This window comes from Bacteroides muris (ex Fokt et al. 2023) (genome assembly GCF_024704895.1).
In the GTDB taxonomy this organism is placed as follows: Bacteria; Bacteroidota; Bacteroidia; order Bacteroidales; family Bacteroidaceae; genus Bacteroides; species Bacteroides muris.
This window is the reverse complement of record NZ_JAMZEE010000020.1, coordinates 1-57,671: the sequence shown is the minus strand read 5'-3', so window position 1 is coordinate 57,671 and position 57,671 is coordinate 1. Positions and strand designations below refer to the sequence as shown.

56 protein-coding genes, 1 tRNA gene and 5 pseudogenes (1 of these 62 running past the window's edge) are annotated in these 57,671 nt (G+C 48.8%); 46 read left to right on the top strand and 16 right to left on the bottom strand.

Annotated features, from left to right (window positions below):
• Together M1B78_RS09905 and M1B78_RS09900 are read left to right on the top strand one after the other, a co-directional pair.
• Window positions 1-83, top strand: the 3' end of a protein-coding gene (locus M1B78_RS09905; protein WP_136009140.1) for a TdeIII family type II restriction endonuclease. The gene continues 793 nt to the left of window position 1, outside the view; the window shows 83 of its 876 coding nt (coding positions 794-876); its start codon lies beyond the left edge, outside the window; its stop codon occupies window positions 81-83.
• Window positions 84-88: 5 nt separating this feature from the next.
• A complete protein-coding gene (locus tag M1B78_RS09900; protein WP_257940567.1) occupies window positions 89-2,065 on the top strand; it encodes a DNA cytosine methyltransferase in 1,977 nt (658 codons plus the stop codon).
• 141 nt (window positions 2,066-2,206) lie between these two features.
• On the opposite strand, the gene M1B78_RS09895 is transcribed toward M1B78_RS09900, so the two are convergent.
• Both M1B78_RS09895 and M1B78_RS09890 read right to left on the bottom strand, forming a co-directional pair.
• On the bottom strand, window positions 2,207-3,703 hold the full coding sequence (locus tag M1B78_RS09895; RefSeq protein ID WP_257940566.1) for an acetyl-CoA hydrolase/transferase family protein: 1,497 nt from the start codon (window positions 3,701-3,703) through the stop codon (window positions 2,207-2,209).
• 94 nt (window positions 3,704-3,797) lie between these two features.
• Window positions 3,798-4,178 (bottom strand): hypothetical protein, encoded by a 381-nt coding sequence (locus tag M1B78_RS09890; protein WP_136009142.1) that lies wholly within the window; start codon window positions 4,176-4,178, stop codon window positions 3,798-3,800.
• Window positions 4,179-4,564: 386 nt separating this feature from the next.
• Between M1B78_RS09890 and miaB the strand changes: the two genes are divergently transcribed.
• Window positions 4,565-5,938, top strand: a complete 1,374-nt coding sequence (gene miaB, locus M1B78_RS09885; RefSeq protein WP_136009143.1) for a tRNA (N6-isopentenyl adenosine(37)-C2)-methylthiotransferase MiaB — start codon at window positions 4,565-4,567, stop codon at window positions 5,936-5,938.
• Between the two features lie 271 nt (window positions 5,939-6,209).
• On the opposite strand, the gene M1B78_RS09880 is transcribed toward miaB, so the two are convergent.
• From M1B78_RS09880 to M1B78_RS09865, 4 genes are all read right to left on the bottom strand, one after another.
• On the bottom strand, window positions 6,210-6,797 hold the full coding sequence (locus M1B78_RS09880) for a hypothetical protein (protein ID WP_257940565.1): 588 nt from the start codon (window positions 6,795-6,797) through the stop codon (window positions 6,210-6,212).
• 42 nt (window positions 6,798-6,839) lie between these two features.
• Window positions 6,840-7,052 carry a hypothetical protein gene (locus M1B78_RS09875; RefSeq protein ID WP_257940564.1) on the bottom strand — a complete coding sequence of 71 codons (213 nt, stop codon included), beginning with the start codon at window positions 7,050-7,052 and terminating at the stop codon, window positions 6,840-6,842.
• 31 nt (window positions 7,053-7,083) lie between these two features.
• Window positions 7,084-7,476, bottom strand: coding sequence for a DUF3244 domain-containing protein (locus tag M1B78_RS09870; protein WP_176468200.1), 393 nt, complete (start codon window positions 7,474-7,476; stop codon window positions 7,084-7,086).
• A gap of 132 nt (window positions 7,477-7,608) precedes the next feature.
• On the bottom strand, window positions 7,609-9,675 hold the full coding sequence (locus M1B78_RS09865; RefSeq protein ID WP_257940573.1) for a DUF3836 domain-containing protein: 2,067 nt from the start codon (window positions 9,673-9,675) through the stop codon (window positions 7,609-7,611).
• Window positions 9,676-9,708: 33 nt separating this feature from the next.
• Between M1B78_RS09865 and M1B78_RS09860 the strand changes: the two genes are divergently transcribed.
• From M1B78_RS09860 to metK, 14 genes and pseudogenes are all read left to right on the top strand, one after another.
• Window positions 9,709-9,912: a hypothetical protein gene (locus M1B78_RS09860; RefSeq protein ID WP_257940563.1), complete on the top strand. Its 204-nt coding sequence runs from the start codon at window positions 9,709-9,711 to the stop codon at window positions 9,910-9,912.
• Between the two features lie 103 nt (window positions 9,913-10,015).
• Window positions 10,016-10,909 (top strand): annotated as a pseudogene (locus tag M1B78_RS09855) (class I SAM-dependent methyltransferase); the annotation flags it as partial.
• Window positions 10,910-11,123: 214 nt separating this feature from the next.
• Window positions 11,124-11,996, top strand: a complete 873-nt coding sequence (locus M1B78_RS09850) for a cell division protein FtsX (RefSeq protein WP_136009148.1) — start codon at window positions 11,124-11,126, stop codon at window positions 11,994-11,996.
• A gap of 212 nt (window positions 11,997-12,208) precedes the next feature.
• Window positions 12,209-12,451: a DUF3098 domain-containing protein gene (locus M1B78_RS09845; RefSeq protein ID WP_176468198.1), complete on the top strand. Its 243-nt coding sequence runs from the start codon at window positions 12,209-12,211 to the stop codon at window positions 12,449-12,451.
• Between the two features lie 157 nt (window positions 12,452-12,608).
• Window positions 12,609-13,412 (top strand): undecaprenyl-diphosphate phosphatase, encoded by an 804-nt coding sequence (locus M1B78_RS09840; protein ID WP_257940562.1) that lies wholly within the window; start codon window positions 12,609-12,611, stop codon window positions 13,410-13,412.
• Between the two features lie 10 nt (window positions 13,413-13,422).
• Window positions 13,423-14,139, top strand: a complete 717-nt coding sequence (truB, locus tag M1B78_RS09835) for a tRNA pseudouridine(55) synthase TruB (RefSeq protein ID WP_016272229.1) — start codon at window positions 13,423-13,425, stop codon at window positions 14,137-14,139.
• 74 nt (window positions 14,140-14,213) lie between these two features.
• Window positions 14,214-15,272, top strand: coding sequence for a tRNA preQ1(34) S-adenosylmethionine ribosyltransferase-isomerase QueA (gene queA, locus M1B78_RS09830; protein WP_016272230.1), 1,059 nt, complete (start codon window positions 14,214-14,216; stop codon window positions 15,270-15,272).
• A 29-nt stretch (window positions 15,273-15,301) separates the two neighbouring features.
• The gene (gene folK / locus M1B78_RS09825) at window positions 15,302-15,757 is read left to right on the top strand and encodes a 2-amino-4-hydroxy-6-hydroxymethyldihydropteridine diphosphokinase (protein ID WP_176468196.1); all 456 of its coding nucleotides are present in this window, start codon (window positions 15,302-15,304) and stop codon (window positions 15,755-15,757) included.
• 327 nt (window positions 15,758-16,084) lie between these two features.
• Window positions 16,085-17,644: an NTP transferase domain-containing protein gene (locus M1B78_RS09820; protein ID WP_257940561.1), complete on the top strand. Its 1,560-nt coding sequence runs from the start codon at window positions 16,085-16,087 to the stop codon at window positions 17,642-17,644.
• A 7-nt stretch (window positions 17,645-17,651) separates the two neighbouring features.
• Complete coding sequence (locus M1B78_RS09815) at window positions 17,652-18,560, top strand: CDP-alcohol phosphatidyltransferase family protein (protein WP_257940560.1); 909 nt, start codon at window positions 17,652-17,654, stop codon at window positions 18,558-18,560.
• The gene (locus M1B78_RS09810) at window positions 18,550-19,545 is read left to right on the top strand and encodes a lysylphosphatidylglycerol synthase transmembrane domain-containing protein (RefSeq protein WP_016272234.1); all 996 of its coding nucleotides are present in this window, start codon (window positions 18,550-18,552) and stop codon (window positions 19,543-19,545) included. Before M1B78_RS09815 ends, M1B78_RS09810 begins: the two co-directional genes overlap by 11 nt.
• 6 nt (window positions 19,546-19,551) lie before the next feature.
• Window positions 19,552-20,286, top strand: coding sequence for an HAD family hydrolase (locus M1B78_RS09805; RefSeq protein WP_257940559.1), 735 nt, complete (start codon window positions 19,552-19,554; stop codon window positions 20,284-20,286).
• Between the two features lie 125 nt (window positions 20,287-20,411).
• Window positions 20,412-21,347, top strand: coding sequence for an Rpn family recombination-promoting nuclease/putative transposase (locus M1B78_RS09800; RefSeq protein WP_257940558.1), 936 nt, complete (start codon window positions 20,412-20,414; stop codon window positions 21,345-21,347).
• Window positions 21,348-21,633: 286 nt separating this feature from the next.
• Complete coding sequence (metK, locus tag M1B78_RS09795) at window positions 21,634-22,926, top strand: methionine adenosyltransferase (protein WP_257940557.1); 1,293 nt, start codon at window positions 21,634-21,636, stop codon at window positions 22,924-22,926.
• 117 nt (window positions 22,927-23,043) lie between these two features.
• Here the strand turns inward: metK and M1B78_RS09790 are convergent, their stop codons facing one another.
• Entirely contained in the window at window positions 23,044-24,252 is a 1,209-nt protein-coding gene (locus M1B78_RS09790; protein ID WP_257940556.1) for an ATP-binding protein, read from the bottom strand.
• A 251-nt stretch (window positions 24,253-24,503) separates the two neighbouring features.
• Here M1B78_RS09790 and M1B78_RS09785 point away from each other — a divergent pair, with 251 nt between their 5' ends.
• From M1B78_RS09785 to M1B78_RS09755, 7 genes are all read left to right on the top strand, one after another.
• The gene (locus tag M1B78_RS09785; RefSeq protein ID WP_257940555.1) at window positions 24,504-24,974 is read left to right on the top strand and encodes a tetratricopeptide repeat protein; all 471 of its coding nucleotides are present in this window, start codon (window positions 24,504-24,506) and stop codon (window positions 24,972-24,974) included.
• A 54-nt stretch (window positions 24,975-25,028) separates the two neighbouring features.
• On the top strand, window positions 25,029-26,138 hold the full coding sequence (locus M1B78_RS09780; protein ID WP_257940554.1) for a tetratricopeptide repeat protein: 1,110 nt from the start codon (window positions 25,029-25,031) through the stop codon (window positions 26,136-26,138).
• A gap of 177 nt (window positions 26,139-26,315) precedes the next feature.
• Window positions 26,316-26,657 (top strand): DUF3244 domain-containing protein, encoded by a 342-nt coding sequence (locus M1B78_RS09775; RefSeq protein WP_257940553.1) that lies wholly within the window; start codon window positions 26,316-26,318, stop codon window positions 26,655-26,657.
• A gap of 19 nt (window positions 26,658-26,676) precedes the next feature.
• Window positions 26,677-27,654, top strand: a complete 978-nt coding sequence (locus M1B78_RS09770) for a hypothetical protein (protein ID WP_257931530.1) — start codon at window positions 26,677-26,679, stop codon at window positions 27,652-27,654.
• A gap of 4 nt (window positions 27,655-27,658) precedes the next feature.
• Window positions 27,659-28,648 (top strand): thioredoxin domain-containing protein, encoded by a 990-nt coding sequence (locus M1B78_RS09765; protein ID WP_257931529.1) that lies wholly within the window; start codon window positions 27,659-27,661, stop codon window positions 28,646-28,648.
• 17 nt (window positions 28,649-28,665) lie between these two features.
• Entirely contained in the window at window positions 28,666-29,655 is a 990-nt protein-coding gene (locus tag M1B78_RS09760) for a DUF4249 family protein (protein WP_120172993.1), read from the top strand.
• Between the two features lie 34 nt (window positions 29,656-29,689).
• Window positions 29,690-31,921: a TonB-dependent receptor gene (locus M1B78_RS09755; RefSeq protein WP_257940552.1), complete on the top strand. Its 2,232-nt coding sequence runs from the start codon at window positions 29,690-29,692 to the stop codon at window positions 31,919-31,921.
• On the opposite strand, the gene M1B78_RS09750 is transcribed toward M1B78_RS09755, so the two are convergent.
• Together M1B78_RS09750 and M1B78_RS09745 are read right to left on the bottom strand one after the other, a co-directional pair.
• A complete protein-coding gene (locus M1B78_RS09750; protein ID WP_257940551.1) occupies window positions 31,911-32,339 on the bottom strand; it encodes a hypothetical protein in 429 nt (142 codons plus the stop codon). The genes M1B78_RS09755 and M1B78_RS09750 overlap by 11 nt on opposite strands.
• 77 nt (window positions 32,340-32,416) lie before the next feature.
• Window positions 32,417-33,139 carry a LexA family transcriptional regulator gene (locus tag M1B78_RS09745; protein WP_257940550.1) on the bottom strand — a complete coding sequence of 241 codons (723 nt, stop codon included), beginning with the start codon at window positions 33,137-33,139 and terminating at the stop codon, window positions 32,417-32,419.
• A gap of 228 nt (window positions 33,140-33,367) precedes the next feature.
• Between M1B78_RS09745 and M1B78_RS09740 the strand changes: the two genes are divergently transcribed.
• The 21 genes and pseudogenes from M1B78_RS09740 to M1B78_RS09640 all read left to right on the top strand — a co-directional run bounded on the left by M1B78_RS09740 (window position 33,368) and on the right by M1B78_RS09640 (window position 50,245).
• Window positions 33,368-33,850: a hypothetical protein gene (locus M1B78_RS09740; protein ID WP_257940549.1), complete on the top strand. Its 483-nt coding sequence runs from the start codon at window positions 33,368-33,370 to the stop codon at window positions 33,848-33,850.
• A gap of 12 nt (window positions 33,851-33,862) precedes the next feature.
• A pseudogene (locus M1B78_RS09735) lies at window positions 33,863-34,754 on the top strand (DUF4373 domain-containing protein).
• 307 nt (window positions 34,755-35,061) lie between these two features.
• The gene (locus M1B78_RS09730; RefSeq protein ID WP_257940548.1) at window positions 35,062-35,556 is read left to right on the top strand and encodes an HU family DNA-binding protein; all 495 of its coding nucleotides are present in this window, start codon (window positions 35,062-35,064) and stop codon (window positions 35,554-35,556) included.
• Window positions 35,557-35,783: 227 nt separating this feature from the next.
• Entirely contained in the window at window positions 35,784-36,224 is a 441-nt protein-coding gene (locus tag M1B78_RS09725) for an N-acetylmuramoyl-L-alanine amidase (RefSeq protein WP_257940547.1), read from the top strand.
• A 26-nt stretch (window positions 36,225-36,250) separates the two neighbouring features.
• Entirely contained in the window at window positions 36,251-36,355 is a 105-nt protein-coding gene (locus tag M1B78_RS09720; RefSeq protein WP_181978975.1) for a smalltalk protein, read from the top strand.
• A gap of 100 nt (window positions 36,356-36,455) precedes the next feature.
• Window positions 36,456-36,776 (top strand): hypothetical protein, encoded by a 321-nt coding sequence (locus M1B78_RS09715; protein ID WP_257940546.1) that lies wholly within the window; start codon window positions 36,456-36,458, stop codon window positions 36,774-36,776.
• 31 nt (window positions 36,777-36,807) lie between these two features.
• Window positions 36,808-39,744, top strand: a complete 2,937-nt coding sequence (locus tag M1B78_RS09710; protein ID WP_257940545.1) for an RHS repeat protein — start codon at window positions 36,808-36,810, stop codon at window positions 39,742-39,744.
• Between the two features lie 14 nt (window positions 39,745-39,758).
• Window positions 39,759-40,427 (top strand): DUF6443 domain-containing protein, encoded by a 669-nt coding sequence (locus M1B78_RS09705; RefSeq protein WP_257940544.1) that lies wholly within the window; start codon window positions 39,759-39,761, stop codon window positions 40,425-40,427.
• Entirely contained in the window at window positions 40,405-41,790 is a 1,386-nt protein-coding gene (locus tag M1B78_RS09700; protein WP_257940543.1) for a hypothetical protein, read from the top strand. Before M1B78_RS09705 ends, M1B78_RS09700 begins: the two co-directional genes overlap by 23 nt.
• Window positions 41,787-42,128, top strand: a complete 342-nt coding sequence (locus tag M1B78_RS09695; protein WP_257940542.1) for an RHS repeat-associated core domain-containing protein — start codon at window positions 41,787-41,789, stop codon at window positions 42,126-42,128. The genes M1B78_RS09700 and M1B78_RS09695 overlap by 4 nt, the downstream gene beginning before the upstream one ends.
• A gap of 299 nt (window positions 42,129-42,427) precedes the next feature.
• Window positions 42,428-43,015: a TIGR00730 family Rossman fold protein gene (locus M1B78_RS09690; protein WP_136009218.1), complete on the top strand. Its 588-nt coding sequence runs from the start codon at window positions 42,428-42,430 to the stop codon at window positions 43,013-43,015.
• Window positions 43,012-43,743, top strand: coding sequence for a DUF4271 domain-containing protein (locus M1B78_RS09685; protein WP_016272241.1), 732 nt, complete (start codon window positions 43,012-43,014; stop codon window positions 43,741-43,743). Before M1B78_RS09690 ends, M1B78_RS09685 begins: the two co-directional genes overlap by 4 nt.
• Before the next feature lie 4 nt (window positions 43,744-43,747).
• Complete coding sequence (locus tag M1B78_RS09680) at window positions 43,748-44,500, top strand: uroporphyrinogen-III synthase (RefSeq protein WP_016272242.1); 753 nt, start codon at window positions 43,748-43,750, stop codon at window positions 44,498-44,500.
• A gap of 173 nt (window positions 44,501-44,673) precedes the next feature.
• On the top strand, window positions 44,674-45,090 hold the full coding sequence (gene rnpA / locus M1B78_RS09675) for a ribonuclease P protein component (RefSeq protein ID WP_016272243.1): 417 nt from the start codon (window positions 44,674-44,676) through the stop codon (window positions 45,088-45,090).
• Entirely contained in the window at window positions 45,087-45,308 is a 222-nt protein-coding gene (gene yidD / locus M1B78_RS09670) for a membrane protein insertion efficiency factor YidD (protein ID WP_016272244.1), read from the top strand. The genes rnpA and yidD overlap by 4 nt, the downstream gene beginning before the upstream one ends.
• Entirely contained in the window at window positions 45,305-45,970 is a 666-nt protein-coding gene (locus tag M1B78_RS09665; RefSeq protein ID WP_257930306.1) for a TatD family hydrolase, read from the top strand. Before yidD ends, M1B78_RS09665 begins: the two co-directional genes overlap by 4 nt.
• Before the next feature lie 107 nt (window positions 45,971-46,077).
• The gene (gene tyrS / locus M1B78_RS09660) at window positions 46,078-47,370 is read left to right on the top strand and encodes a tyrosine--tRNA ligase (RefSeq protein ID WP_016272246.1); all 1,293 of its coding nucleotides are present in this window, start codon (window positions 46,078-46,080) and stop codon (window positions 47,368-47,370) included.
• A 124-nt stretch (window positions 47,371-47,494) separates the two neighbouring features.
• Window positions 47,495-47,565 (top strand) — tRNA-Gln (locus tag M1B78_RS09655).
• A 286-nt stretch (window positions 47,566-47,851) separates the two neighbouring features.
• Entirely contained in the window at window positions 47,852-48,004 is a 153-nt protein-coding gene (locus M1B78_RS09650; protein ID WP_035457530.1) for a 5-keto-4-deoxyuronate isomerase, read from the top strand.
• Window positions 48,005-48,042: 38 nt separating this feature from the next.
• A complete protein-coding gene (locus M1B78_RS09645; protein WP_016272247.1) occupies window positions 48,043-48,846 on the top strand; it encodes a gluconate 5-dehydrogenase in 804 nt (267 codons plus the stop codon).
• Window positions 48,847-49,012: 166 nt separating this feature from the next.
• Window positions 49,013-50,245 (top strand): DUF4861 domain-containing protein, encoded by a 1,233-nt coding sequence (locus tag M1B78_RS09640; protein WP_257940541.1) that lies wholly within the window; start codon window positions 49,013-49,015, stop codon window positions 50,243-50,245.
• 178 nt (window positions 50,246-50,423) lie between these two features.
• Here M1B78_RS09640 and M1B78_RS09635 read toward each other — a convergent pair whose 3' ends face one another.
• From M1B78_RS09635 to M1B78_RS09620, 6 genes and pseudogenes are all read right to left on the bottom strand, one after another.
• The gene (locus M1B78_RS09635; protein ID WP_176468189.1) at window positions 50,424-51,080 is read right to left on the bottom strand and encodes a polysaccharide deacetylase family protein; all 657 of its coding nucleotides are present in this window, start codon (window positions 51,078-51,080) and stop codon (window positions 50,424-50,426) included.
• A gap of 110 nt (window positions 51,081-51,190) precedes the next feature.
• Window positions 51,191-52,528 (bottom strand): annotated as a pseudogene (locus M1B78_RS18880) (hypothetical protein); the annotation flags it as partial.
• Window positions 52,529-52,629: 101 nt separating this feature from the next.
• Window positions 52,630-54,583, bottom strand: a pseudogene (locus M1B78_RS18875) (glycosyltransferase family 117 protein); the annotation flags it as partial.
• Window positions 54,584-55,171: 588 nt separating this feature from the next.
• A pseudogene (locus tag M1B78_RS18765) lies at window positions 55,172-55,303 on the bottom strand (IS982 family transposase); the annotation flags it as partial.
• Between the two features lie 27 nt (window positions 55,304-55,330).
• Window positions 55,331-55,975, bottom strand: a complete 645-nt coding sequence (locus M1B78_RS09625) for a DUF1349 domain-containing protein (protein ID WP_257930310.1) — start codon at window positions 55,973-55,975, stop codon at window positions 55,331-55,333.
• Between the two features lie 20 nt (window positions 55,976-55,995).
• A complete protein-coding gene (locus tag M1B78_RS09620; protein WP_136009160.1) occupies window positions 55,996-56,553 on the bottom strand; it encodes a sugar O-acetyltransferase in 558 nt (185 codons plus the stop codon).
• A 90-nt stretch (window positions 56,554-56,643) separates the two neighbouring features.
• Here M1B78_RS09620 and M1B78_RS09615 point away from each other — a divergent pair, with 90 nt between their 5' ends.
• Window positions 56,644-57,399 carry a response regulator transcription factor gene (locus M1B78_RS09615; RefSeq protein WP_257940539.1) on the top strand — a complete coding sequence of 252 codons (756 nt, stop codon included), beginning with the start codon at window positions 56,644-56,646 and terminating at the stop codon, window positions 57,397-57,399.
• Between the two features lie 77 nt (window positions 57,400-57,476).
• Here M1B78_RS09615 and M1B78_RS09610 read toward each other — a convergent pair.
• Window positions 57,477-57,671: hypothetical protein (locus tag M1B78_RS09610; RefSeq protein WP_257940538.1), on the bottom strand; the 195-nt coding region annotated here is incomplete at its 5' end.

The window sequence follows — 57,671 nt, the reverse complement described above, 5'->3', positions numbered from 1 at the left end:
GCAAGCATTACAAAGAAAGAATATATAGAGAATTCTTGGGAATTGAACCACCCGAAGGATTTGATAAAGACACATTGAAATAATACAGATGGCAAATTTTTCGTTTATAGACCTTTTTGCTGGTATTGGAGGATTTAGGCTTGCACTTGAGAGTGTAGGTGGAACTTGTTTAGGCTTCAGTGAAATAGCTCCGGATGCAATAAATACTTATTGTAAGAATTTCAATGAGTCAGAAGGATTCAATTTTGGCGATATTACAAAACTCAAGGAGCTGCCTGAACATGATTTTATGACGGCTGGTGTTCCATGTCAAAGTTGGTCAATTGCAGGTAAGAATCTTGGATTTGATGATGACCGTGGGCAACTCTGGAACGATACACTTTACCTGTTGAATAAAGTACGTCCCAAGGCTTTTATTTTTGAGAACGTAAAGGGGTTGTCTGACCCTCGTAATCAGAAAGCACTTGATTACATTCTCGAACGTATCAATCAGGCTGGGTATCATGCCCGTAAATATGTATTGAACGCTTACGACTATGGCGTCCCTCAAACGCGTGTGCGCATTTATATTATCGGATTCAAAGAAGAACGTTATCTCAAAAAATTTGTCCTTCCGGCACCGTTCCCGGGGCAGGTACGCTTGTGTGATGTATTGGATGACTGTGAGATAAAAGAAAGAGTTCAGCGTGAAGAGCATAAAGCACGTTGGAGCCTTTCGTGTAACGAGAAAGGTTTTAATGACTATTTTCTTTTTAATGACCTCCGCAATGGGGATACGACTATTCATTCATGGGATATCGTTGACACCACAAAGCGAGAGAAGGACATTTGTTATTTGTTACTGAGTAATAGAAGAAAGAAAGAGTATGGTGAACTTGACGGTAATCCTCTCTCTCTCTCTCATTTCCAAGGATTGGATGTAACCATAACAAGGCAGGAGTTAGAGCAACTTGTGCGTAAGAATATTCTCAAACATGTAGAGTATCTGTATGAAATAGTTGGGCAGAAACACAATTTGAGTGAAGCGGCAGAATTACTGCTTTCTTTGAACAACAACCGGATGTTGAACATCGGGCAATTGAAAAATAACAGAGAAGTAAAGAAACTGAAAATAAAGGTTCTGGAAACTCTAAGCCAGTTGAAAGAAGACAATATCATCCGTTGTACGGAGGTTCGCTATGATTTCAAGAATACCAAGATAAGTACAGGATTAGATGGTGTTAACCGCATATTTCTTCCTACATGCAAGATTTATCCGACACTTGTAGCCAGTGACACGAACGACTTCGTTTCAACAGAATCAATTGATGCTGATACTATAGCCGAATTTCGGGACTTATTTATGCAACGGGTTTTCCGTCCTGGCAACTATCGGAAAATTACCAAATCTGAAGCGTGCCGCATTCAAGGTTTTCCCGATAATTATAGGTTGCCGCCGACACGTCCAAGATGGATGAAGTTGATAGGTAACAGCGTAGCCGTGCCGGTCATCAAAGTACTTGCGAATGCAGTTGTAAATACAGGCGTGTTTGAGGGGCAAGGCGATATCGCTGTCAAAAAGTCGAAGCAGCGTATTAAGCAACTTGATTTTCTTGGTCTTTTTGAGAAATATGCAGATGCGAGTATCATTGAAAATACAATGGTGCATGAAGATACAGCCGAATACCGCATATCTCCAACTCGTAAGCTGTACTTGGATTTCACGAAAAACTGCTTGATAAGTTTTGTGAAGGAAGACAACTTTGAACAATATCTTGAGCAGTCGGCAAAAATTTACTATACTGGCAAGAAGTTTCCTTCAAGTGTTGCGCTGAACGAGCTTTACTATTTCATGCCATACCTAAAGGGAAAGGGGGTACGTGACCTTTACTTCATCAAGATAGCACGTGTGGGTACTCGTAAGGAAGGTCAATCAGGCAATGATCCTAACGACTTTAGACTGGTCTTCGAGATAGAATTTGTTGGTCAGCTGTTCGATGATTATAAGTTTGTTGAGCTGAAGATATGGAGAACTTTTACGGATACAACAATGCAGGAACTGTTGCGCAGGAACGGGCTGAAATAGCTTGTTGTTGGAACTATAGATGCAGCGTGTTCCATCTATACATGCAGCGCGTTGCATATATAAATCCGGCAAACCGGAAATATACATGCAACGCGTGCTATATCTTTCGGGCGGTTTTTCTCCGCCTTTTTAGGGAGCAGTTTATTTATACTGTGCCCAGTCTACATTCTTCATGTCTCCACTTTTGGCCAGCTCAGCGTGCATAGCCAGTGCGGCGCGCAGGGCATGGGGAGTCTGTGACTTGCCGTCGGTCAGTTTCAGGTAATCCCACAGAATGTTCTTGTAGTCCGGATGAACACAGTTTTCAATGATGGCTTGTGCACGTTCTTTCGGGCTTTTGCCGCGGAGGTCGGCCACACCTTGTTCGGTGATGATGATGTTGACGTCGTGTTCCGTGTGGTCCATGTGCGAAACCATCGGTACGATGGCCGAGATTTTGCCTTCCTTGGCTACGGACGGGCAAGTGAAGATGGAGATATAGGCATTACGGGTGAAGTCACCGCTTCCACCGATACCGTTCATCATCTTCGTGCCGCCGATGTGCGTGGAGTTCACGTTGCCGTAGATGTCGGCCTCGATGGCGGTATTGATGGAAATGACTCCCAGACGGCGCACCACTTCCGGACTGTTGGAGATTTCCGACGGGCGGAGTACCAGCTTGTCGCGGAAGAAGTCCATGTCCTGGTAGATACCTTCCAGGCAGTCGTTCGTCACGGTCAGCGAGCAGGCGCTGCCGAATTTCACTCGGCCTTCGCGGATAAGTCCGATAACGGAGTTCTGGATAACTTCTGTGTACATTTCGAAGGCGGGGATGGTCTTGTCACGTCCCAGAGCGCCCAGTACGGCATTGGCGATGTTGCCCACGCCCGATTGCAGCGGCAGGAAGGTGGGCGGGATGATGCCGCGCTTCATGTCGGCGGCAAGGAAGTCGGCCACGTTCTGTCCGATTTTGTCGGTCAGCGGGTCGGCATCGGCAAAGCCGCGTGCTTCGTCCGGCCAGTTGGTCTCCACTACGCCTGCGATTTTTTTCGGGTCTACCTGAATGTAGGGCAGTCCGATGCGGTCGCTCGACTTGTAGATGGGGATTTCGCGGCGGTAGGGCGGGTCGAGAGGCTCGTAGACGTCGTGCAGGCCCATGGCACTCTTGCTGTGGGCGGCATTCAGCTCTACGATAATCCGGTCGGCCAGGCGGCAGACGGTCGGAGAGATACCGCCGGCAGCCGTCAAGTAGATTTTGCCGTCTTCGGTCACTTCGCATGCCTCGATGATGGCGACGTTTACTTTTCCCATGAAACCGTAGCGCACTTCCTGAGCCATTTGCGAGAGGTGGATGTCGTTGTAGGCTATCTCACCGTTGTTCACGGCTTTGCGGAAATCCACGTTGGTAGTGTAGGGGGCACGGTAACGGATAGCTTTAGCGCGTGAAAGAATGCCGTCGCAGGAATCGCCGGTAGAGGCACCGGTGAAAATGCCTATCTGGAACGGGTTTCCTTTCGCATGCTCCGCTTCTGCGATTCTTGCAAGTTCAGCCGTGACGGCTTTGGCTGTTCCTGCGGGGGTGAATCCGCTCAAGCCGATGTTGTAGCCATGTTTGATGAGGCTCGCAGCTTCTGCTGCCGAAATGTAATTGAGTGCCATAATATAAATAGTTATTTTTCGTGTAAAGGTTCTGAAGGAATTCTTAAGTATTCGTCATAGCTTCTCCGTCATCAGTTCTCCATTATCCGCTGTCTTAATATTTCCGTTGAAGTATCTCTGACCAGATAATGGCTTTCCTCGCTTCCTCTGCCGAGTGGATGCCGTATTCGGATGTTGCTTCGTCGGGCTCCTGCGGATGGGATGCGGGGGAGGGGGGCGAGGCCTTTATGGAAGTGTATTTGGATTTGGCGGACGGTTTGGATACCGTCTTCGGTTTGTTTGTCGGCTTGGGACCTTCGGGAATAAAGCCGCCGTAAGTACCTCCGCCCCAGTTTTCGGGCAGCGGGTTGTCCACATCGGGCATAGGTATGCCGGGACTCTTGTCGGCATTCTTGTTTGTTTCTTTCTTAAACTGCCTGATGAGTCCGGTGGCTATGACAGCCGCAACTAACAGAAACTTGAAGACATCTTCCATAATTCTTTCCTTATTTTCCGCCCAAAGACAGGGCAATTATCTCTGCTTCGGGCAAAGTTAATTATTTAATCTGATTACGGGCAAGGAATCGGTAATAAAAAAGGGCAGCTTCACAGCTCCCCTTAATTTTTTTAACCTAAACCTTAACTATGAAAAAATCTAATGTTTCTTTCACTTCACAAATTTGTGAATTAATTTTCTCTATGCCAAATCCGCACTTGGAAAATGTTTGCTCTCTTAACATTAATTAGCTGACAGGTTGAAGATTGGCAATCTGTAATGGCATTTTTCTTCTATTTCATCAGTTTATTGGGAGGGAAGGAGTATCTTTGCATCTTGAATGACAGATTTCAAAATGATATAAATTGATTTTAAACGAACTGATTATGGAAAAAGCAACGGGAGCAGACTTTAAATCTGCAACTGCCGATGGCGACAAGAAATTGTTCATCGAGACCTACGGTTGCCAGATGAACGTGGCCGACAGTGAAGTGATAGCATCCGTCATGCAGATGGCGGGATATTCGGTGGCCGACACCCTGGAGGAAGCCGATGCCGTGTTTATGAATACCTGCTCTATCCGCGACAATGCGGAACAGAAGATTCTGAACCGTCTGGAATTCTTCCACTCGCTCAGGAAGAAGAAACGCGGTCTGATAGTGGGTGTGCTGGGCTGTATGGCCGAGCGTGTGAAGAACGACTTGATTACCAACCATCATGTGGACCTGGTGGCGGGGCCGGATGCCTACCTCACCCTGCCCGAACTGATAGCGTCGGTAGAAGCCGGCGAGAAAGCCATCAACGTGGAGCTCTCCACTACAGAGACCTATCGGGATGTCATCCCCTCACGCATCTGCGGAAACCACATCTCCGGATTCGTGTCCATCATGCGCGGCTGCAACAACTTCTGCACCTACTGCATCGTTCCCTACACCCGTGGCCGCGAGCGCAGCCGTGATGTGGATAGCATCCTGGGCGAAGTGGCCGACCTTGTGGCAAAGGGCTATAAGGAAGTCACCCTGCTGGGACAGAACGTCAATTCCTACCGCTTCGAGAAACCGGACGAAGAGACGATTACCTTCCCGATGCTGCTCCGCACCGTGGCGGAGGCGGCGCCGGGCGTGCGTATCCGTTTCACCACCTCGCACCCCAAGGACATGAGCGACGAAACCCTCCGGGTCATTGCCGACATGCCCAACGTGTGCAAGCACATCCACCTGCCGGTGCAGAGCGGAAGCAGCCGCATCCTGAAGTTGATGAACCGCAAGTACGACCGCGAGTGGTATATGGACCGCGTGGCAGCCATCCGCCGCATCATTCCCGATTGCGGTTTGTCTACGGATATATTCTCCGGTTTTCACAGTGAGACGGAGGAGGACCACCGGCTTTCCCTTTCGCTGATGGAGGAGTGCGGATACGATGCTGCCTTCATGTTCAAGTACAGCGAACGCCCCGGCACGCATGCTTCCAAGCACCTGCCGGACGACGTGCCCGAGGAAGTGAAGATTCGCCGTCTGAATGAAATCATCGCCTTGCAGAACCGTCTTTCTGCCGAGGCCAACGCCCGCTGCGTGGGCAAGACCTACGAGGTGCTGGTGGAAGGCGTCAGCAAGCGCAGCCGCGACCAGTTGTTCGGGCGTACGGAGCAGAACCGTGTGGTGGTGTTCGACCGCGGCTCGCACCGTATAGGCGATTTTGTGATGGTGAAGATTACCGAATCCAGTTCGGCCACGCTGAAGGGAGAAGAGGTGGCTGGCTGAAGGGACAAGACACAGACTTCGTCAAGGAGCTGTAGGAGCCGGAGGCGTGTCATAATGCCCCAATAAAAAAAATAGAGGGTGTGTCCTCTGTTCTTTAAGAAATTACCCCTGCCACAGCTATCTGTAGCAGGGGTAAATCTTTCTATTCGGGCATTATGACACACCCTCAAATTCTTCGAAAAAAGGGAGGGGCACTTCCTTTGGCGAGTTGCCGGGGCCGAATAACCCTCTTTAACGGCTGCCGGTACCTCCGGCGCATGGATGGTGCCGGTTAGAACGGAACCCACACGGAGAGAGTGTATTCTCTGAACCTTCCCGATTTCAGGTAGTCGGTCTTCAAGCTGTTCATCAGTCCATGCTTGTAGTTCAGGCCCACTTCGAAGGCTTTGAAGCGGTAGGCTATCCTTCCTATTGCCGGGATGTCGAATTTCCGGCTGTTTCCGCCATTCTGGTTGAAGAACCACGTGGGCTGGATGCCTGCACCTATGCTCAGCCCTTTGTAGAGGGTGTAGTTGGCCGTGCCGGTGGCGAAGGCGGAGAACCTCTTGGCACTTCCCTTCACCAAGGCGGGTTCGCCCGGCATTTTCCCGAACGTGTAGTCATAGTACTTCATTCCCAATCCGGCTTCTAGGTCGAAGAAGAACGGGGAGGCCTGATTGGCATGCAGTCTGAACTTGTAGCCCAAGGAGAGGTTGTACTTGTAGTCTACGTCGTAGGAACCGGCTGCTGCTGCGGCGGACGGGGTCAGTTTGGTCTTGATGTTTCCGGTACCGCCTTCGACGATGATTCCCGATTCGGTTTGTCCTTGTGCTCCGAGTGAGAGCAGGCAGAGGACGATGAATAGCATTACATGTTTCATAATAATTGTGGGTTTAGTATTGGGTAATTAAGTCCGGTTAGTTTATAAATCTACAGTGGGAGCGGCGTTCAATTTAGAAATAGCATTCTGAAAATCCTCGTTGCTATTGAAGACCAGTATGTCTTCATTCTTTGCAATGGTAATCTTCAATTCCGCATTGTTGATTTCTGCATTTGATTTCAAGTCTTTTTCTACATCGTTCGAGCATGCTCCAAGCATGAACAAGGATGCGATAAGCAGAATTTCTTTTCTCATGTTTCTTGTACCTTTCTAAATTAATGATTCTTTATTCTGTTATTTCGAAATAGCCATAGTAGACGGTTTCTTTATATTCCAATTCTATCACGTACTTTCCATAACCTATATTTAGTTCGAATATGTTTTCCTTGTCAGAAAATATAGGCTCAATAGTGGAATATATGATGTCGTTATGTCTGTTTCTAATGGTGAGTTTTACTTCTTCTATCAAATTATCCGAGTATATGTAGAAAATGTCTTTATCATGTAGGACAAAGAGTTTATTTCCTGTTATGGAACGCTCCTCTCTTTGCCATTGACTTTGGTTTATATCAGAGGCAGGCAATTGTGTTAATGTTATAACTTTCTTTTTAGCTTGAAGGAATGACATTGGCAAAATACTTAAAACTAATATCGCCAATATAAATAGCTTGTTATTCATGATATACTGTGCTTTAGAATTTGCGACAAAGGTATGTCGTTTTATTGCGTATTGCCCAAAAATGCAGTACGCACTTGGTACGCAACTGTATATTGCATACTGTCACGCGAAGTACGCGAGAAGGGTTACGTGTCAGAATTGTTGTATGAAACAGTCTAGTTGTTCCGGACTACCGTCTTCATCGAAAAGCTTTTTGTATAATCGTTTACGTATGGAGGTGACGGCTTGCTTGCTGCGTATGGTTAAGGCGGCTATTTGTCTTGGGGGAATGCCTATTTTTATAAGCAGGCATACTTTCAGTTCAATGTCTGATATGGGATAAAATTCCAATAAGCGTTGACTGAATTGATTGTAGGTTTCATCTATTGTATGGTTTAGTTCTTCCCAGTCGGAGTTGTTTATTTTGTTTGTTTCTTCTTGTGGAAGTAGATTGTGAAACTTCTTGTAAATGGCAGATTGTTTCAATGTAATCTCTGCTTGAGTTTGTACTTTTTGTCTGGCTTCAATCTGTTCATTGCTTTTTTCGATTAGCTCTTTTTGCGCACAAAGCAAGGCGTGGCGCAGTTCGTCTTGTGAAGCTGTTGCTTCTTGTAAGGAGACTTCTAAATTCTCGATTTCTTTCCGGTTTTTCTCGATTTGGGCAAGACTCTGTTTGTATTGCTCTTTTTGTATTCTATCAAGTTTTTGTCGTTGTGTTTTTATGTTTTGTTCTTTCCTTTTATGATATTCCCGATAGGCGATGAACAGAATAATAGAGAAAATGAAAGCGATGCCGAAAAGTACCTTCTGCCTTTTTTCTTTGAAAGTCTGTATTTTAAAGCTTTTGGCTTCTTTTTGATTCAATTGATAATTATATAACGCATTTGCTTTTCGTATAATCTCTGCTTGTTTCATGCTCTGAACGGAATCCGTATATGCCAGATATTGGTCTAGATACGTGAAAGTCTCTTCATTTTTATTTTTTGCTCTTGCGATATTGTATAATCCCCGATAAGCCTCTTTTTTGTAGATGTAGTCGTTGGCAGATAGCATTTTATTATAATAATAGGTGGCCGAATCTAACTGATTATTACCTTTATAGTAACTTGCGATAGTGCTATACAGTGCGTATAGGTTTGTTGCCTTTGACTGTACTATTGCCACCTGCATTGCCTTGTACGCCTCTTCATATCTCTCCAAATCAGTATAATATCCTGACAATTCACTGTTCACGATACTTCTCAGGTGCAGGTTTCCGATGCGTTCTGCCTGTTCATCCGCTTTCCGGTAGTAGTAGATGGCACTGTCGGCTTGCTGCAGGGTGGTGAAGGAGCGGCCGATGTCGCGCAGTCTGTATACCATTCCGGCACTGTCTTTTGCCAATGTGTTATAATGATAGGCCTTTCTGAACATCTCAGGTGCTTTGTCATAGATGTCTTCGTATAGGAAAATCATTCCCATCTGGCTGTATGCGAGGCTTAGCAGCTTATGGTTTGTGCTTCCTTTTGCAGTCTCTGTTGCCCGTTGGAAGAACTCCAGCGCCTGCGGCGCATCCCCCAGGTCTCTGTATACTCGTCCTGCATAATAGAGTGCTTCGGGCAGGTGTTTCGGGTCTTTCCGTCGGCGGTAGTAGCGGACTACCTGCCGGATGAGGCTGTCCGAGGTATGTGTGACGTAGGCTTTGTCTTGCGCCTTGGTGCAGAGCAGGTGGTAGTACATGCGGGTTTCTTCGGGTTCGTGGCCGATGCTGTCTTTCAGCTGCTTTAGCAGCGAAAGGGCACTGTCGGGGCTGGTTTGTGCCAGTGAGTCGGCCGTAAGGAGGACGCGGGGATACCGGTGTTCGCTGCACGAACAGAAGTACAGGGAGGTAAAGAATAAGATAAGGGTCAGCATAGTTGCCTTCATGGGTGTAGTTTTTGATGTGTGGGGCAAAGATAAAACAAAAATGAAAGCACGGCATGGGGGCGTGCTTTCATTTTTGTGAATTTTGTGAATTTTTTCGGGCATCCATGCGCCTTTGGCGCCGTCCCATTTGGAGGCTTCCTTGCAGGTCAGGCGTTGCCGGTCGTCATAAGAGTATTCATAACGGATGTGGCGGTAAAGTTGCGCGCCGTCTTGCTTGAAGATGGTCTTGGCAACCACTAATTCGTTTTTCACCTCTTCGTTGGTGATTTTCCGGTTGCTCTTCTTCCCGAACGTTTTCGCTTGATAAGAATCAATTCCTATGCTAAAGAATTAAACTTCTGATAATCAGTGAATAAATATTTATGCAGACTGTCCGTTATCGGACAGTTGTCCGCTCAATATCGAACAGGCTGGCAGACACTGGCCTCTGTCGTGACAGACACTGGCCTCTGTCGTGACAGATACTGGTGTCTGTTGCGTCAGGCACTGGCCTTTGTCATCGGCCTCTCCGGAGGACTGGGCGCAAGCGCTTGTTTTCTTAAATCTCCTTAATGGAAACCCTATAACCCACTTTTTATTTGTTATTTTGCACCAAATTTAGGTGTAGTGCGGTCTGTTCAGTTTGGGCTGCACCTCCTTATTGACAGAACGTTCGATGAATAAACTCACTATAAAAGCTTGTCCGTTATGTGGTGGAACGCATTTGGAGCGTGCCTTGACATGTGTGGACCATTATGCCTCGGGCGAAATGTTCCACTTGTGCCGCTGCCGCGATTGCGGTTTCCTTTTCACGCAAGACTTTCCTGTGGAGGCTGAAATCGGCCGTTACTACGAAACCCCTGATTACATTTCACATACCGATACCCGCAAGGGGGCAATGAATTCCGTGTACCACTGGGTGCGCAATTATATGCTGGGACACAAGGCACGCCTTGTGCTCCGTGAAGCGCACCGTAAGAAGGGTCGCCTGCTGGATTTGGGTACGGGGACCGGTTATTTTGCCGATGCCATGCAGCGTCGCGGCTGGCAGGTGGAGGCTGTGGAGAAGAGTGCGCAGGCGCGTGCCTTTGCCAAGGAACGTTTCCATCTGGATGTGAAACCTCCTACGGCACTGGAGAATTTTGCACCGGGCAGTTTCGACGTCATCACCCTGTGGCACGTCATGGAACATCTGGAACCCCTCAACGAAACGTGGGAATCCCTGCACTCCCTGCTGACTGAAAGAGGGGTGCTGATTGTGGCTGTGCCCAACTGCTCCTCCTTCGATGCAAAGAAATACGGGGCTTACTGGGCTGCCTACGATGTGCCCCGCCATTTGTGGCACTTCACGCCGGGCACCATCCAGCAATTCGGTTCCAAGCACGGCTTCATCATGGCGGAGCGCCATCCCATGCCGTTCGATGCCTTCTACGTATCCATGCTGACGGAAAAGCACATGGGGCGTTCGTGTACTTTCCTGAGGGGAATGGTTGCCGGTACGCTGGCATGGTTCAGTGCATTGGTGAAGAAGGAGCGCAGCAGTTCCATGATTTATGTGTTCAGGAAGAAGAGCCTCTTCCCCGACCCCTCCCCCATAGAGAGGGGGGCAGATACTTCTGGAACAGGAGGGGGTTGTATAAGAAAGGGAGGAGATACTCTTGAAATGGGAGAGAGAAACAACTAAAATAATATCAATATATAAATAAAATCAAACTTATTCCCCCTCCCTACGGGATTGCTTTCTCCCGACAACGGGGGAGTCGGAGGGGTTAGGGGAGAGGCCTATGGGAAAGAAGAATTCGATATCCTATTTTGACATGCAGTTCATTACGTCCAGCATCAGTACGACGCTGGTGTTGCTGCTTTTGGGGCTGGTGGTATTCTTTGTGCTCGCAGCTCGTAATCTTTCCATATACGTCAGGGAGAACATCAGCTTCTCCGTGCTAGTCAGCGACGATATGAAGGAAAGCGACATTCTGAAGCTCCAGAAGAGGCTGGACAAGGAGGCTTTCGTGAAGCAGACGGAGTACATCTCCAAGAAGCAGGCGCTCCGCGAGCAAACCGAGGCGATGGGCACAGACCCGCAGGAGTTCCTCGGCTACAACCCTTTCACTGCCTCCATCGAGATTAAGCTGCATTCCGGCTATGCCAATTCGGACAGCATCGCCAAGATAGAGAAGCTGATTAAGAAGAATACCGACATTCAGGAAGTACTCTACCAGAAAGACCTGATAGATGCCGTGAACGATAATATAAGGAACATCAGCCTGATGCTCCTGGGACTGGCCGTGATACTGACGTTTATCTCCTTTGCGCTGATAAACAACACCGTCCGTCTGGCCATATATTCCAAGCGTTTCCTCATTCACACCATGAAGCTGGTGGGGGCAAGCTGGGGATTCATCCGCCGCCCGTTTCTGCGGCGCAATTTCTGGATAGGTGTGCTGGCCGCTTTCATAGCCGACGGCATCCTGTGGGGAGCTGCCTGTTGGCTGGTGTCCTACGAACCGGAACTGATCAGGGTGATTACACCCGAAGTAATGGTGCTGGTGTCGGGTGCCGTGCTGGTGTTCGGAGTGCTTATCACGTGGCTGTGCGCCTTGCTTTCCATCAACAAGTATCTGAGGATGAAGGCAAGTGCGCTGTATTATATTTAACGCACTGAAGTGTATAAGCGATATGGTTTCAGGCACGGATTACGCGGATCTCACGGAAGTTATGCAATGACAGCGGCTTGAAACAGTGTAATCCGCGCCTGAAAAGAAAACCTTAAGAGAGCTTTCACAAGCTTCTCTGGTGAAGTGTATAGAGAGAAAGTGCTGCTTTGCAGTACGGCTAAATAGTAAATAGTTAAATAGTAAATAACCAGATGAGTAAAGAGAAATTCGCTTTTGACAAGACCAATTTTATCCTGCTTGCCGTCGGAATGGCAGTGGTTGTCATTGGTTTTCTTCTGATGACCGGCCCCGCGTCTACTCCGACGAACTTCGAGCCGGACATATTCAGTGTGAGACGCATCAAGGTGGCCCCTGCGGTCTGCCTGCTGGGCTTTGTGTTCATGATATATGCCGTGTTGCACAAGCCGAAAGGCGGCGGGGCGGAGGAGCAATAGATTTCTTACCTACCACCCCGCTCTGCGGGCACCCCTCCTCCAACCGGAGGAGGGGAATGAAGATAATCGGTATATCACATTCGATTCATAAACGGTAAAAAAGAAATTATTTTCAACTACTGATTCGCATAACTCATAATTTATATAAATAACTATAGTGGAATGGTTTGAAGCGCTTATCCTTGGGCTTATTCAAGGACTGACCGAATATCTGCCGGTGAGCAGCAGCGGACATCTTGCCATCGGTTCGGCATTGTTCGGCGTTGAGGGAGAGGAGAATCTTGCTTTTACGATAGTGGTGCATGTGGCCACGGTGTTCAGCACGCTGGTGGTGCTCTGGAAAGAGATTGACTGGATTTTCAAGGGGCTGTTCAAGTGGCGGATGAACGGGGAGACGCGCTACGTCGTCAATATACTGGTGTCCATGATACCTATCGGCATTGTGGGGGTATTCTTCAAGGACGAGGTAGAGGCTGTCTTCGGTTCGGGACTGCTCGTCGTGGGCTGCTGCCTGTTGCTGACGGCTCTGCTGCTGTCTTTCTCCTATTATTATAAGCCGAAACAGAAGGAGGACATCAGCATGAAGGATGCCTTCGTCATCGGCCTGGCACAAGCATGCGCAGTGCTTCCGGGGCTTTCCCGTTCGGGCAGCACCATTGCAACCGGTCTGCTGCTGGGCGACAGCAAAGCGAAGCTGGCACAGTTCTCTTTCCTGATGGTGATACCCCCCATCTTGGGTGAAGCGTTGCTGGACGGGATGAAGATGCTGAAAGGTGAGGCGGTTGCGGGAGATATCCCTGCGCTTTCGCTGATGGTAGGCTTCCTGGCTGCTTTTGTTTCGGGCTGTCTGGCCTGCAAGTGGATGATAAATATCGTGAAGAAGGGCAAGCTGATTTATTTTGCCGTCTATTGCGCCATAGCCGGCGCTGCGACGCTGGTATTGAGCTTGATTAACGGATAAACTGATACGGATGAATTTTAAAGAAGGAGAAGTCCTCTATTTCAATAAGCCGCTGGGATGGACATCGTTCAAGGTTGTGGGGCATGCGCGTTACCACATCTGCCGGCGGATAAAGGTGAAAAAGTTGAAAGTAGGCCACGCCGGTACCCTCGACCCGCTTGCCACGGGGGTGATGATTGTCTGTACGGGCAAGGCCACGAAACGGATTGAGGAGTTCCAGTATCACACGAAGGAGTACGTTGCCGCCATCCGCTTGGGTGCCACCACTCCCTCTTACGACCTGGAGCATGAGATAGATGCCACCTATCCCACGGAGCACATCACCCGCGGGCTGGTGGAGGAGACGCTGAAGAAGTTCGTCGGCGAGATACAGCAGGTGCCTCCCGCCTTCTCGGCCTGCATGGTGAACGGGAAACGTGCCTACGACCTTGCCCGCAAGGGAGAGGAGGTGGAACTGAAACCCAAGCTGTTGGTCATCGACGAGATAGAGCTGCTGGACGACGGGCTGGGCATTGCCGAGCCGTGGATAAAAGTACGCGTGGTGTGCAGCAAAGGAACGTATATCCGCGCCTTGGCACGCGACATCGGCGAAGCCTTGCAGAGCGGCGCCCACCTCACGGCCCTTGAGCGTACCCGCGTGGGCGACGTCCGGCTGGAAGACTGTCTTAATCCCCTCGACTTCAAGGAGTGGATAGACGCGCAGGAGATAGAAACAGAAGAAAACTGATTATTAACACGTGCTGCCTGCTTTGCGCTTCATCGGCACATTGGCACGTCGGCACATTAGCACATTATATACTTATGAAACTGTCGCAATTCAAATTCAAGCTTCCCGAAGAGAAGATAGCTTTGCACCCCACGAAGTACAGGGACGAGTCGCGTCTGCTGGTGTTGCACCGCAAGACGGGTGAGATTGAGCACAAGATGTTCAAGGATGTTCTGGACTATTTTGATGACAAGGATGTGTTCATCTTCAACGATACCAAGGTTTTCCCCGCCCGCCTCTACGGAAATAAGGAGAAGACCGGTGCGCGCATTGAAGTGTTCCTGCTGCGCGAGTTGAACGAAGAGCTCCGGTTGTGGGATGTACTGGTGGACCCTGCCCGTAAGATACGTATCGGCAATAAGCTCTACTTCGGCGATGACGACTCCATGGTGGCGGAGGTTATCGACAACACCACTTCGCGCGGGCGTACGCTTCGCTTCCTTTACGACGGTCCGCACGATGAGTTCAAGAAGGCTCTTTATGCGCTGGGCGAAACGCCGCTGCCCCACAGCATCATCAACCGTCCCGTAGAACCGGACGACGCCGAACGTTTCCAGTCCATCTTTGCGCGCAACGAGGGAGCCGTGACGGCGCCTACCGCCAGCCTTCACTTCAGCCGCGAGCTGATGAAGCGTATGGAAATCAAGGGAATCGACTTTGCCTATGTCACCCTGCACGCCGGTCTGGGCAATTTCCGCGACATTGATGTGGAAGACCTCACCAAGCACAAGACCGACTCCGAGCAGATGATTGTGGACGAGGAAGCCGTGCGGATTGTGAACCATGCCAAAGACCTGAACAGGCAAGTCTGTGCCGTAGGCACTACCGTGATGCGTGCCATCGAGAGCACCGTCAGCACGGACGGACACTTGAAGGAATACGAGGGATGGACCAACAAGTTCATCTTCCCGCCATACGACTTCACCGTGGCCAATGCCATGATAACCAACTTCCACATGCCGCTCAGCACGCTACTGATGATTGTGGCCGCTTTCGGCGGTTACGAGCAGGTGATGGAAGCATACAACGTGGCTTTGAAGGAGGAGTACCGCTTTGGTACGTATGGAGATGCGATGCTGATTACAGACCGATAAATTCTCCCTCCCTTGAATATACACGATATATGACCGTTTACTTCAGTCTTGGCACTAATCTCGGCGATAAAGAGCAGAACCTCCGCATGGCCGTCTTGAAGATAGGAAAGCAGATAGGGGAAGTGATTTCCCTATCTGCTTTTTATGCTACTGCCCCTTGGGGCTTTTCTTCCGATAATACTTTTCTGAATGCCGCACTTTGCGTGGAAACTGCCTTGGCACCCTTGGAGGTGCTGAGAACAACGCAGGAAATCGAGCGTGAGATGGGGCGTACGCACAAGTCTGTCAATGCAGTGTATAGCGACCGCGTGATAGACATCGACCTGCTGCTATGTTTTGCCGACGACGGCACTCACATTGTGCTGGATACGCCCGGATTGAAACTTCCCCATCCGCTGATGCGCGAACGCGATTTTGTGATGCGTCCGCTGGCGGAGATAGCGCCCCGGAGCGTATTGGAGATAGCAGCCGGCAGAGGGTTGTAAAAATAAGAATACACATGTTTGTGGGGAACAGACATATTCCCTATATTTGCATATGAGATTGAAGAAGTGTCTTCGCTCGATTTCTGTGTGAGATAATATTGTAAGAAGCGTAATGCTCATTCTGATAGTTGAAAACCTAGGAAATTTTCAAGAAAACAGAGAATGGCATGGTATGTTTCCTACGCTGGTTTCAGCGTGGGTCTGCTGTCCATCTATTTCTGTTTTCGGGTTTTCCTAGGACCTTCAACTACGGATAAGTGGCACGCAGTTCCACGCTTCCGTTTTTTATTCAGCAGGTTTGGAGGGACTGAAAGCCTTAGTGATATTATGAAATTTGCCGTTATAGCTGCAGGCGAGGGAAGCCGTCTTTTACAAGAAGGGGTGGAGTGTTGCAAACCTTTGGTGCAGATTCAGGGGGAACCGATGATTGACCGCTTGTTGCGCATCTTTGTAGACAATGGTGCCACGGAGATTGTTGTCATCGTCAATGAGAGGAGCACATCCGTGAAGGAACACCTGGAACAGTTGTCCTTGCCCGTACCGCTGAGGCTGGTGGTCCGCGACACTCCCAGCTCCATGCACAGTCTTCATGCCATTGCTCCTTATCTGCGGGAAGGTCCGTTCTGTCTCACTACTGTCGATACGATTTTCAAAGAAGATGATTTTAAGGAATATATTCGTACATTTGCAACGGCTGATGCGGATGGGTGCATGGCCGTCACTCCGTTTGTGGACGATGAGAAGCCGCTATATGTGGCTACGGACGGAGGCTGCCGAATCAAGGGATTTCACGATACGCGGGAACCGGAGGACAAATACGTTTCCGGTGGTATCTATTGTTTGAAGCCGAATGCCTTGGACGTGCTCGAGAAGTGCATTCGTGGTGGAATGTCGCGTATGCGGAATTTCCAGCGGGCATTGATAGCGGAAGGAATCAGGCTGAAGGCCTGCCCCTTTGCGAAGATAGTAGATGTAGACCATAAAGACGATATCCGCAAGGCGGAGATATTCTTGAAGGGAGAACCCGTACGCCGTCCGGTCAAGATTGTGGGAATAAGCCGTGGAAACGCATATTCGCCCAACTTGGTAGACAATGATGCCGCCATCCTCAGGGAAGTGGCCGAAAGGTTGAGGTCGAAAGGAGCAATCGTGGTGATTTATACCGAGGCCGATTTTGTGGAGCAATGCGTGGAGGCCGATTATTTCTATAGCATGGCCCGTGGAGAAGCCGCCATCTCCCAGTTGCAGCAACTGGAGAAGGACGGTAGGCTGGTGGTCAATTCCGGTTTTGGGGTGGCCAACTGTGTCCGTGTCCCGATGACGGAGATATTGACGGGCAATGGCATTCCGCATCCTGAGAGCCGGATTATAAGGCCGGACGATACTCTTCCGGACGACCTGACATATCCGTGCTGGGTGAAGCGGGGTGATGCTTGTGCGATGATAAAAGACGATGTCTGCTATGTGGAGAACCGCCGGGAGGCAGAGCAGGCAATGTCCCGTTTCAGGCAGCGTGGAATCGGCGTAGTGGTGGTGAACGAGCATCTTCGCGGTGATCTGGTAAAGTTCTACGGAGTGCGTGGCACGGATTTCTTCCATTGGTTTTACCCTTCGATGGTGTCGCATACCAAGTTCGGGCTCGAAGCCGTGAACGGCGAGGCCAGGGGACTTCCGTTCTCGGTGGGGCTGCTGAAACAATATGCCGACAAGGCGGCTTGGGTCATGGATGTCCCCGTCTACGGAGGCGATTGCGTAGTGATGGAGAACGGTGAGATGAAGATATTCGACTTTAACGACTGGCCCAGTTTTTCTCCTTGCCGCGTGGAGGCTGCCGAAAAGATAGCAGGGTATATCATGGAACGGATAGCGAATCATATCAAAAAATAGCAAACGAATGGGAAATGAATTTGTATCTACATTGAAGTCGGCCGATACGGAGGAGTGGATTGACATCCTTTTCTATCGTCCCGCAGGTTATCGCTGGGCGTTATTGTTCAGGCGGCTGGGCGTACATCCCAACATGGTGACGGTCTTCTCCATTATTCTGGGCGTGGCTTCCGGTGTGTTGTTCTATTACAAGGATATCTGTCTGAATGTGTTGGGCATACTTTTGCTGGTATGGGCGAATATGTATGATAGCGCCGACGGGCAGCTGGCTCGCCTTACCGGACAGAAGACCCTGCTCGGGCGCATACTCGACGGCTTTGCCGGCGACCTTTGGTTCTTGGCCATCTATGTGGCTGTCTGCCTGCGGCTGCAACCGGAGTGGGGAATCGGGATATGGGTACTGGGAGCCTTTTCGGGGCTGGTGTGCCATGCCAAGCAGTGCCAGCTGGCCGATTACTACCGGAACATCCACCTTTTCTTCCTGAAGGGGAAGGAGAACAGCGAACTGGACACTTCGCGGCGGTTGCGCGAGTCCTATCGTATTCTCGGCTGGAAGAGAGATTGCCTGCAGAAGTTGTTTTTGTTCTTCTACATCCGTTATACCCGTTCGCAGGAACAGATGACGCCTGCTTTCCAGCGCTTCATCTCCGAGGTTGGCAGGAGGTTTCCCGAGACGGTGCCTCAAAGTCTCCGTGACGATTTCCGTCGGGGGAGCCGTCCGCTGATGAAGTATGCCAATGCGCTGACCTTCAATGTGCGTGCCATTGTTTTGTCTGTTTCGGTGCTGGCCGGAATACCTTGGGCTTACTTCGTATTTGAGGCGACGGTGCTGAACGTCTTGTTCTTCTACATGCGTTTCCGGCATGAGAAACATTGCAATTGTCTGAACCGAAACATAGACCGTTATGAAGAATAAGTACCGCAACTGGTTCATGCTTTTCGGGATTCTTGCCGTAGTGCTGATGGTCTGTACGATGCGCATGGATTATTCCGAGATAGGACGAAGCCTGCTGCGTGCGGGTATATGGTTTCCCGCCGTATTGCTGCTCTGGCTTTTCGTCTATCTGCTGAATGCTTGTTCCTGGTATCTGATCATCAACGACGGGAAGAAATACCCCATTCCCTTCTGGAAGGTATATAAGCTTTCGGTCAGCGGGTTTGCGCTGAATTATACTACGCCTTGCGGGTTGATGGGCGGCGAGCCTTATCGGATTATGGAACTTGCCCCCTATACGGGAGTGAGTAAGGCATCTTCTTCGGTCATTCTGTATGTCATGATGCACATATTCTCTCATATCTGGTTTTGGTTCCTGTCTATATTCCTTTATATTTTCATGTATCCGGTAAGTCTCTCCATGGCATTGCTGCTGGCCGTGGTGGGTGCATGTTGTCTGCTGGCCGTCTTCTTCTTTTTGAAGGGTTATCGGGCAGGAATGATGCTGAAGGCGCTGGGCTTGTTGAAGAAAGTTCCTTTTCTCAGGAAGCGGGCATCCGGTTTCCTGGAGTCCAAGCGCGAGACTTTGGTGCGGATAGACGAGCAGATAGCTTTGCTTCACGGACAGCACAAGAAGACGTTTTACAGTTCGCTGGTATTGGAATTCATGGCGCGCCTCTTGTCGAGTCTTGAGATTTACTTCGTCCTGCGCGCCTTTTCGGCAGAGGTAAGTGTGGGTGATGCAGTGCTGATTCTGGCTTTTTCGTCGTTGTTCAGCAATCTGATATTCTTTTCTCCAATGCAGCTGGGCGCGCGTGAGGGAGGCTTGGCGCTTGCAGTGGGCGGGCTTCATCTGTCGGGAGCATTGGGTGTCTATACCGGACTCATCACCCGGGTGAGGGAATTGGTGTGGATAGCTATAGGGATTGTACTGATAAAGATAGGGAACAGTAAACAAAATACATGAAACATTATGGAAGACAAATTGAACGTGAAGGGGCTTATCTTTGATTTTGGCGGTACGCTTGATACGGGCGGCAATCATTGGGGAGAGGTGCTTTGGGAGGTATACCGGCACTTCGACGTGCCGGTGGCGAAGGATGCCTTTCGCAAGGCATATATCCACGGCGAACGGACGCTGGCCATGCATCCGCTGATACAACCTCATTTCCACTTTGCCGACGTGCTCCGTGCAAAGCTCCGCATCCAGCTCGGGTACTTGCAGGAGCAGGGCATGCTTTCAGCTTCCTTTGCCCCCCGCGAGGAGTTGGCAGAGGCCATGGCCGCGTATGCCGACGGATGTACTCGCGAGGTGCTGGCGCGGAGTGCCGGGGTGCTGGGCAGGCTGAGGCCGAAGTATAGTATGGTGCTCGTCTCCAACTTTTACGGAAACTTGCACACCGTGTTGCAGGACGCCGCCTTGCTGCCGTTGTTCGACCGCGTCATCGAGTCGGCCGTGGTGGGTGTGCGCAAGCCCAATCCGGCCATTTTCGCTTTGGGCGTCTGTGCCTGCAACCTGCCCGTGTCGGAAACCGCGGTGATAGGCGACTCTTTCGACAAGGACATGAAGCCTGCCCGTGCCCTGGGCTGCCGCACCATCTGGCTGAAAGGGAGCCAATGGGAAGAGCCGCGCGACGCCGACAGCAATCCGGTGGATGCGGTAGTGACGGAACTGGAGGAGATCGAACGGTGTTTGGAGTTTATTTGAGGGAGATAACTCCTTCTAACTTCCCCAAAACAAAAGACTCCTCCTCATCCCTTGGTTATTAAGATTTTAATCCGTTACTTTGCGAACGACTAACAGTAATAACCCAAAAAAGAGGAGGAGAAACCATGTCCAACTACATCCGTTTTGACTGGGCCATGAAACGCCTGCTGAGAGACAAAGCGAACTTCGCGGTGCTCGAAGGGCTCATGACCACACTGATGAAGAAGAAAATCATCATCAAGAGACTGCTGGAGAGCGAAAGCAACCAGGAAAGCGAATACGACAAGTACAACCGCGTGGACCTGCTGGCGGAGGACGAGACGGGAGAACTGCTGCTCTTCGAGATACAGAACAACAACGAGTACGCCTACTTCCAGCGCATGCTGTTCGGAACGTCCAAGCTGGTGACAGAATACATCAACAGAGGGGAGGGATACGAGAAAATCAGGAAGATATACAGCATCAACATCGTATATTTCGCCCTCGGAAGCGGAACGGACTTCGTGTACCACGGAAAGACCGAGTTCAGGGGCATACACAACAACGAGCTGCTGCAACTCTCGCCCTTCCAGAAGCAGACGTTCAAGGCGGACGAGGTGAGCCAGCTATATCCGGAATACTACATACTCAAGGTGAACGACTTCGACCGATGGTCGAAGGTGCCCCTGGAGCAATGGATATACTTCCTCAACACCGGAGAGATTCCGGAAGACGCCACCGCGCCGGGACTGTCCGAGGCAAGGGAGAAGCTGCAGCTGGACAAGCTGTCGCCCGACGAGCTGAAAGCTTACTACCGCCACCTGGACAATGTGGTCATCCTAAGGGACAACATCCATACCGAAAGGGCAGAGGGAAGAGCAGAGGGAAGAGCAGAGGGATTAGAAGAAGGATTAGCCAAAGGAAAAGCCGAAGGAATAGAAGAAGGATTAGCCAAAGGAAAAGCCGAAGGAATAGAAGAAGGAAAAAAGGAAATGGCACTGAGGATGAAAGCCGAAGGCATCCCCGTGGAAATCATAGCACGGTGCAGCGGGCTATCGGCAGAAGAAATAGAGGCGTTATAGGCAAACAGTCAAGAAAGTTATCGCTCTTCGGACTTAGGAGTTGGAATCCGAAAGAGTCATGTGAATCAGTGTTAATCTCCGCCGTCCGTAGCGCGGATACAAGATTTCTTTTTTATCTTTGCGCCCGAAAACGATATGTGGAGAGATTTGAGTAGCTTGCAACCACGGAAAAAAATGCTAAAACACATCCTTTCCTGACGGCCCGCGCGTGCCGGACGCACCTACTCATATATACCTTTCTCCATTCATCGGACTATCGATTATCAACTATCAATTCTCAACAGAAATGGGATATTTATTCACATCCGAATCGGTGTCTGAAGGACACCCCGACAAAGTGGCCGACCAAATATCGGACGCTGTGCTTGACAAACTGTTGGCCTACGACCCCAGTTCAAAAGTAGCTTGCGAAACTCTGGTTACTACCGGGCAGGTAGTGCTGGCTGGAGAAGTGAAAACCAAAGCGTACGTTGACATGCCCCTCATCGCACGCGAAGTAATCAAGAAAATCGGCTATACCAAAGGCGAGTACATGTTCGAGAGCAACTCGTGCGGCGTGCTGAGCGCCATCCACGAGCAAAGCCCCGACATCAACCGCGGCGTGGAGCGTCAGGACTCGATGGAGCAGGGTGCCGGAGACCAGGGAATGATGTTCGGCTATGCCACCAACGAAACGGAGAACTACATGCCGCTTTCGCTGGACCTTGCACACCGCATCCTGCAGGTGCTGGCCGACGTCCGTCGCGAAGGCAAGGTGATGACCTACCTCCGTCCCGACGCCAAGAGCCAGGTGACCATCGAATATGATGACAACGGCAGGCCCGTACGCATCGACACTATCGTAGTCTCCACCCAGCACGACGACTTCGTACAGCCTGCCGACGACAGCGAGGCCGCACAACTCAAGGCTGATGAAGAAATGCTCGCTCAAATCCGCCGGGATGTAATCGAGATTCTGATGCCGCGTGTCATTGCCTCCATCCATCATGAAAAGGTGCTGGCATTGTTCAACGACCATATCACATACCACGTCAATCCCACGGGCAAGTTCGTAATCGGTGGTCCTCACGGTGACACCGGGCTGACGGGGCGCAAGATTATTGTAGATACCTACGGCGGCAAGGGTGCCCACGGCGGCGGCGCTTTCTCCGGCAAAGACCCTTCGAAGGTAGACCGTAGCGCAGCATATGCTGCCCGCCACATTGCCAAGAATCTGGTAGCTGCCGGTGTGGCGGACGAGATGCTGGTGCAGGTAAGCTACGCCATCGGCGTGGCGCGTCCCATCAATATCTTCGTGGATACTTACGGTCGCAGCCATGTCAGCATGAGCGACGGTGAGATAGCCCGCAAGATTGACGAGCTGTTCGATCTCCGTCCCAAAGCCATCGAAGACCGCCTGAAGCTCCGCAACCCCATCTATCAGGAGACTGCCGCCTACGGGCACATGGGCCGCGAGCCGCAGACTGTCGTCAAGCACTTCAAGAGCCGCTACGAAGGCAACAAGGATGTAGAGGTAGAGCTCTTCACCTGGGAGAAGCTGGACTACGTGGACAAGGTGAAAGCCGCATTCGGTTTGTAATCAGCCTTCGATTTGTAATCAGCATAGCTTTACGGCTATTTATTATAGAGGGCCGCCCTTCTGCATATACCGGCATTCCGGGGATGCGGAAGAGGCGGCTTTCGTTGTTTCTGCCTGTCACGGGAGCAGGAACCGGTGGGCAGGCACCATTTGTATTGTTTTCCCGTTTTCTTCGAAGCTGTCTGTCTGGTTGAAAGTGACGATGGTGCCCTCTGTCAGGTTCAGTGCATTCATTGCCTCCAGCAGTCCGTTATATTCGCGGGCGAAATTCCGGTCGTTTATTTGCCGGCAGACCTGTACGGCGCTCTGCACCTTTCCTTTCCGGCTGACGATGAAGTCGCATTCTCCCTGCCCTTTGTAGTAACAGATGCTGCCCGGTTGTCGGCGTAAATGCAGGAAGACAAGGTTTTCCAGCTTGTGCCCGGTATCGTCGGAGAAGTTGGCAGAAGCCTCGTTTACCAGTCCCAAGTCTATGGCATATACTTTTTTGGGGTTACGTGCCTGCACCTTCAGCGAGTAGTTGAATATAGGTACGAATTCCAGCAGATAGGAAGACTGGTAGAAAGAGAAATAGTCCAGAAAAGTAGATGCCGCCTTTATGTCGAACATACCTGCCAGTTTCCCTGCCGATACCAGATTGCCCACATTCGAAAGGAGGTATACAGCCAAGGAGCGCAGGGAGTTCACGTCCTTGATGGAGTTTCGTATGGCGATGTCGCGTATCAGAATATCGTCTATCAGGGTATTGAGGATAATGCCGGTGTGGCTTTTCACATATTCGGGTATGCCGCCGTCGTGCAGGTAGCCGGTGAGTGATTCTTCGCCCGCTGCCAGTTGTCCGAAGGATAGATATTCGGAGTAGGAGAAGGGGAAGAGTTCCATCGGGATGTGTCTTCCTGTGAGGTGTGTGCCCAGCTCTCTACTTAGCAGGGAGGCATTGGAGCCGCTGATGAACAAGGTGTACTCTTCGTTGAGCAGTTGGTGAATAAAGATTTCCCATCGTGGGATAATCTGTATTTCATCGAAGAATAGTACGGATATTCCGCGGCGTTCTATTTCGCGTAGCAGGCGGGTAAAGTCGTCTGTTGTGAAGCCCGCCAGACGTATATCTTCGAAGTTCAGGTAGAGTGCCCGGTTGTATTTCTGCGACATCAGTTGCCGCAGAAGGGTGCTTTTACCGCAGCGGCGGATGCCGGTGATGATGGTGGCAAATGAGGGGACTACCGGTATTGCTGCCAGCGCCTCGCGTGTCAAGCCATTCTCTTTCTTGCAGAATATTTCTGCTTGTGCGTCGAGTACGGCGGAGATTTCTTCTTGTCTAATCATCTTGTAGAGAGTTGGTTGCTGCAAATATACAGTTTTATTTGTTACCGGCAAATGATTTCGTAGTTTACTGGCAAACGATTTCATAGTTTACCGGCAAACGATTGCTCCCTCTACTCCTCTATTCCTCTGCTCCTCTGACTCCCCTTAAATGTAAGAACCGTCTTTTTCCCGATAAAATGTAAACAAATGTGTTCGGTTGTTTTCCTTGAATGATGTACCTTTGTGCGCAACAAAGAATGTAAGTCCGAACTATGAGATACCTTTTGCTTGCCTTTTCCTTCTTTTTGGTAGCTTCTGTGCTGTGCCACTTGTGCAAGGAAGAAGTCACCTCTGCACGCCCCATGCTCGCGGCGGCAGACTCCATGATGTGGAGCAATCCCGACAATGCTTTGCTGGTGCTGGAACAGATACCGGATTCCCGCGAGTTGCGGGGAGAAGAACGCGCCTTGTATGCGTTGCTGCTGACACAAGCCCGATACAAGAGTTGTGTGCTGCTGGAGAACGATTCGCTGATACAGATAGCGGTAGACTATTACCAAAGAGATGGGGAGCAGGAACGGCTGGCGCAAGCCTACTTCTATTGGGGATGTGTCTATATGGAAAATAAAGAGTTTCCGAAGGCAATAAGCCTCTATCTGAAGTCGCTGGAACTGATGCCAAAGAAAGACTCTATATTCGTGGCGATGCTGTACAGCCATTTGGGGAACTGTTATAATGAGTAAGATTTACATTCTACGGCAAGGGAAATGTATCGGAAGGGATATAATTTATGTGCAGTGAAGGATTCTGCACGTTCTTTTTATGCATTAAGAGATATTGGAAATACCTTTTTGTTGGAATATCAATTGGATAGTGCGCTTTGTTGCTATCAACAAGCTTTAAAAATTGCATCCTCGCTGCAAGACAATGAGTGTTTATCCCTTATTTATAAAAACATAGCGGGGCTTTATAATGAGTTGGGGCGGTATATGGAGGCGGAATCGGCTCTTTCAAAAGCTTTACCCTATTTGACCGTTGAGGAAGATTATACATCGGCTTGTTCTATAAAGGGGGATATTCTAAATTCCTTAAATCGGAATGATTCTGCTGTTTATTATTGGAAAATTGGAGCAAGGTCTTCTAATATATATGTAAAGACATCGTCTTATAATCATTTGTTTGAAGGATATAAAAAAATGAAGGATTGGGAAAATGCTACTGTATATGTTGACTCTTTCATTCTTTTCTATGACTCCATTCAAATGATGAATTATCGTGCAGAGCTTGATGAACTGATGGATAATCATTTAATAGAACTTCATAAACGTGAATTGTCTGTCAGAAATCAACGGATAATTGCAGGCTTGGCGGTTCTTTTTTTGTTATTCATGTTTGTATTGGTCATTGTTTATCTGTGGCGTGATGCCCGTAGGAAAAAGGAGTATATGGCTTTGCAGCAGCGCTTGATGGAAAACCGTGCGGAGGTGATGCTTTTGAATGAAATTCCTGAATCAGCTTCTAATACGAAAGTAGCAGAATTACACAAATTGGAGGAAGAACGATTCAGTATCTGTGTTTCTATATTTAGAACCACCGAGGGAAGTAGAAAACTTGATGAATTGAAGAAAGCAACTGCTAAAATGCAGGTTTCGATTGCAGATACTTATAGGCAAGTGATGGTGAGTGATATAAGAAAGACTTTTGCCGATGTCATGAAAGATTTGAAGGAACACTATCCCGGTTTGACTAATGATGATTTGCTTTATTGTATATTGTCTTTGCTCCGTTGTTCCAAATTTATTGTTTTATGTATACTGGATGTCTCTTCGGACGCTATAAAAACGAGAAAGAGCCGTATCAAGAATAAAATTGATGAAGAACTGTTCAATCGTATGTTTGACTATTGATAAATAGCGTATTATGATGGATTTGTTACTTCTGTTACATTGCTCTGTTACCACTGTTACCTCTTTTTTGTAGGCTTTCTTATAAAAGATTAAGTTATTTGCAGTATCAAACTTTTAATAACTTAATTAATAATGAGAACAAGAAAACTACTATTGTGTCTATTTGCATTTACTTGTATGAATATAAATGCAATGTCTCAGAAACGACTGAAAAAGATAGATCTTGAAAAAATTGTAGCTTCTTCTACTACAAATAGTAAAGGAACACGTTCTGCTATCTTAGAGGCTTCTGCATTATTCGATTCTAATTCAGAATCAATTATGATAACTTCTCAGAATGGCTTTGCTGATGTCAAGGTTTCAGTTACCAACCTTTTTACTAATGAAACCATCTTTTCTGATTCATACTCTACTTCTGAGATAATACTAAATTTAGCAGGCTTATTAAATGAAGGAGAAGAGTATCGCTTAGAAATTACTATCGGAGATACCATATTATACGGGGATTTTATTTACTAACACTATAATTCAAGAAGAAATGAAGAAGCATTTACTGTTCGTCTTTTTAGGCGTGCTGGTTTGTTACTCATGCAGCAACAGCTACGATTTATTGGAGAATGATGCGGAGCTTGCTAAAGCTGCCGCAGATTATGAATTGACTACTAGAGCTGTTGATACTGAAACAGATACTGTGAAAATTGAAACAATAGCTGACGAACAAACCATTCAAGCTGTAATGGATGAGTATGAACAGGAATTGATGAACAGACTGTCTGTTGCTAAAGAAAGAGTAATGCGTACAGCTTATGCTGCAACAATTGATGTAGTAGGAGTTTTCAAGGTTGGCTCATGTGGTACATACAAAGAGTTAACTCTTCATCTAGATGCAGAAGATACTAGGCAGAATTCTAAAGTTTCAGGTCCAGTGGGAGATACATATGTGGATGGTAATGGTAATGTAAATTTTAAATTTTGTTTGACTGAAGCAAATAGGTATTATCCAGGTGGGGTATTTCTTGTTAATCATATAAATTATTCTCAGTTTGGTGGTACAATGGATGTTCTTGTTCGTTATCATGATTGTGATGATAAGCATAATAAGAATAGCATAAGTAGTACTGATACAAGATTTTCGTCAGTTAAAGATCTTGCTGGTTATACAATAGTGAATACTAATGCTGCTTTAGCTTGGGCCTATCCTCCTTATCCTCGTCCTCAATGGGCACCACCTTTTGGACTTGGTCCAAAACAATCTATCGCATATGGGATTTTATTGGATGGTCCATCATTTACTGATAGGGGAATAATTTATGTTGATGATGAGGATTCCAGTAACAAAAATTGGTTGAAGCGATATAAAGGATATAAAGAAGATACTTCAAATGTATCATCGGGTATGTATGGAATAGAAGGAACAGATAATACAAGATATCATGTTGTCTTGAATACGGATAAGGAGTATTTTGTGCTAAGAAATCTGTATCATCCTAATTTTGGAGGATTCCCTTATCCGTAGCGATATGAAGTATCTTGTTTTTTTATATTTCTTTTTTCTGTACTCTTGTTCCAATCGGGACAAGAGCATTGTAGCAGAAGTGAATGGCTATGAAATCAGTGCTTCAGAGTTGTCCCGACTAACTACTCAGGAAACTTTTGATTTATTGAATACAGCTTACGAAATAAAGTTGAAAGCCCTGGACGATTTGATTAAACATAAACTGATTGAGCAGGAAGCTGCTGCCGTGGGGAAAACTTTCAATGTTTTTCTTGATGATTATGTAAAAGAGATGATAAATGGTAAAGAAGACAGCCTGCTTATGATGTTCGGCTCAGTAGATGAACGTGTCCTTCATTCAAGGGAAAGGCTTAGCAAAGTGTCTTCAGGAAGTATTGAAGGGAATATTTCTTTGAGAAATGATATAAGGGCTGCTGTAATTCAGCATTTGGCAGATTCACTGTATAATAAGGCAGATATAAAAAGATATCTTTATCCTCCCAAACAGCCTCAATGTGTTATTAGTGACTTGAATGTACGTTATAGAGGGAATCTTAATGCTGCTACAACTTTCATTGTTGCTTCCGACTTTGACTGCAAACGTTGTGTTGACTTTGAAAAGACGTTGAAACAGATTTATAGTGAATACAAGGATAAAGTGAGATTTGGCTTTATTAATTTCGCCGATGAGCCTACTCTTGCATCTTTGTCATGTGAAGCTGCCGTCAAATACAATAAATTCTGGGAGTTTCATGATGCCATTTTTGAACATGAGGCTTTGGTCGATTCTGCGTTTGTTTTTGATACTGCCAGTAGACTGGGTCTGGATGTCGAAGAATATAAGCAAGAACTGCTGTCTGCGGTGAATTATGATAGGGTAAATCATACCATCAACAAATTGATGGAACGGGGACTATTTGCCACTCCTACCATTATCATTAATGACAGATTGATATATATCACAAATTCTTATGAAGAGCTGACTAGACTCTTGAAGCAGGAATTGGAACTGTAAAATAAATCTTGGCTATTATGGTGAGGTATTTCAGTATTATATGGACGTTGTGTCTGCTTTTTCTTTTGTCAGGTTGTGAGGAGGAGTTTGATGTTGATATTCCTGATTCTATGCTTGATGGAATTGTTTTTAACGGGGTGATAACCAGTGAGAATCCGCCTTACTTTTTCCTTTTGAGAAAACCTGCTTTAATATCGGGTCAAGACGGACAATACGAAGGAATAGAAGATGCTACTATGATAGTGACTGATTGTACGGATGGCATTAAGGACACAATGCAGGTGCTTCATCCGTATGATGACTATGGTGGAGTCTTTTATGACTATTACGATTATTATCAGAAGAAGTCTGCACGTGTGGCAGTGAATCCCGGGCATGATAATATTTCTTGCCGGGGTATGTATGCCACTACCAAGATTTATGGTATAGAAGGGCATTCTTATCAGTTGGATATTTTTTATGGAGGAAAACATTATAAGTCTGATATTCAAAGAATGGAATCTGCATTGCCTATTACTGATATGAAATTGAAGCGTTTTGACTTTAATGAGAAAGGGCATACATGGGCACCTTGTATCAGCTTTATCAATCCCTTTGGAGTAGACAATTACTATCTGTTTCAATTGAATGCAAATAGTTATACAAATTATTCTCTTAAGCATCCTCAGTTTCTATTAAGTAGTGGCCAATTCTGGGGATATTCTATCTTGAGCGATGAGTATCTTGAAGAGAATGTGGTTGATTTTCTGATTGACGACGGAGAAAATCCTTTGGGTTATCCTCCGGGTTGGGATTATCCCATGGGAGATTCCTTATATGTATGGGCGCAGACCATTTCCAAGAGTTGTTATGACGTTTTCGACCAGATGATACGCCAGTTTCGGTCGGATGGTGGTGCTTATACGCCTGCACCGTCATCGGTGGGCAGCAATATAAGCGGTGGGGCGTATGGCTGCTTCCGTGTGAGTGCGGTTTCCGAAAAAGGCATTGCAACGGGGGAAAGATGATGTGTTGTTTTGTAATCGTAAGAAGATAAAGCTAATGAAACGGGCGTTGATTTATTTCTGTATTTTGTTTTTGAGTTGTCAGGCAGTGGTTGCTCAAAAGGCTGTTGTACGAGGGTGTGTGACGGATGCCAAAACGGGTGAGATTCTTTCGGATGCCAATGTGCTGGAACGAAGGTCGGGAACGGGTATGGCAACCAATGCTTACGGACTTTATTCCATATCACTTCCCAAAGGGGAATGTATATTGCAATGTTCCATGTTGGGGTATGTTACTTGGAGGGATACCTTGACTTTATCAGGAAACATGGTGGTGAATATCGCATTGACTCCCGATGATTATTGGCTGAAAGGTATCGAGATAGTGGGAAGCCGCAAGCATAGCGGACAATTTGCTTTAGAAGCAAAGGAAATACAAGCATTGCCATCTGTGGGAGGAGAACCGGATTTGATGAAGTCATTGCAGTTTCTGCCCGGAGTGCAGAGTGGCAATGAAGGGACGAACAATATTTCTGTACGGGGCAGTAACCAATGGGGAAATCTGGTCTTGCTGGATGAGGCTGTAGTTTATAACCCCAGTCATGTATTGTCCTTCTTTTCGGTGTTCAACAACGATGCCATCCGTGAGGTGAACTTGTACAAATCGTTCTTCCCGTTGAAGTATGGCGGTCGTTCTTCATCCGTCATAGACGTGCGTATGCGCGAAGGCAACAGCAAGGAGCGTGAACGGAGTGCCAGCTTGGGGCTGATAGCCTCGAAAGTGCTGTTGGAGGGACCTTTGAAGAAGAAAGAAGGGTCTTATCTGGTTTCCGGCCGGTTTGGATATCCGGGTGTAGTAGCCGGATTGTTGGGAAGTAATCTGACATCCAAACCGCAGATGTGGTTTTATGATGTCAATGCCAAAGTGAACAGAACGCTGAACAGTCGTAACCGTATGTTCTTTTCCTTGTATAGCGGAGGCGACCATACCGTGTTCAACAAGCTGGTGAAAGGCTATGGGATGGATTGGGGAAATGCCACGGCTACGATGCGTTGGAACCATATACTGAATGATAAGACAAATGTGAATACAAGTGCTGTCTTCAGCAACTATTATTATAAGTACAAATCGTTGTCGGACGGATTGCGATATGTGTGGAAGTCGAACATGCAGTCGTATCAGTTGAAGTCGGATTGGGAGAGGTATCAGAACAATCTGCTGACCTTGAAGGGAGGGGTGAACCTGCATTATTTCACTACGATGCCCGGTGAGGTGGGCAAGTCCGGTAAGGATTCTAACATCACTCCTTCGGAAATGCCGCGCAAGAGTTTGTGGGATGCGGCATTGTATGCAGAGGCAAATTATAAATTCCTGCCCCGTTTTCTTCTGAATGCCGGGGTCAGGCTGTCCGTATTGCATGCACCGGCCTCTACCTATTATGCAGCCAAGACATTTGTGATGCCCGAACCCCGTGCCGAGCTCTCTTTTATTCCGAATGCCTCGCACCGGTTTTCCGCATCGTATACACAGGCGGCACAGAGCATACACATGCTTACCACCTCTTCAGTAGGTATCCCCTCGGACATGTGGATGCCTGCCAATGCACTGTTGAAGCCCTCCGTCATGCGCCAACTTGCATTGGGATATGAATATAATTTCCCTGATAAGGAATATACATTGTCACTGGAGGCATATATGCGCCGGACAAGCCATGTGGTGGATTATCGGAAAAATGCCGATATTTTTCAGAACGACCGGATAGAAGATGAAGTCGAAACCGGTTCTGCCAGAGGGTGTGGATTGGAATTCTATTTGTCAAAGAATGAAGGAGCCGTAACCGGATGGATTAGTTATACTCTCTCGCGTGCGCGTAACCGTATAGGAGGAGAGGAGTACCGACCGGTGTACGACCGTCCCCATAACCTGAAATTGTTCGTAAACTGGGAAATGAACAGACATTGGTCTCTGTCTTCCACTTTCTCCTATGCATCGGGGATGAATCTTACGCTTCCCGTTGGAAAGTATGAATCGGAACATGTATTGGTCTATATTTATTCTGCCCGGAACGGTTATCGTGCTCCGGCTTTCCACCAGCTGGACTTTTCGGCAACGTGGCGTATCAGGCAAGACCGTAGCTTGAGCCTTTCCATCATCAATGCTTATAGCCGGAAAAATGTGTTCTCTATTTATGCAGGGAGGCAGGGGCACTTTTCTGTAGGAAACGGGCGTATCTATAAACTGTATCTTTATGGCATCGTCCCTTCGCTGACCTATTCTTTCAAGTTTTGAGACAACTCTTGTTTTTTTCCTCCACCGGCAGTACAAACACGAACCTTGCCCCCTCCTTGTACTCCTTGTCCGGCAGCACTTTCCCTTTCAGCCGTTCGGCGATGAGGCGGCAGATGTTGAGTTCCGGGCCGGTGCCTTGCCCGAAGTTGTCGGCCTTGTTGGCTGCTTCGGCTTGGTCGCGTGCTTCGGAAAGTTCCTCGTTCTTGTGGCATAGTTCGAGGTTGACTTTACGTTTGCGGTGGAGGTAGAGCATCAGGAAAAGCAGAGATAACAGTAACAAGCCGGTGACAATGCTGAAAAGAGTGATGCGGTAGCGCGAGGTGGCCTGTATGTTTTCCATTTTCAGGCGTTCGGCGCCTATCTGGGTGTTCAGTTCGGCGATGTTCGACAGTTGCAGCAGATTGCTTGTCGAATCCAACTGGTGGTGATATTCTTTCAGATATTTGATGGCATTGGGGTAGTCTTTGGCGGCTACCTTATGTAGTATACCTCCTTCTACATCATCATATTCTTCCTGATGGAGAACTTCACGATGGCCATTGCATTGACAGTTGCCAGTGGCAGGTCCATGGGGTCGTGATGGTTGTTGTAGCTCACCAGCCGGATGCAGTCCGGCCGTTCGGAGTGGTTGACGTACTTCACCGCCAGGTATTCGTCGTCTCCGCGCCGGAAGGAGACGAGGTACATCTCGCCGTAGATGACGTCGGAGAAGTCGCGTATGGACTTGAAGCCCACGATGTCGCCCGACTTGAGGATAGGGTACATCGAGTCGCCCGATACGTAGACGGCACCGTCGCACCGGGGCACGTTGGGTATCACGATTTTGCCCAGCGCATACTGCGGGCGGTCCTCGAGCAGCGTCTTCAGGTTGGCGGCGGCGGAGATGTCGTAGAGCGTCACGCTGCGGTCGTCCACGGGGTCGGCCGTTTTCGGGTTGTGAAGTATCTCCACTTCGCCCCGGGCCAGGTCGCTGTCACAGAATTTTGAACGATGCACGGGCGAGCCCTTCCCCGTCAGCAGCCAGTTGTAGTCCACGTCGCCCAGACGGCCCAGCAGCAGGGGGAAGTCGATGCTGTTGCGGGCGTTCCAGTTGCTCAGCGTGGAGCGCGATATGCCCAGAAAGGCGGCAAGCTCGCTGTCCGTCTTGAATTCTTTCGCCAGCTTGGCGCGTTTTACGATGTCTGCCGTGCAGAACATCGGGTCTTGGTTGTTTGCCATATTCTTCAGTTTTTATATGCAATTCAGGTTTCGTAAGTAAATGGATTCATTCACAAAACCTGGCATGTAAATTATTGAAAATTCGTTATTCTCTCATTCATACCGTTTTACGTCTTATTTAAGAATTTATTCCCCGACTTTTTTGTTTTATGAACGAAAACAACATTATCTTTGCCGGGACAAAAGTAGCCATTTGTTTTATAAACGCAAATTTAAAAGAGAAGAATTATGAAAAACATCCGAAAACAAGAAGAAGCACCCCTGCTTGTCGCGACAGACACCAGTGTCCAACGCAACAGACACCAGTGCGTGAGCCGACAGACGCCAGTGTCTGACGCGACAGACGCCTGTGCCTGTCAGTCCCCGTCGGCAACTACCCGCAGATGCCAGTGCTGCCTTCGCGAGCTGCCCCTCAGCGCCTTCTACAGCAGAACCGACCGCCGCACTCCCGACAGCTACTGCAAGGAATGCCGCAAGGAGGCCAACCGCCTGCGGCGCAAGGGCAAGGCATGCCTGCCCGAAGAGACGGACACGCCGCCCCGCTATCCGGTGATAACGCGCATCGAAGACCCCGAAGTGCGCATGGTCCTCATCCTGCATGCCCTGCACGCAGTGCGCGAAAGCGCCGCGCGGAAATGCAGGAGGCAGCGCGAGAACGAGTTCCTGCACGAAGAGCTTAGGAATCCCACGTCCTTAACCCCTAATCCTTAATCCCTCATCGCCATGTCCAGAATCAAAAGACGGGGACTCGACTACTTCCCCATGAACACAGACTTCATCCACGACCGCCTGGTGCGCCGCATCCTGAAGCGCGAAGGCGACGCCGCGCTGGCCGTGCTGCTGCAGGCCCTTTGCAGCATCTACGCCGGCGAGGGCTATTACGTGCCGGCAGACAGCCTCTTCTACGACGACCTGGCGGACAGCCTCTACCAGCAGGAGCCGGCCGACGTGGAGCGCATCATCCGCCTTGCCGTGGAGTACGGGCTCTTCGACGCCGCGCTCTTCAACGAGCACCACATACTGACCTCGGCCGACATCCAGCGGCAGTTCCTCTTCATCACCAAGCGCCGCAACTCGTCCCTGATAGACGCCCGCTACAACCTCCTGCAACAAGAAGAGAAAGAGGATGCGGCCGGTGCCGCGGGCGGGCATGAAACGTCCGGCGGCATAAACGGAAATGCAGCATCCGGTGGCATAAATGCAACGGAAAAGGGCGGAACTGTAACATTTCAGGCCGAAAACAGCGAAAAACCGTCCCAAAGTACACAAAGCATAGCAAAGAAAAGCAAACTCCCTCCTCGATAGTTCCCCCGGAAACGGGGGCACTGAGGGCGCGGACCGGATGTCCGCGGAGGAGGTACATCTGCCGAAGGAGGAGGAGTATCTACGGAAAATAGAGGCCCTGCAACCGCCCCCGGACGGGCTGAAGCGCAATATGGACGGACTGCTGTTCAACCTTCGCCAGTTCGGCATCCCCCCGCAGGAACAGTACGCCATCGTGCTCAGGAGCAACTTCGGGGTCATCGGCCATCCGATGTGGAAAGGATTCTGCGCGTTGCGCGAGAGCCATGGCAAGATACGCCAGCCGGGCCGCTACCTGCTGAGCCTTTGCTGATCCACGGCTTTTTCATTCAGAGGAGTTATCGGGAGTTGGAAGGAGTTATCGCCCTCCGGGCTTAGGAGTTAGAAGCCGGTAGTCCAGCTGATTGGCTATACTATCGGCCTTCACCCCCCGATAACTCCCCACTATGAATAATGCAGGTGTGAAAGCAGACAAGCGTCCGGAAAAAAAAGTTTTCGTTTTGTGGAACGCTTTGCCTCAAAAAGCCCCGTCGGAGAAAAAAACAGTCGTATCTTTGCAATGTGGTTAAGCTTAAGACACAAAGAACACGAAATTATTCACATCAAAAACATTTGGAATTATGCCAGTACTTTACAAAACTATTCAATCCACGAAAGAGAACAAGGACGGAATCAAGCTCTTTCATCCCCGCGTGGTACACATGGCCACAATCGGCACCACACAGTTGGCCAAGGAGATTGCCGAATACTCCTCGCTCTCCACGGGCGACGTGAAGAACACGATAGACAACATGGTGACCGTGATGACGAAGCACCTCCACTCCTCGGAGTCGGTGACGGTAGACGGCCTGGGCACTTTCGGCATCATCATGCGTTCCAAGGGCAAGGGTGCCGTCACGAGCGACGAAGTGAAGGCCGCACAGGCCCTGCTGCTGGTGCGCTTCACCCCTTCCTTCACCAAGAACCAGGACCGCACCGTGGCTACCCGTGCCCTCATCACCGGCGTGAAATGCGTGCCCTACAGCAAAGACGCGGCCGCATCGGACGGCGGTTCGGGCGGCAACGAGGGTGGCGGCGGCAATGACGGCGACCAAGGTGAAAACCCGCTGGGATAATCCCGGACACCGCTATCTACCGATGGTGCTGACCGAACGGTCCGTTCTCCACGTGCACACACCCTGTTGTACACAAAATTAAACCGGACAGAACTGAACTAAACAAGACAAAACTAGACTAATCCACAGCAAGGAGCCGCCGCTTCCCCGGCCGGCAGGAGTGAAAGGGACGGCTCCCTTCGCTGTCGGAATCACCAACCGCTAACTATTCATTACTTAACTTATTTATGCGAAAAATAAACTACATCGTGGTGCACTGCAGCGCCACGCGGGAGGGCCGTATGCTCACTCCCGAGGCTCTGGAGGCAGAGCACCGCCGCCGCGGCTTCCGCACGACGGGCTACCACTACTATATCCGTCGCAACGGCACCACCGTCCTCACCCGTCCCCCGGAGCTTGTGGGGGCGCACGTGAAAGGCTATAACAAGCACTCCATCGGCATCTGCTACGAAGGCGGACTGGATGCCCTGGGAAATCCGAAGGATACCCGTACGCCGGAGCAGCGTTCGGCCCTGCACCTGCTGGTGTACCAGCTGCTGCAACAGTTCCGGAACGCCCGTGTATGCGGCCACCGCGACCTCAGCCCCGATTTGGACGGAGATGGGACGGTAGAGCCGTGGGAGTGGGTGAAGCAGTGTCCGTGCTTCGAGGTAAATAAAGAATTCTAAAACAATCATCTTTAAAACATGGAATTATGAAAATAAGCAAAGAAACCTGGAAAGATATCTTGAAAATTGTGGGCACCATCATTGCCACCATAGCCAGTGTGCTGGGCGTGCAGGCGATGCCGCCGCTGTAAAACCTTTAAATCAGACTTGCAGCAAGCCGGTGTATAGGCTTGCTGCAAGCTGGTTCTTTCTTGAACACAAACATTCTACCAATATAAAATAATAATAATCATGAAGAAGAATATACTATGGCTCGCCCTGCTGTTCTGTTCCTTGCAACTGCAAGCTCAAACAGAATCCATACAGCGTGTCAACATCAAATCTCCCGAAGTTGCCGCCTTTACCAAGGTGGGAGAAGTTCCGGTCAGCTTCTATACGGGTGTTCCACAAATTTCCATTCCCATCTACGAAGTGAAATGTGGCAAATTGAGACTTCCCATAACTCTGGACTATCAAGCCACTGCCATACAAGTGAATCAGGAATCTACCTGGGTCGGCTTGAACTGGCTGCTGAACGCAGGCGGAGTAGTGACAACACAGACCCAAACCTGAAGCGGGAACGCTGAAAAAGGACTGGGAGTTCTTGTACAATAGTCTGAATCTCCGTACAGTGAATACCGATGGCTTGGGACGCTTCTATAAAATGGACGGAAATCATGAAAGTGGTTGGCGCGGCAGTTATGGCTACAACCGTTTCAAATGCATTCCATATCCCAAGACAACCGACATATCCTTTGCACTTTATGCACAAATGCTGGATAACCATGAAGGCGAGGCACAATCCTATACAGCCGATTTCATGGGGCAGCATATAGAATTCATCTACCACCCGCTGCAGGAGAAGTTCATAGTAACGGGGAAGGGACCTATCGTAAAAATTGCGGGAGGAGCCACCGGCATATCCAAGATAACCGATGCCGACGGTATAGAATACACATTCGGAATCACAGAAACCAACTCTCCGGATTCTTATACCACGGCTCCTTATGCCAAGCGGAACGTTTCGTATTACCTGACCCAAATAAAACATCCTGACGGGAAAACCATCCGTCTCAGCTATAAGCAATATGGCTCTATCCGTATGTTGCCCGAATTGCAAGAGTACTGGCATCACGGTTTGACCAATACGGTTGATTATAAGGTTGAGAAACAACTCTCTGATTTAGTGAAGATAAACAACTACTATTTATATGAGATAACAACCGATGAAGAAACAGTGCGCTTTAATGCAGGGACTCGTACCGACCTGATGGGAGGACGTAAATCGGAAAGCATTGAAATTAGGAACAAGGCTGACCAACTGTTCAAGCGCTTCCGCTTTACGTACGATTATTTTGCAGGCAACGGTGTGGGCGGTAATCGGCTTCGCGAATATTACGAGAGCCGTAATCTTCTGACAAACTATAACTCGCTTTACTCGGATGCCGAGGTAAACAATCGCTTGCGCCTTGTTTCCTTGCAAGAAGAAACGATGGTAGGAAGTACGTTAAAGAAACTTCCGGCTCATCAGTTCACTTATCAAGGAGGGCTTCCCGGTAAAAGTTCCTCTGCACGCGACTATTGGGGACATTATAACGGGCAGTCCAACAAGACACTATTACCCCCTCTTTCTTTAGCGGGTGAAACAGGTTATAATAATTTCCCCTATAGCCTTCCCATGCAAACAGCCAATCGCCGATGCAATCCTTCGACCATTACAGCCGGCATGTTGTCCAAGATAGTTTATCCCACCGGCGGAGAGAGCAGTTTCAGTTACGAGCCTCATTCTTTCACGAACTATATTTACTTGAAACTGAATCAAACACTTTCCCAAAAGCCATTATCAGTCTATGCCATGACAAGCAACTGTAATTCGACTATCCCGGCGGTAAATACCGAACCCAAAGATTTCTCCGGCCGATACGCTCCGTACGGAAGGAGGAAAAATAAAAGATGTGGTGAAACGCGTCGAACGGATATTACCCCTTACCCCAGTTTTCCCGGAGATAAACGAGTAGAGATGTGGGTTAAAAGTACCAATTCCTTCATGTCCCAAGGCGGAGGAGTCCGGATTAAGGAGATTCGTCAGACGGACGGGAACGGGAATACAATCGTTTCCCAGTACGACTATACCCAGGAGAGCGGCATGTCTTCGGGCCTGATGATGTATCCTTTGCGATTTTCACGCAACAAGCTCCAGGTCTATCAGGCAGAAGCAGGCCCGGGACATAGTGAAGGCGGTAGTTCCATCGATCCCGTACCTCCTGCAGCAGTGCTGAAAAACTATTGGTCGGTCTGGTCGGAGAGTATGGCTTCCGTCAGGGGGACACTGGTGGGATACAGTCGGGTGACTCTGACACGCGGCAACGGCAAACAGGTTTATGAATTCTGGAACAAGAACGACAAGAATTCTTCGTTTGACTTCTATCCGCCTTTTGATGATCCCCGTAACGGCAATTTGTTGCGTGAAGCGGTCTATTCGTCGAACGGCAACTTGCAGCGCGAGACAGAAAACACCTACAGTGTGCTGAAAAAGGAACACCATTTTGTAAATGCCCTGGTAGAAGACATACATAGTGGTGCCGAAGGTTGCAGTGGTTCCGGAGTCAGCAACAAATATGCGCAATCGTGCGGTGGAGGCCGTGTGCTGTTCTGCATCTATCCTTCTTCCAGATTCTGGATTGAATGTACCAACCGTATAGCCAAAGAATACACCGATAAAGGCGTACTGACTACCGAATACCGATATACTTATAACCCATGGAACCTGCAGCCATCTGTCGTGCAGACAATTTATGATTCTTCCTTGAGCGAAACCGTGCATATGCTTTATCCGCAGAACTATGCAGGAAACGGTTATCCCCAAACTTTGGTGGACAATCACATACTGAATGTGCCGACCGAAACGGTTAAAGTGACCGACCGGGCAGGAACATCGACAGTGACGGCGGGGGAACTGTACCGATATAACGAGAAAGGGCTGCTGACTTCGCATTCCCGTCTCAAACTGTCTGCCCCGCTTGCCGTAGGCAGTTTCAAGTTCTCCAACAAGAGCATAGGGGTTATCGGTACCGATACGCTGACCAGGGGTATCTATTCTCCTTCGGCAGATTATAGCGCTGACGCTTCCTGCACCTATACTTCAGGCGGCAACTTATCCACAATAACGGAGAAGCAGACACTGACCACGGTCTATCTGTGGAGTTACAACAAGCAGCACGTTATTGCGGAAATAGCCAATACAACGTATGCCAAAGTCAAGGAAGCCCTGGGATATACGGATGCCCAGATGACTACACTCGAAAATTCGGCCGCCCCGGACGTGGCTTCCGTCCGTAGCAAGCTGGATACCTATTACAAGGGAACCGCCTCGCAAGTCACCACCTATACCTGGTCGCCGTTCGTGGGCATTACCTCCGTAACCGGTCCGAACGGGAATATCACCCGCTACAGTTATGATACCTTCGGCAGGCTGCAGAGTGTGACCGACCACGAAGGGAAGACCGTACAGGCCTATGAGTATAATTACAAGAACCAATAAACACCGATACAGCCATGAGAAAGAAAATATATTGCCTGATAGCTCTGCTGATACTTGCCGTCCATGCCACGGCACAAGTGTCGTCACAAAACTATGTCCGCACCACTACAATGCTGAATGCCGACGGAGGAAAGCGCTTGGATGAAACAGTCTATTACGACGGTCTGGGACGTCCGTTCCAGACTCTGCAGAAGGCATCGGAGAACAATGTCGTGAAAAGCCGTCTTGCCACCCTGCAGGAATATGACGCCTTGGGCCGTGAAGCCAACTCCTGGTTGCCGATAGCTCCTGCTGCCGACTATACTGCCCCTGCCTCCTTCAAAAGCAGCGCACCGGGAAACTACGGCAATGATGCCGCTCCCTACAGTCGCCCGGTCTATGAGAATTCTCCTCTGAACCGACCGACCGAATTATACGGTCCCGGTTCGGCATGGGCGAAACATCCGACCAAGGCAGCCTATACATCCAACACACTCGAATCACCGCTACACTGCATCTGGTATACGGTCAGCGGAAGCTCGTTGGCGGGCGGCACCAAATATCCAGCCGGAGAACTTGCCGTTGTCCGCACCCAGGATGAAGATGGCCATCTCACCTATACCTTTACGGACAAGCAGGGACGTACCCTGCTCGTTCGCCGGATGAACGGCAGTACTCCGTATGACACCTATATACGTGTATGACAATCTGGGGCGATTGCGCTATGTACTGCCGCCGGTCGTCGATGGCAATATCGCCGCAGCCAATCTGGCGCTGTATGCCTACCGCTACGAGTACGACAGTTTCGGCCGTTGCTCCAAGAAGTGGCTTCCGGGAGCCGGTAGCACGGACTATACAGAATACGTCTACGACCTTGCCGACCGCATCAGCTTTACGCAGGACGGCAGGCAGCGTGCTGCCGGAGGCAATAAATGGATGTTCTATCTGTACGACGCTTTGGGACGATTGACCCGGCAAGGGGAATGTACGGGAAAGAACGCCTCTTCAAGTCCGGTGGTACACGTACAGAACTTCTACGACAATTATGACTTTCTGTCGCAATCGGGATTCACCAACCGTACTTGGTTTCCTGCCGCCACAGTGCAGGATAAGTCCAACGCCCGGAATCATCAGACGGGCAGCATCCTCTCCCTGCTTGACGGCACGGGCAAGGTGTATGTTGCCAACTATTATGACGTCAAGGGGAGGGTGACACGTACCACCCGTTCGCAGCCGGACTTCTGCCTCAAGCAGGAGACTGCCTACACCTTCACGGGGAATCCTCAGACCGTAAACGAATGGCACTACAAGAACGGTACGCCTACCGTAAGCGGGAAATACACCTATACTTATGACTCGTGCGATCGCCCGGAAAGCGTGAAGTTTGACCTGAACCACAGCGGGACATCCATCACGCTGGCAGCCTACACGTATGACAAGTTCGGCAGGCTCCAGAGCCGGGAGTTCCATGGCGCAAGTGCAGACAAGCTGACCTACGCCTACAACCTCCGTGGCTGGCTGACGGGCATCAGCGGAACGAAGTTCACCCAGAATCTGTATTACGACACCGGCACCGGTGCTGTCAAGTACAACGGCAGCATCAGCAGCATGACTTGGAAAGCTGGAAATGAGAGCACTATCCGTGGCTATAAGTTCACCTACGACGGGCTGGACAGGCTGCTGAACGTCACCTACGGGGAAACGGCAGGCATCAGCACGAATGCCAACCGTTTCAGCGAGAATGTGACGGGCTATGACAAGAACGGCAACATCAAGGGATTGCAGCGTTACGGTCAGACCGATGCTTCCGGTTACGGACTGATTGACAACCTGACTTTCACCCTCGGTGGTAATCAGTTGACCCGTGTAGATGATGCTGTAGCCACATCTGCTTACAACAACGGTTTCGAGTTCAAGGACGGCGTGAAGCAGGCGAATGAATACAACTACGATTCCAACGGGAATTTAACTAAAGATTTAAACAAGGGAATTACCAATATATCGTATAATTGTTTAAATTTGCCAAGCGTGGTAACGTTCAGTGACGGCAGTACCATTACTACTTGAAAGACCATCAGGGTAATAACCGGGTAGTAATCAATCAGACCGGCACGGCAGAGGAAACAAACCATTACTATCCTTTCGGTGGAGTGTTCGCCAGTACCAACAATGTTCAGCCTTACAAGTACAACGGCAAGGAGCTTGACACGAAGAAAGGGCTGAATTGGTATGATTATGGGGCAAGACATTATGATGCGGCGCTGGGGAGGTTTACAACGGTTGACCCGCTGGCAGAGAAGTATTTCAATACCGGTCTTTATGCTTATTGCGGGAATAATCCTATTAATCGGATTGACCCTGATGGATTACTTTTGGCTCGAATATTGATATATAAGGTTCTCTGATTCAATAAAGTGAACGATTCCCTGCTTTCATCACTATATGTCAGCGGGGAATTTTACCTTTTATATAAGGCTACACCCTTTCCTTGACATGGTGTAGCCATTTATCCCAAAGGGTGTAGCTATCCGGGGCAAAGGGTGTAGCCCTGTTTAATGTGCCTTACCAGTGCCTGCGGCACACATAATCCGTTATTGATTCATGAAAAATCCCCCGACGTAAGTGGGAAGAAAGAAATTTGTTTCAAATCTCCCCGAAATCATGTACCTTTGTGGCGGTACCTAAAAAAGGAGGTAACAAGATGATGAACAAGATAAATTCCGTATGCGTATATTGTGCTTCGAGCACAAAGATAGATTCCGTTTATTTCGATGCAGCCCGTGAGTTGGGCACTCTGCTGGGGCAAAAACACATCCGTTTGATTAATGGTGCGGGAAACATGGGACTGATGTCTGCCGTGTCGGATGCGGTGCTTCAGGCAGGGGGCAAGGTGACGGGAGTCATCCCTCGTTTCATGGTGGAGCAGGGATGGCATCACACCGGACTTACCCGACTCGTGGAAGTGGAAAGCATGCACGAACGGAAAAAGACAATGGCCGACTTGAGCGATGCTGTCATTGCCCTGCCCGGTGGTTGCGGCACGCTGGAAGAACTGCTGGAAATCATTACTTGGAAGCAACTTGGATTGTATCTGAATCCGATTGTGATACTGAACGTCAAGAATTATTTTGCCCCTCTGCTCGATATGCTTCGGCAGGCAGTGGACGAAAACTTCATGCGTACGCAGCACGGTGCTATCTGGCATGTGGCGCAGACACCGCAGGAAGCTGTGGAGCTGATACATACCACTCCTTTGTGGGACGCCTCTATCCGTAAATTCGCTGCAATATGATAGGGCTGTTGATGGCTTGGGCAGTAGTGGGGACGGAGGGGATCCCCATTCCGTATTCTCCGAGAATGGACGATGGCATCACCGTGGTCCTTTTGTGCTGCTTCTTTCTGTCGGCCTATGTCTTGTCACGCAGCCGCAAGTTTCTGCTGCAACTGGTGAAGGACTTCCTGCTCCATCGCGAACGTACCAGCATATTTGCCACTTCCACAGCCGCCGACATGCGCTATCTGTTGTTGCTCATCTTGCAGACCTGTATCCTTGCGGGTGTCTGTATCTTCAGCTACTTCAATGATATACAGCCGGAACTGGTACACCATGTGCCGCCGGGACTTCTGCTGGGGATTTACATCGGTGTGTGTCTCCTCTATTTGTGCTTGAAGTGGATGCTCTACTCTTTTCTGGGTTGGATTTTTTTTGACGAAAGTGTTACGACGTTATGGCTCGAGTCCTATTCTACGCTACTTTATTATTTGGGATTCGCCCTTTTCCCGTTTGCTCTATTCATAGTCTATTTCGATTTGAGTTTGCAGTTGACAATAGTAATCGGATTGATTTTAGCCTTTTTTGCTAAAATATTGATGTTATACAAGTGGCTAAAGCTTTTTTGTAACAATTTATATGGCAGTTCACTTTTAATTTTGTACTTTTGTGCCCTCGAAATCATTCCTTGCTTTGTTTTGTATCAAGGTGTGATTCAGCTAAACGATTTTTTGATAATAAAATTTTAGGACGTTGAAAATTAAGAAAGTACTTGTGTCGCAGCCGAAACCGGCATCAGAGAAATCTCCTTACTACGACATTGCCGAGAAATATGGTGTGAAGATAGATTTTCGCCCATTTATCAAAGTGGAGAGCCTTTCAGCGAAAGAGTTCAGACAACAGAAAATTTCGGTTTTGGACCATACTGCCGTTATTTTTACTTCGCGTCATGCCATTGATCATTTCTTCCACTTATGTACGGAATTGCGTGTGACAATTCCCGAAACAATGAAGTATTTCTGCGTGACGGAGGCCGTTGCTTTGTATATCCAAAAGTATGTGCAGTATCGTAAGCGTAAGATTTTCTTCGGAAACACCGGGAAGATTGACGATTTGATACCTTCCATTGTTAAGCATAAGGCTGAAAAGTACTTGGTGCCAATGTCGGATGTACACAATGATGACGTGAAGAATCTGCTGGATAAGAATAAGATTCAGCATACGGAAGCTGTCATGTATAGAACCGTCAGCAATGATTTTGCTCCAGATGAGGCATTTGATTATGACATGCTGGTGTTCTTCAGTCCGGCAGGTATCAGTGCCTTGAAGAAGAATTTCCCTGATTTTGACCAGAAGGAGATTAAAATTGGTACATTCGGCTCTACCACCGCCCAGGCAGTCCGTGATGCCGGACTTCGTCTTGACTTGGAAGCCCCCAGCGTGCAAGCTCCCTCAATGACGGCGGCGCTTGACATGTTTATCAAGGAGAATAATAAAGGAAAGTAAAAAAAGAGTTATGAGTTATAAGTTATGAGTGATTTGCTTATGGCTTGTAGTAGTAACGGTGGATTTATAAAATTGAGCTACAAGTGGTTGTGCTTTTATGTCGCCAGGTACTTGTAGCTCCTTTTTTGTATCACCCTTATAACTCATAACTTATAACTCATAACTTATAGCTCATGCCAAATACCTTGCGCAAGTCCGAACGGTTGGACAAGAAGAAAGTAATAGAGAAGATGTTTGCGGGCGGTTCGCGCTCGTTTTCGGTCTTCCCTTTGCGTGTGGTTTATCTGCCGGTGGAGGAACTGGAAGTGTCTGCCTCCATTCTTATCAGTGTTTCGAAGCGTCGTTTCAAGCGGGCGGTGAAGCGCAACCGCGTGAAACGCCAGATACGTGAAGCCTACCGCATGAACAAACAAGGACTGCTGGCAGTATTGGCGGAAAAGAAATGCCGTCTGGCCGTCGCTTTCATCTATCTTTCAGACCAGTTGGTGGATTCTTCCGTTATCGAAGACCGTATGAAGACTGCTTTGGCACGCATTGCCGAGAAGGTGGCAGCGAATGCTGAAGCCACGCAAACTCCCCAGATACCATGAAGCGTCTGCTTTCATATCTGTTGCTACTTCCCATTTATTTCTATCAGAAGTGCATATCACCCATGATAGGGCCTTCATGCCGTTTCACCCCCACTTGTTCGCAATATGCGGTGGAGGCCATCAAGAAACACGGACCTTTCAAGGGGGGGAAGCTGGCAATAAGGCGTATTCTGCGCTGCCATCCTTGGGGAGGTTCCGGATATGATCCCGTTCCATGAATATTCCAGTAGACATACATACGCATCGGCTCCCGCAAGTGCGCGGAGCGGCCATTGTGAATTGCTATCCCGAAGCGTTCTCTCCACAGAGCGGCGGATGGTATTCGGTGGGAATACATCCCTGGCATATAGGCCGGAGTGGAGGTGACCATTCAGTAGCAGAGAATGTTGTGGCTAGTAGAGTATGCGGCCTGGAGAGGGTAGTACTCCATCCCCAAGTACTTGCCGTGGGCGAAGCTGGGCTGGACAAGCTGGCAGATGCTCCGATGGATTTGCAGGTAGAAGTGTTCAGGCGTCAGGCATGCTTGGCGGAGGAAGTAGGAAAGCCGCTGGTGATTCATCTGGTCAAGGCGGTCGATGAACTGCTGAAGGTGAAGCGGGACTTGCGCCCGTCGAATCCGTGGATAATACATGGTTTCCGCGGCAAGGCAGCGCTGGCGGAGGAGTATCTGAAACATGGCTTTTACCTTTCATTCGGGGAGAAGTACCAGAAAGCGGCCTTGTGCCGTATACCTGCCGACCGGCTGTTCATCGAAACAGATGAAAGCGAAGTTGCCATCGGGGAATTGTATGCACGCGCCGCCAGGGTGCGCGGCATCTCTCCCGAAGAGCTTGGAGAAACGCTTCGGAGAAATGTCTGCAAAGTCTTTTTTAAACCCTAAGAGTTGTTTCTTCAAATAAAGAGTCGTATTTTTGCGCAGATTAAGATAGGAATCAAACAATTCATAGATAATCACTTAAATAATTAATCAGATAACTTAATCATTCGATGAATTTTGTAGAAGAATTAAGATGGCGTGGCATGCTCCACGATATGATGCCGGGTACGGAAGAACTTCTGGCTAAGGAACAAGTGACTGCATACATTGGTTTCGACCCTACTGCGGACTCTTTGCACATTGGGCACCTTTGCAGTGTGATGATTCTGCGTCACTTTCAGCGTTGCGGACACAAGCCGTTGGCGCTGATAGGCGGTGCTACGGGTATGATTGGTGACCCTTCCGGAAAGTCTGCCGAACGCAATCTGCTTACGGAAGAGACGTTGCAGCGCAACCTGGCCGGCATGAAGGCGCAACTTTCCAAGTTTCTGGATTTTGATTCGGATGCCCCCAACCGTGCCGAGTTGGTGAACAACTACGATTGGATGAAAAACTTCACTTTCCTCGATTTTGCCCGTGAAGTGGGTAAGCACATCACCGTGAACTATATGATGGCGAAAGATTCTGTAAAGAAGCGTCTGAACGGTGAGGCACGTGACGGCCTTTCCTTCACGGAATTCACCTACCAGCTGCTGCAGGGATACGATTTCCTTCATCTGTATGAAACCAAAGGTTGTAAGCTCCAGATGGGTGGCAGCGACCAGTGGGGTAACATCACCACCGGTGCCGAGCTGATTCGCCGTACGAACGGCGGGGAGGTGTTTGCACTGACCAGCCCGCTGATTACGAAGGCTGACGGTGGCAAGTTCGGTAAGACAGAGTCCGGAAACATCTGGCTCGACCCGCGCTACACCTCTCCGTATAAGTTCTACCAGTTCTGGCTGAACGTGAGCGACGAGGATGCCAAACGCTATATCAAGATATTCACCGCACTGTCTAAGGAAGAGATTGACGCTCTGACGGCCGAGCACGAGGCTGCTCCCCACTTGCGCGTCCTTCAGAAGTGTTTGGCGAGGGAAGTCACTATCATGGTTCACTCCGAAGAGGACTACAATGCCGCTGTGGATGCATCCAACATCTTGTTTGGCAATGCAACTTCCGACGCGCTGAAGAAGTTGGACGAAGATACGTTGCTGGCTGTGTTCGAGGGGGTTCCCCAGTTTGAAATATCCCGTGATGCACTGGCAGCCGGTGTAAAGGCGGTGGATTTATTCGTGGATAATGCTGCTGTATTCGCTTCCAAGGGTGAGATGCGCAAGCTGGTGCAAGGCGGCGGCGTTTCTCTGAATAAGGAGAAACTGACTGCTTTCGACCAGGTGATTACGACAGCCGACCTGCTTGACGAAAAATACCTGCTGGTACAGCGCGGAAAGAAGAATTATTATCTGATTATCGCCAAATAACGGTATCTTAAAGAGAAGTAATTAAGGAAATAATGCTTCGGAAGTAAAAATAGCCCCGAAATATTTGGATATTTCGGGGCTTCCTTTTATCTTTGCACCGCTTTTTAACAGAAAGCCTCATGTTTGGACTATGGTGTAATGGTAGCACAACAGGTTTTGGTTCTGTTTGTCCAGGTTCGAATCCTGGTAGTCCAACTACGATACAGCCAATTGCAGCTAAAAACCCACTAAAATCGTAAGTTTTAGTGGGTTTTTTTGTTACTTCTAAATAGGCATCGAAAAAAACAGACGCGATTTCGGTGCCAAATATAGGTGACACGACAACCCCATTTTTCCTTTTCACGAATCTTTGAACGATATTGCTATATAATTGATACAAATTTATACGGTTTCTCCGTTTTCTTTTGCTACATTTGCATCGTGTACGCAAACGAGGCATCTTTGATGACTGAAGTTATAACCTATTAGATGTAGTGCAATCATGAAAACGAGCTATGAAAATCGCTATGCTGAGCATCCGGATGATGTAAAAAGCTACGATACGAAAAACATCCGTTGCGATTTCCTTATAGAGAAGGCATTCTCCCAAGATAAAGTTTCCATTGAGTATAAACTACTTGCAAATCGTACATAAATAGAATATCACTTATTTAAACTTAATAATTTTACATTATGAATCCGTATTTGAATTTTTCTTTGGAAGGTAAAGTAGCCCTTGTCACAGGTGCTTCTTACGGTATCGGTTTTGCTATCGCTTCAGCTTTTGCAGAGCAGGGAGCAACTATCTGTTTCAACGACATTAACCAGGAGTTGGTAGACAAAGGCTTGGCCGCCTATACTGAAAAGGGCATCAAGGCACGCGGTTATGTATGTGATGTGACAGACGAACCTGCTGTTCAGGCTATGGTAGCCCAGATTGAAAAGGAAGTAGGTTCCGTTGATATCCTCGTGAACAATGCCGGTATCATTCGCCGTGTTCCTATGCACGAGATGGAGGCTGCTGACTTCCGCCGTGTAATCGATATCGACCTCAATGCTCCGTTCATCGTATCAAAGGCTGTTCTGCCTGCCATGATGAAGAAGGGCCACGGTAAAATCATCAACATATGCTCCATGATGTCCGAACTGGGCCGTGAGACTGTGTCGGCCTATGCTGCTGCCAAGGGTGGTTTGAAGATGCTGACCCGTAACATCTGCTCTGAATATGGTGAATACAACATCCAATGTAATGGTATCGGCCCGGGTTACATTGCTACTCCGCAGACTGCTCCGCTGCGCGAAAAGCAAGCTGACGGAAGCCGTCACCCGTTCGACTCGTTCATTTGCGCCAAGACTCCGGCAGGCCGCTGGTTAGACCCGGAAGAACTTACCGGTCCGGCAGTGTTCCTAGCATCCGAAGCTTCTAATGCAGTCAACGGTCATGTACTCTATGTAGACGGAGGTATTCTGGCTTACATCGGAAAGCAACCGAAATAAATCTGAAGGATAGTTGAGAAGGTGATAAAGTGGCGGGGTAATGTCACTTGTCACCTTTTTCTTTTAGGTGCGGATTACGCGGAAAAGATAAGTAAAATCCGTATGATCAGCGAAATCTGTGCCTGAAGGAAAGTTATATAACTGATTAGGAAAAAGCAATGATTATATGAAAAACTTTCTTTTATTATGTATGGCGGCCTTGTCTTGCCTTGCTTGCAACGACAGCAAGACAGTGACCGTTACGGTAACCAATCCGCTGTCGATGGATCGTTCCGATGAGATGGTAGAGGTGTCCATGGCCGAGATTTCGAACCGTCTGAATCTGGCAGACACCGCACAGATTGTGGTTCTGAATGTCGAGGGGGAACAAGTTCCCTACCAAGTGACCTATGATGACAAGCTAATCTTCCCCGCCACGGTAGCCGCCAATGCATCGGCTGCATATACCATTCAGGCCGGTACTCCCGTCGATGTGGAGGTAAGGGCTTGCGGGCGTCAATTTCCCGAACGTCTGGACGACATGGCCTGGGAGAACGACTTGGTGGGTTTCCGTGCCTACGGTCCTGCGTTGCAGGCAAGGGGTGAACGTGGCTTCGGCTACGACTTGTTCACGAAGCGGGGCACTGCTGCACCGGTATTGGAAGACATGTATGCCAAAGAGCTGGATGCAGACTCCTGGAAGCAGGTAAACGAATTGCGCAAGACAGACCCGAAGGCGGCCGGTGAACTGGTACGCACATTCTCCTATCATATAGACCACGGTTATGGCATGGACTGCTATGCAGTAGGCCCCACACTGGGAGCCGGGGTATCTGCACTGATGGTGAATGATACCATTATCTATCCGTGGTGCTATAAGACGCAGGAAGTGCTGGACAACGGCCCCTTGCGTTTTACGGTGAAGCTGGAGTTCAATCCGCTGGCTGTGAAAGGGGATACTACGGTGGTGGAAACACGTCTGATTACGCTGGATGCCGGTTCTCATCTGAACCGCACTGCCATTTCGTATAGCTGTCTAAAGGAATCCTTGCCCATTGTTACCGGCATTGTGCTGCACGAACCGGACGGCGCTGTGGTGGCTGATGCAGCAGGTGGCTATATGACGTATGTAGATCCCACTACCGGATCGGATAATGGCAAGATATTCATGGGGGCCGCTTTTCCTGCCGTTGTAAAGGAAGCCAAGACTGTGCTGTTCTCTGCAGAGGAGAAGAAGATGCGTAACAATGCAGACGGTCATGTACTGGCTGTCAGCGACTATGAGCCGGATGCCGACTATGTGTATTACTGGGGCTTTGCCTGGGACCGTGCGGACATCAAGACTGCTGAAGCCTGGAACAGCTATATGGCAGCATTTGCACAGAAGGTGCGCAATCCGCTGACAATTGAAGTCAAATAATCCTTTGGTTGTCATTCAAGGGAGTTAAAAGCCAGAGGCCGATAGTATCGCTCTACATTGATAGAACTGTCGGCTTCTAGCTCCTGAGCCAGAAGGGCGATAACTCTCCATTTAACTCCCTCTAACTCCTTCTTCTAGCTTTCTTGAATAAAAGAGCCGTGTCATTCCCGGCCGGATTTTACAGCACTTTGAATTCGTACCCTTCTTCTTTCAGAAAGTCAATGGCACGCGGAAGTGCGTACTGCAGGTTTCCGTTGCGCCAGGATTTCAAAGAATCGTGAAAGGTGATGATGGAGCCGTTGCGGGCGTAGCGCATCACGTTGGCAAGCACTTGCGGGCCGCGCAGCTTTTTGCTGTAGTCGCGTGTCACGAGGTCCCACATCACAATCTTGTAGGTGCGTTTCAGCGTGAGGTATTGGTTGGCGAACATGTGGCCGTGGGGAGGACGGAACAAGAGAGGGTAGAGTACCTTCTCCACATTGCAATTGATGTCTCCGCCCATTTCCATGAAGATTTTCGCCTGCTCGGTGTTTCCCAGATAATTTTTGGCTGTGTATTCAAAACCACGGATATGGTTGAAGGTGTGGTTACCGATGCGGTGTCCGCGTTCAACAACCATCCGGAATTCGTCCGGATGCTTCCGTATGTTGTCGCCTACCATGAAGAAGGTGGCCTTGATATTGTGCTTGTCCAGCAGAGCGAGCACCCAAGGAGTTACTTCGGGTATGGGGCCGTCGTCGAAAGTCAGATAGACGGCTTTTTCATTGGGGTCCATCCTCCAGACTGCACCGGGGTATAGTTTACGAAAAAACTCAGGAGGTTGTTCTATAAACATAATTAAAGCCTCTCCCCCAACCCCTCCCTACACAGGGGAGGGGAGGTTTGAGGATGGTTTGTTAGTGAATACATTATAATTAAGACTTCTCTTATTATGGTTGAATGCTCCTATTTCATTCTGTCCGCATACATATTATACAGTTCTTCCACTTTCGGCTCGTAGGTTTCGGTGAGCTTGGAGTTGTACTTCTTCATAGCCTTTACTTCGGCATCGAGTACAGCCCAGTGGTATTCAAATTCACGTGTAGAAATCATGAAGCGGTTGTTGTCCAGGCTCAGATACCAGGTCAGGTATTCTATGGCCTTGTCGGCAAGGGCTTTCATCATCTCGTCCGCCTTGTCGGTTTGGCCTAGCTGGTAGTAGGCTTCTGCCATCTGTACGGCACCGTTCTGCCAGTCGTAAGACACATTGTAGGCGGGAATCATCTTTTCGGCATAGTCCAGGGCAGCTTTAGCCTTGTCTTTCTTGCCTTCGCGCATCAGCTGCTGCACAAGCTGCGAGAAGATGCGGCGGTGAGAGTGGCACATGCGCATGGCGTTCTCGTCGATGTAGATGCCCGGCTTGTCGATGCCGCCGAACTTGAATTTGTTCATCAGGTTGTCGTACATCTTTTCGGAGTCTATCGTCACGCCCGTCTTGCCGGTGTCGAACGGAGTGAAACGATAGGCAAGTCCTTCCTGAACGAAGTGGTTCTCCATGTTCAGCTGGTTCTCCCTGCCTACGCTGACGGCGATGTAGATGGGGCGTTCCCAGTTGGCCTCGCTCAGCATCTCGAGCATCATCAGCTCGCTCTTGTAGAGGGCGCGCTTGCCTTTCAGCGAGATGTGCATGTAGTCGGGGATTGAGTCGCCCGGTATCATCATGCCGCTGCGGCGCACGGCTTCCTTGTCCACCTTGATAACGATGCTGTCGGTAGGAATCACCTTCAGGTCCTTGTCCTTGGGGGCGCGTATCCAGTGCTTCAGGATGTTCTTCAGCTCGTAAGGGTTGTCTCCGAATTCCTTCTTCACGTTTACCAGCGCTTCTTGATTACCGTCCAGTGCCTGCTTCTCGGCTTCGGCATAGAGCTGGTCGATGCTTTTCTTGTATTCCGGCTGGATGGGGATGTATTCGTTGGTGCCTTCCACGTACTCCATACGGTCCCACGTGATGGGGAGGGAAGGACTGTCGTAGGCAGGACGCTTCATCTGGTCGATGTACCAGTCGGTCTGCAGGTACGAGAGGTTGCAGGTACGGGCGTCGGTGCGGAAACCTTCGGTCTCTTGGTTGTACCAGAGGGGGAAGGTATCGTTGTCGCCGTTGGTATAGATAATCGGGTTTCCGCTTTCTTGCAGTGACATCAGGTAGTTCTGCCCGAAGTCGCGTGCCATGTATCGGTCGCTACGGTCGTGGTCATCCCAAGTCTGGCTTGCCATCTGTATGGGGACAAGGAGGCAAACGAATGAGATGACGAGGGCACACGTTGACGAGGGCACAAACGCATTGGCATCACTTGCCTCACCTGCCTCCTTGTAGTCTTGTTTCCTCATCCGCTTGTCCGCTGTTTGTATAAGTCCTGCCACACCCATGCCAATCCAGATGGCAAAGGCGTAGAACGAGCCGGCGTAGGCGTAGTCGCGTTCGCGCGGCTGGCTCGGGGTCTGGTTCAGGTAGAGCACGATGGCGATACCGGTCATGAAGAATAGGAAGAAGACCACCCAGAATTGTTGGATGCCTTTCTGTCCGCGGTAGGCTTGCCACAGCAGGCCGATGATGCCCAGCAGCAACGGCAGGCAGTAGAAGACGTTGTGCCCCTTGTTGTCGCGCAACTCGGCGGGCAGCAGGCTCTGGTCGCCCACCAGCCAGTTGTCGATAAAGGAGATGCCCGTAATCCAGTTGCCGTGTTCTATTTCCCCGCTGCCTTGTATGTCGTTCTGGCGTCCGGCGAAGTTCCACATGAAGTAGCGCCAGTACATCCAGTTGAGCTGGTAGGAGAAGAAGAACTTGATGTTTTCCCACTGTGTGGGCATGTTCACCATTATCATGTTGCCGCATTTGTCGTAGGGCACGTCGTAGCCCTTGATGTCCTGCCAAGCTTGGTATTGCTGCGTGTGAGCGCTGCTGTACATACGGGGGAACAGCATGTTCTGGGCGTATTCGTACTCAATGCGTCCGGGGATTTCGATGTACGAATCCTTTTCCTCGGGCGTAGCTTTCTCCTTGCGGATGAACTTCGTGCCGTTGTACTTGATACGCGGTTCGCAGTAGCCGTCTTTCACGTCGAGCGCCACTTGCGAGGTGAAGGCAGGGCCGTAGAACAGCGGACGTGTGCCATACTGCTCGCGTCCCAGGTATTCGCCCAGTGTGAAGATGTCCTCCGGAGAATTCTGGTCCATCGGCGTGTTGGCGGTGGAGCGGATAACGATAAGTGCATACGAGGAATATCCGATGACAATCATCATGGTGCAGAGCAGCGAGGTGTTCAGCGTGCGTGCCGATACACGGAGTTTCTCCTTGACGGCTGCCTGCGTCTTCGGACGGAGGTAGAGCCACAATGCGGCAATGACAATGACACCGATAACTACCGAGCTGGTGCCGTGTCCGTAGAACGGGATACCCAGCATGGCGATGGTGAGTATGAACGAGAGTGCCATACGTGCCTTGTTGCGTTCGGTGTAGCTTTCGTAGATACCCCAGATGAGGCAGGCTGCCAACAGGATGATATATACGATGACACCCGTGTTGAAGGACATGCCCAGCGTGTTGACGAAGAGCAGTTCGAACCAGCCCCCCACTTTCACGATACCCGGCACGATGCCGTAGAGTACGGCTGCTACCAGTATGCCCGAAGCGAGCAATGCCAGCAGGGAGCCTCGGGCATTGGCATTGGGTACTTTCTTGTAGTAATATACCAGTACGATGGCGGGCAGGCAGAGCAGGTTCAGCAAGTGCACGCCGATGGAAAGTCCCGTCAGGTAGGCGATAAGAATCAGCCAGCGGTCACTGTGAGGCTCGTTGGCAACGTCCTCCCATTTCAGTATGAGCCAGAATACGACGGCAGTGAACAGTGAGGAGAAGGCATACACCTCGCCTTCCACAGCGCTGAACCAGAAGGTATCGCTGAACGTGTAGGCAAGTGCGCCCACCAGACCGCTACCCATGATGGTAACCATCTGGCCGCGTGTGATATTGTTTTCGTCTGTCACCACAAGTTTGCGTACCAGGTGCGTGATGCTCCAGAAAAGGAACAGGATACATGCGCCGCTCATCAGCGCGCTCATGTAGTTCACCATCTTGGCAACGGTGGAGGCATCGGAAGCAAATTGTGAGAATAGGTTGGCTACCAGCATGAAGAACGGTGCGCCGGGCGGGTGTCCTACTTCCAGCTTATAGCCGGTGGTGATGAACTCCGGGCAGTCCCAAAAGCTTGCAGTAGGTTCGATGGTCATGCAGTAGACCGTCGCTGCAATGAGGAAGGTAATCCAGCCTACAAGGTTGTTTACGGTTTTGTACTGTTTCATTCAGATGAAATTCTTTATTTTATAATCTTCTTATTTCCAGTTGCTTAATGCTTATTGACAGACACCGGTGTCTGTCGTGTCAGAGTCCAGTGTTTGTCACGTCAGACACTGGTGTTTGTCGCGCTGAAGTCCAGTGTCTGTCGCGACAGGCCATATTGCCTGCTTCGGCATTACGCGGATGCATGGCACACAACGCGACAAAGATAATAAATTCAATTCTAAATGAGTGACAGCAAGGTGGATTATTAGGATAGGTTAAGGGAATGATGATTCTATAAGAGAGAATATCCGGCCGATAATGGAGGGGATGCAAAAAGGAAGTGTCCACTTGCTTGCCCTGAATGGACTTTTCGTTTATAACCGAAAACAGTATCTTCCTTTGCAGCCTTTTTAGATTATGGACGAAAGAAAGCCTTACTGTGCTTCTTTGAAAACTGTAATTATTGAAAATAACTCTCTTTTGAAATCGATAGAAGGCAAATGTAATGATAAAGCTTATTTCTGATTGTACAGTATTGACCTCCATCTGTATTCCTGTAAATGTTGAATCAATAGGTGGCACAGCATCTAAAGGAATTCGATATACAATTAGAAAATGCAAAATTGCCCGTCATTGATAAGATTTGCATCAATGACGGGTTTCTTTTCAAAAAAGCAGTATGCTGCAATAGCCGACAATGAATTGGCTATGAAGTTACTGAAGGAACGGTGTCCGGAGTGGACAGCAATGCTTGTTGTTTTTGATATTTAGTTTTTCTTTAGCCATTCAACCCTGCGCAAATCTGGCAAATGCTTAATTGAGAGATTCTCAAATTTGGCTTTGAAACCGTTACCGTCAGGGCAAGCTCCCATTATCCCTACCATGACGGGATGATTGTCTTGCAGCCAAGCGTTGCGCATCATCGTGTATTCCTTATCATCAAAAGAATAGAAAATCTCTACGGCATCCAGTCGGCGTACCGCCTTAATCCATACAAACGGGACGGGCTTATCCAAAGATATAATGCTCCAGTCACTTGTATGATGAGTTACAACGGTACTAAGATTATATTTCCCGTCCACGAACTCAATACCGGCCTTGATATAGTTCTCGTGGTCGATGCGCAACATCAGTCCCGACTGGTCGAAACGGGTCTTGTAATCGCCGGATATTTTTACCTTCACTTCAAATTCCCCGCCGCGCAATGTGTACAGAAACGGGGCATCATCCACTGTAAATCCATAGTGGGATATACGCCAATAATCAGTCTGGGGAGTAACATGCATCGAAAGCGAATTGTTCTCAATTTTCCATTGTTCAGGTTCATTGAACCATTGCATCTTTTCCAATGATTGCGCCATGCAGGTAAATGAAGCAGCAATCATCATTCCACTCAATAGTAACTTTTTCATTTCTCAATATATTGTTAATGTTATAATTTTCGAATAACACGGCAAGGATTCCCGACTGCCAATGTTCCTGCCGGAATATCTTTATTTACCACACTTCCCGCACCGATGACACAGTTGTCGCCTATCATAACTCCCGGTAAGACGCAAACGTGCGCTCCTATCCATACATTATTGCCTATGCTAATCGGCCGTGCATATTCAAGTCCGCGATTTCTTTGCTCCACATCAAAAGGATGTCCGGCAGTATAAAACCCACAACCCGGAGCAATGAACACATTATCACCGAACTTAACTTTTGCTTCGTCCAAGATAACACAGTTCACATTGGCATAAAAATTTTCGCCAATCTCTATATTATAACCATAATCACAGAAGAACGGCTGTTCTATCAGGAAACTATGCCCCGATTTTCCGAATAGACTGACAATAATATCTTCCCTGCGTTTCGTTTCCGATGGCAGTAGATGATTATATTCATGGCACAATGCCTTGCATGCCTGCCTTTCGGCTATCAATTCCGCATCATTATTGGCATCGTACAGTTTTCCTTGCCGGCACTTTTCCTTCTCACTTATCATAAACAACCATTTAGTTTTTTTACCTTTGCAAAGGTAGGGTATTGTTATATACTGCACAATGATTATAAATAACCATTTTTATTTCTGGCTATGGACACAATCGATATATTGAGCAAGGAGTTTTTCACACAGGATTTTGCGGAAGAACAACCATACTCCGAGTTGCTGGACAAGTATAAGGATATAGCGCGCAACTATGCACGGATGGAGAGTGCGGTAGCCGTATTGAGTGATATGCGTACCAATATGAGTTACATTTATTATGGTAGTTTTTCCCGAATGCTGGAAATAGATAAATGCGGAGACGAGGGCAAGGTGTCTTCCATTTGGGAAAAAGAAATCTTCAAGCTCATTCATCCTGACGATTTGGCAGGGAAGCACTTACAAGAATTGTGTTTTTTCCATTTTGTCAAACACCAGCCCAAGAGCAAACGCACTGATTATTATCTGATAAGCAAACTTCGTATGAAGCACGGCAAAAATAATTATATATCAGTATTGCATCGGATGTTCTATGTTTCTGCCCCTTCTAACGACACGCTGTGGCTGGCTTTATGCCTTTATAGCCCTTTACTGTTTGATATTCCAGCCAAATGCCTGATAATCAATTCAGCCAACGGTCAAATGACAGAAATTGGCAAACAGGACAGCACAAGGATTCTGTCCGTCAGAGAAAAGCAGGTATTGAGTCTCATAGGCAAAGGGCTGACAAGTAAGAAAATAGCCGAAACTCTTTCTATCAGCATAAATACAGTTAGTCGGCACAGACAGGAAATTTTAGGCAAACTTCAAGTGAAAAACTCTATTGAGGCGTGCCGGGTAGCAAAAGACTTAAAACTAATTTGAGCATCAAACAAAAAATAATATGTTTACCGTGGCTTGAGCAATGAGCCGGAAGTTCCCTCTCTGTCTCTCTTATTGTTTCAGCAGCTGTTTTGCCATCGCTTAGTCAACGTATTGGCATATATGGGCGCAAATATAATGATTTCGCTTCTAAATAGGTGACAATAAGCAGCATTATTAGGATAGGTTAAGGGATTTGAGGTTGTGTCAAAATGCTGGCACAACCTTTTTTTATGCGCAAAGCCCGGACTTTCCCAAGCCCAGGCTTTGTTATT

Bases quoted from the DNA above. Each gene is read 5' to 3' on its own strand.
- M1B78_RS09720 (WP_181978975.1), top strand. From the start codon at position 36,251: ATGAAAATAAGCAAAGAAACCTGGAAAGATATCTTGAAAATTGTGGGC.
- M1B78_RS09715 (WP_257940546.1), top strand. From the start codon at position 36,456: ATGAAGAAGAATATACTATGGCTCGCCCTGCTGTTCTGTTCCTTGCAA.
- M1B78_RS09730 (WP_257940548.1), top strand. From the start codon at position 35,062: ATGCCAGTACTTTACAAAACTATTCAATCCACGAAAGAGAACAAGGAC.
- M1B78_RS09635 (WP_176468189.1), bottom strand. From the start codon at position 51,080: ATGTTTATAGAACAACCTCCTGAGTTTTTTCGTAAACTATACCCCGGT.
- M1B78_RS09745 (WP_257940550.1), bottom strand. From the start codon at position 33,139: ATGGCAAACAACCAAGACCCGATGTTCTGCACGGCAGACATCGTAAAA.
- M1B78_RS09790 (WP_257940556.1), bottom strand. From the start codon at position 24,252: ATGATTAGACAAGAAGAAATCTCCGCCGTACTCGACGCACAAGCAGAA.
- M1B78_RS09615 (WP_257940539.1), top strand. From the start codon at position 56,644: ATGGACACAATCGATATATTGAGCAAGGAGTTTTTCACACAGGATTTT.
- M1B78_RS09890 (WP_136009142.1), bottom strand. From the start codon at position 4,178: ATGGAAGATGTCTTCAAGTTTCTGTTAGTTGCGGCTGTCATAGCCACC.
- M1B78_RS09850 (WP_136009148.1), top strand. From the start codon at position 11,124: ATGGGAAAGAAGAATTCGATATCCTATTTTGACATGCAGTTCATTACG.
- miaB (WP_136009143.1), top strand. From the start codon at position 4,565: ATGGAAAAAGCAACGGGAGCAGACTTTAAATCTGCAACTGCCGATGGC.
- M1B78_RS09640 (WP_257940541.1), top strand. From the start codon at position 49,013: ATGAAAAACTTTCTTTTATTATGTATGGCGGCCTTGTCTTGCCTTGCT.
- M1B78_RS09645 (WP_016272247.1), top strand. From the start codon at position 48,043: ATGAATCCGTATTTGAATTTTTCTTTGGAAGGTAAAGTAGCCCTTGTC.
- M1B78_RS09765 (WP_257931529.1), top strand. From the start codon at position 27,659: ATGAAGTATCTTGTTTTTTTATATTTCTTTTTTCTGTACTCTTGTTCC.
- M1B78_RS09785 (WP_257940555.1), top strand. From the start codon at position 24,504: ATGAGATACCTTTTGCTTGCCTTTTCCTTCTTTTTGGTAGCTTCTGTG.
- M1B78_RS09740 (WP_257940549.1), top strand. From the start codon at position 33,368: ATGAAAAACATCCGAAAACAAGAAGAAGCACCCCTGCTTGTCGCGACA.
- M1B78_RS09880 (WP_257940565.1), bottom strand. From the start codon at position 6,797: ATGAAACATGTAATGCTATTCATCGTCCTCTGCCTGCTCTCACTCGGA.
- M1B78_RS09800 (WP_257940558.1), top strand. From the start codon at position 20,412: ATGTCCAACTACATCCGTTTTGACTGGGCCATGAAACGCCTGCTGAGA.
- M1B78_RS09895 (WP_257940566.1), bottom strand. From the start codon at position 3,703: ATGGCACTCAATTACATTTCGGCAGCAGAAGCTGCGAGCCTCATCAAA.
- M1B78_RS09625 (WP_257930310.1), bottom strand. From the start codon at position 55,975: ATGAAAAAGTTACTATTGAGTGGAATGATGATTGCTGCTTCATTTACC.
- M1B78_RS09805 (WP_257940559.1), top strand. From the start codon at position 19,552: ATGGAAGACAAATTGAACGTGAAGGGGCTTATCTTTGATTTTGGCGGT.
- M1B78_RS09810 (WP_016272234.1), top strand. From the start codon at position 18,550: ATGAAGAATAAGTACCGCAACTGGTTCATGCTTTTCGGGATTCTTGCC.
- M1B78_RS09820 (WP_257940561.1), top strand. From the start codon at position 16,085: ATGAAATTTGCCGTTATAGCTGCAGGCGAGGGAAGCCGTCTTTTACAA.
- M1B78_RS09845 (WP_176468198.1), top strand. From the start codon at position 12,209: ATGAGTAAAGAGAAATTCGCTTTTGACAAGACCAATTTTATCCTGCTT.
- tyrS (WP_016272246.1), top strand. From the start codon at position 46,078: ATGAATTTTGTAGAAGAATTAAGATGGCGTGGCATGCTCCACGATATG.
- queA (WP_016272230.1), top strand. From the start codon at position 14,214: ATGAAACTGTCGCAATTCAAATTCAAGCTTCCCGAAGAGAAGATAGCT.
- rnpA (WP_016272243.1), top strand. From the start codon at position 44,674: ATGCCAAATACCTTGCGCAAGTCCGAACGGTTGGACAAGAAGAAAGTA.
- M1B78_RS09700 (WP_257940543.1), top strand. From the start codon at position 40,405: ATGACACCTATATACGTGTATGACAATCTGGGGCGATTGCGCTATGTA.
- M1B78_RS09725 (WP_257940547.1), top strand. From the start codon at position 35,784: ATGCGAAAAATAAACTACATCGTGGTGCACTGCAGCGCCACGCGGGAG.
- M1B78_RS09665 (WP_257930306.1), top strand. From the start codon at position 45,305: ATGAATATTCCAGTAGACATACATACGCATCGGCTCCCGCAAGTGCGC.
- M1B78_RS09705 (WP_257940544.1), top strand. From the start codon at position 39,759: ATGAGAAAGAAAATATATTGCCTGATAGCTCTGCTGATACTTGCCGTC.
- M1B78_RS09815 (WP_257940560.1), top strand. From the start codon at position 17,652: ATGGGAAATGAATTTGTATCTACATTGAAGTCGGCCGATACGGAGGAG.
- folK (WP_176468196.1), top strand. From the start codon at position 15,302: ATGACCGTTTACTTCAGTCTTGGCACTAATCTCGGCGATAAAGAGCAG.
- M1B78_RS09685 (WP_016272241.1), top strand. From the start codon at position 43,012: ATGATAGGGCTGTTGATGGCTTGGGCAGTAGTGGGGACGGAGGGGATC.
- metK (WP_257940557.1), top strand. From the start codon at position 21,634: ATGGGATATTTATTCACATCCGAATCGGTGTCTGAAGGACACCCCGAC.
- M1B78_RS09875 (WP_257940564.1), bottom strand. From the start codon at position 7,052: ATGAGAAAAGAAATTCTGCTTATCGCATCCTTGTTCATGCTTGGAGCA.
- M1B78_RS09690 (WP_136009218.1), top strand. From the start codon at position 42,428: ATGAACAAGATAAATTCCGTATGCGTATATTGTGCTTCGAGCACAAAG.
- M1B78_RS09650 (WP_035457530.1), top strand. From the start codon at position 47,852: ATGAAAACGAGCTATGAAAATCGCTATGCTGAGCATCCGGATGATGTA.
- M1B78_RS09775 (WP_257940553.1), top strand. From the start codon at position 26,316: ATGAATATAAATGCAATGTCTCAGAAACGACTGAAAAAGATAGATCTT.
- truB (WP_016272229.1), top strand. From the start codon at position 13,423: ATGAATTTTAAAGAAGGAGAAGTCCTCTATTTCAATAAGCCGCTGGGA.
- M1B78_RS09870 (WP_176468200.1), bottom strand. From the start codon at position 7,476: ATGAATAACAAGCTATTTATATTGGCGATATTAGTTTTAAGTATTTTG.
- M1B78_RS09620 (WP_136009160.1), bottom strand. From the start codon at position 56,553: ATGATAAGTGAGAAGGAAAAGTGCCGGCAAGGAAAACTGTACGATGCC.
- M1B78_RS09770 (WP_257931530.1), top strand. From the start codon at position 26,677: ATGAAGAAGCATTTACTGTTCGTCTTTTTAGGCGTGCTGGTTTGTTAC.
- M1B78_RS09755 (WP_257940552.1), top strand. From the start codon at position 29,690: ATGAAACGGGCGTTGATTTATTTCTGTATTTTGTTTTTGAGTTGTCAG.
- M1B78_RS09760 (WP_120172993.1), top strand. From the start codon at position 28,666: ATGGTGAGGTATTTCAGTATTATATGGACGTTGTGTCTGCTTTTTCTT.
- yidD (WP_016272244.1), top strand. From the start codon at position 45,087: ATGAAGCGTCTGCTTTCATATCTGTTGCTACTTCCCATTTATTTCTAT.
- M1B78_RS09900 (WP_257940567.1), top strand. From the start codon at position 89: ATGGCAAATTTTTCGTTTATAGACCTTTTTGCTGGTATTGGAGGATTT.